Below are 57,671 nucleotides of genomic sequence, written 5' to 3' on the forward strand. Positions count from 1 at the left end.
AGCTGCCTTTATTCCAAGTGTTAGCAACCCGATTTTTAAAGACTTCATCGGATATGGTGGACGGGTCCTTACAAAGGTACTTGGAAATCTCACGAAAAGACTTGCTTTCATCTAGAGATTGTTCAATATAGCGACGGTCCTCGATTGTAAGATGTTTATGATTCCCTGGTATAAGTTTTGACATAGTGTTATCCTCCTTATGCCGCCGGTTTGGACAACTGATAGAACTATACCGCTAGAAGGAATCATATGCAAGAGTAAACCCTACTTATCCAAGACTAAGTCCTACATAGGATGAACAGGGTAGGATTTAGAAAAATAATTTACGGAGAATCATGGATTGTAATAAATGGCTTGAAAAAAAAGGAAATAGACCTTATAATAGTTAGCAATCGAGATGAAAAAGAATGTGAGGAGCAGTATTATGGTAGAAAAAACGATGGATAAGATTGTAGCTCTTGCTAAAACAAGAGGATTTGTTTACCCGGGTTCCGAGATTTACGGTGGGCTTGCCAATACATGGGATTACGGTAACCTTGGCGTAGAGTTGAAGAATAACGTAAAAAGAGCATGGTGGCAGAAGTTTATTCAGGAATCTCCATATAATGTGGGGGTTGACTGTGCAATCCTGATGAACCCGCAGACATGGGTGGCTTCCGGGCACCTTGGAGGATTTTCAGACCCGCTTATGGACTGCCGTGAATGCCATGAACGTTTCCGTGCAGATAAGCTGATCGAAGATTACTGTGCAGAAAATGGCATCGCTATTGAAGGTGCAGTCGATGCATGGTCTCAGGAGCAGATGTCAGCATTTATAGAGGAACACAATATTTTATGCCCATCCTGTGGAAAACACAACTTTACAGATATCCGTCAGTTCAACCTGATGTTCAAGACATTCCAGGGGGTTACTGAAGACGCTAAGAATACTGTTTATTTAAGACCAGAGACGGCACAGGGTATTTTTGTAAACTTTAAAAATGTCCAGAGAACATCCAGAAAGAAAATACCATTTGGTATTGGCCAGATTGGTAAGTCTTTCAGAAATGAGATCACACCGGGTAACTTCACATTCCGTACAAGAGAATTTGAGCAGATGGAACTAGAATTCTTCTGCGAACCGGGCACAGACTTAGAATGGTTTGCATACTGGAAACAGTTCTGCCTTGACTGGCTGCATTCACTCGGCCTGACTGATGAAGAAGTAAGATACCGTGACCACGATAAAGAAGAACTTTCTTTCTACAGCAAGGCTACAACAGATGTAGAATTCTTATTCCCATTTGGATGGGGAGAACTGTGGGGGATCGCTGACAGAACAGATTATGACCTGACACAGCATCAGGAAGTTTCCAAACAGGATATGTCTTATTTCGATGATGAGAAAAAAGAAAAATACATTCCATACGTAATCGAACCATCACTCGGAGCTGACCGTATGGTACTTGCATTCCTTTGCAGTGCATACGACGAAGAAGAGCTGGAAGGCGGAGACATGCGTACAGTTCTTCATTTCCACCCTGCACTCGCTCCGGTAAAGATTGGAGTACTTCCGTTATCCAAGAAATTGAATGAAGGGGCGGAAAAAGTATTTGCAGAATTATCAAAGACATATAACTGTGAATTTGATGATAGAGGAAACATCGGAAAACGTTACCGCCGTCAGGATGAAATCGGAACCCCATTCTGCGTAACATACGACTTCGATTCAGAAGAAGATGGGGCAGTTACCGTCCGTGACAGAGACACAATGCAGCAGGAAAGAGTCAAAATCGAAGATCTGAAAACATACTTCGAAGAAAAATTTAAATTTTAATATATATGGGGACGTAATCTTTTTTAGGAAGGCTACGTCCCAAATTAACCTAAGTGGTGTACCAAAATGAAATTTACCCTGTACCTAAATGAACTATGAAAGGACGGGTGAATGTGTGCCGACAAAGAGACGTAGAAAAAGCAACACAGATATTTATCATGTGACTGCTAAAGGAATAAATAAAGAACAAATCTTTAATCAAATCAGGGAACGCTATTATTTCAAGAAAATTCTGTTAAAACATCTGGGAAAATATGATGTAAAGATATATGCATATTGCATCATGTCGAACCATATCCATATAATTATCCGTTCAGAACTGAACATTTTATCGCTTTTTATGGCAAAGGTATTAGCTGAATATGCTGCCTATTATAATTATAAACATGGGAGAAACGGCCATGTATTTCAAAACAGGTTTGGAAGTGAATGTATTGAAACAACGCAGTATTTATGGAATTGCGTTAGATATATCCACATGAACCCAGTGAAAGCGAAAATGGCAAAAGACGTATGTACTTACAAATTCAGCAGTATGAAAGAATTTCAACAGAAAAAGGCTGTAGTTATACACGAAAACGTAATCACAATGTGGGAAAAGCGATTTGATAATTTTGATAACTTCCTAGATTTTCATAAAATGCAGGATACTTGTACATATCAGGATGTAGCTGCCGATGTAGATATGCAGATGAAGAGTGCGGCCTTTGTCATACTTAGTGCTATGGCAGAAGTCGAAAAAGTAAAGGAAGATGTTGAAATTCTAGAAGATAAAATCTTGAGAGAAAAGTATTTGCAAAGTCTGAAAAGTTCTTTAAATATTTCACAAAAAAAAGCGGATAAATTGTATAATTATATAAAAAAGAGTATAATGACTAAGTGATTACCAAAAAGGGACAGGGTAAATTTCATTTTGGTACACCATTAAATGCAATTTGGGACGTAGCAAACCTTAAAAATATTACGTCCCCAAGGAGGGTATGATGGATAAGAATTTATGGGAAGTTTACAACAACAATCAATTGGCAGAGCTTGATTCTCTGTCGTCTGCGTACAAATTGTTTCTGGATGCAGGCAAAACGGAAAGGGAGTGTGTGTCGGAGGTTATCAGGCAGGCAAAGGCTGCGGGATACAGGGATCTGGCAGCGGCTGAAGTGTTAAGGACAGGTGATAAGGTTTATGCCGCTTGGATGGGAAAATCAATTGCTCTTTTCAACATTGGGGAGGAGCCTTTGGAGGAGGGCATGAACATTCTCGGTGCGCATGTGGATTCTCCGAGGATGGATCTGAAGCAGAACCCGCTTTATGAAGAGAGTGGATTTGCTTATTTTGATACTCATTATTATGGTGGAATCAAGAAATATCAGTGGGTTACGATTCCACTGGCCATTCATGGAGTTGTTGTGCGAAAGGACGGTACGAAGGTTGAGGTTGCGATTGGTGAGAAGGAAGAGGACCCGGTTTTTGTTGTGACCGACCTTCTAATTCATCTTTCTGGAAAGCAGATGGAGAAGAACGCCGCTACGGTGGTTGAAGGTGAGAATCTGGACATCCTGATCGGCAGCAGGCCTCTTGCAGGAGAGGAGAAGGATGCGGCAGCGGCGCAGATCCTGAAGCTCCTGAAAGATACATATGCCATAGAAAAGGAAGATCTCATGTCAGCGGAGCTGGAGATTGTTCCGGCCGGAAAGGCAAGGGACTGCGGTCTTGACAGAAGTATGATCATGGCTTACGGGCAGGACGACAGGGTATGTGCATACACTTCTCTGGCGGCAATGTTAAAAACAGAACATGTGAAGCGTACTTCCTGCTGTATACTTGTGGATAAAGAGGAAATAGGAAGTGTAGGTGCAACTGGTATGCATTCCAGATTTTTTGAGAATGCAGTAGCCGATCTTATGGATAAAATGGGATGTTTCTCAGAACTGAAGCTGCGCCATGCGCTTGCTAATTCTGCTATGATTTCTTCAGATGTAGGGGCAGCTTATGATCCGATGTACGCTGATGCCTATGACAAGAAATCATCATCTTTCTTTGGAAAAGGGATTGTAGTCAAGAAGCATACAGGTTCCAGGGGAAAGAGTGGTTCTAATGATGCAAATGCGGAGTATATTGCGAAGCTGAGAAAAGTATTTGACGACAATCAGGTAGCTTTCCAGATGACGGAAATGGGAAAAATAGATGTCGGTGGCGGCGGTACAATTGCTTATATTCTGGCGCAGTTTGGAATGGAAGTAATCGACGGCGGTGTTGCTGTATTGTGTATGCACGCACCTTGGGAAATTGCAAGCAAAGCCGATGTATACGAAGCATACAGAGCATACTGCGCATTTCTGACTGATATGCGTTAAGTAAAAAGGTATAAAATCAGAAACATGTATGAAACTCAATACACTAAAAAACAAAGAAACGGCTGACCAGCCGTTTTTTTGTTCCCAGAAGTAAGGTATAGTTTTCCCAAAATCCTCCATAATAATCAAAGAGAATCCGGATGTCTGATTAATGTGCTGATATGTTTTTATCCTGCTGGTGTTATGTGCCTCAAGCATGATAAATGTGAAAAAGTGTCTGGAGAAAGGGAGAACTATATGGAAAGAAAAAATGCATGGAACTACTATAGTGAGGAAGAACGCAGACGGGTGGAAGATATCTGCCACGCATACTGCCATTTTCTGGACTGCAGCAAAACAGAACGGGAATGTGCCGCTGCGGCTATTAAACTTGCAAGGGCCCAGGGATACAGGGACCTTAAGACGATACAGGAAGCGAAGGAGACGCTGAAACCGGGCGACAGAGTATATGCCTGCCACATGGACAAGGCTGTTGTACTTTTTCAGATAGGTGCGGAACCTTTAGAGAAGGGGATGAATATTCTGGGGGCGCATATTGATTCGCCGAGGATTGATGTAAAGCAAGTTCCGCTGTACGAAAGTCATGGAAATGCCTATCTGGACACACATTACTACGGGGGTGTTAAAAAATATCAGTGGATGGCACTCCCGCTGGCTATTCATGGTGTTGTGGTCAGAAAAGACGGGACAAAGGCGGAAATCAAAATCGGGGAAAGAGAAAAGGATCCGGTTTTCGTCATAACAGATCTCCTGCCCCATCTGGGAAAGGAGCAAAATGAAAAGAAGGTCAAAGAGTTCATTGATGCAGAGAAGATGGACCTTCTGATTGGGAACCTGCCGGCCGGGAAGGGCATAGAAAAGAAGGCGCTTGGGAAAAAGCATCTGGAGATTGTTGACGGAGAGGAAACCGCTGAAGAGAATGAACTGGTGAAGAGGACAATATTAAGGTTTCTGCGGGAAGAGTACCACATCAGGGAAGAGGATTTTATATCAGCAGAATTAGAAATCGTGCCTGCCGGAAAAGCCAGAGACTGCGGTTTTGACAGGAGCATGATACTGGCGTACGGGCAGGATGACAGGAGCTGTGCCTTTACCTCGCTGCTTGCACTGCTTGAGCAGAAAATGGCGAAACGTACGTCCTGCTGTCTGCTGGTTGATAAAGAAGAGATTGGAAGCACCGGGGCAACCGGAATGCGTTCCCATTTTTTCGAGAACACCCTTGCGGAAATAATGGAACTGGGCGGTGATTATTCAGAACTGAAGCTGCGCCGCTGCCTTTCCAATTCCAAAATGCTTTCCTCAGATGTCAGCGCGGCCTATGACCCGATGTTTGAGGAATATTTCGAAAAGAAGAACAGCGCATATCTTGCAAACGGGCTTGTATTTAATAAGTATTCCGGAAGTGGGGGGAAATCAGGGGGAAACGATGCAAATCCTGAATTTATAGCGGACTTAAGGCGGATCATGGAGAAATACCAGGTTGTCATGCAGACAGCGGAGCTGGGGGCGGTAGACAGAGGGGGCGGAGGAACCATCGCCTATCTGATGGCAGATTACGGGATGGATGTGATTGACTGCGGTATTCCGGTTCTGAGCATGCATGCTCCGTGGGAAGTATCCAGTAAGGCCGATATCTACGAATCACTAAAAGGATATCTGGCATTTCTGAAAGAGGCTTAGAGTGTGTTTGATAATTCATTGTACACGTCTGACCGCCCCGCTTCACGACCTATTTGAGCCAAATTTTATCAACGTAGAACCACTACCCTTCAAAAATTTGGCTCAAATATCTCGCAAAGTAGGACAATCAGCCATATATATGATTTATCAAATACACTCTGGCAAAATGAGCCCGCCTGCTGTGATGTCCTTTTTTTGTACACAAGGCAAATTCCTTCATATAAGGGAGTTTGCCTAGTTTTTTGATATTATGTGAAATAAAATTGTGAATAATTCCAAATTAAAAATCGGGCTTGTCGGAAAAGGGTATTTTAAACAAAAAATCTTGCTAAAGATTGGTCAAAATTCCGTACAAAGTGCTTGACGAGCCTAAATAAAACCATTAAAATATTATATGCGACTTAGTGCAATATTATTTGTAAAAAATATTTTTAGGAGGTCATTAAGACATGGCAAAATGGGTTTATATGTTTACAGAAGGTAACGCGACCATGAGAAACCTGCTTGGTGGTAAGGGTTCCAATCTTGCTGAGATGACGAATTTAGGTCTTCCGGTACCACAGGGATTCACAATCACAACTGAAGCTTGTACTCAGTACTATGAAGATGGTGAAAAGATCAATGACGAGATCATGGATCAGATCATGGAATCCATCACAAAGATGGAAGAAGTTACCGGAAAGAAATTCGGTGATAAAGAGAATCCGCTTCTTGTTTCTGTTCGTTCCGGAGCAAGAGCTTCCATGCCGGGAATGATGGACACAATCCTGAATCTTGGTTTAAATGAAGAAGTAGTTGAAGTACTGGCTGCTAAATCCGGCAATCCACGCTGGGCTTGGGACTGCTACAGAAGATTCATCCAGATGTATTCAGACGTAGTTATGGAAGTTGGTAAGAAATACTTCGAAGAACTCATCGACAAAATGAAAGAAGAAAAAGGTGTTACACAGGACGTTGACCTGACAGCAGAGGACCTTCAGGTTCTGGCAGGACAGTTCAAAGATGAATACAAGAAGATGTTAGGCGAAGAGTTCCCGACTGATCCGAAGGAACAGTTAATGGGTGCTATTAAGGCTGTATTCCGTTCATGGGACAACCCGAGAGCTAACGTTTACCGTCGTGACAATGATATCCCGTATTCATGGGGAACAGCTGTTAACGTACAGATGATGGCATTTGGTAACATGGGTGATACTTCAGGAACAGGTGTTGCATTTACACGTGACCCTGCAACAGGAGAGAAGAAGCTCATGGGAGAATTCCTGATGAACGCTCAGGGCGAGGACGTTGTTGCCGGAGTTCGTACACCTCAGAAGATTTCCCAGTTACATGAAGTTATGCCGGAAGTTTATGATCAGTTCGTAGCAATTTGTGATAAACTGGAAGACCACTACAGAGACATGCAGGATATGGAGTTTACAATCGAGGATAGAAAACTGTACATGCTGCAGACACGTAATGGTAAGAGAACAGCTCAGGCTGCCCTGAAGATTGCTTGTGATTTAGTTGATGAAGGAATGATCACAGAAGAAAAGGCTGTTGCAATGATCGATCCTAGAAACTTAGATACACTGCTTCACCCACAGTTTGACTCTGCTGCGCTGAAGGCTGCAACACCTGTTGCAAAGGCTTTAGGAGCTTCACCAGGAGCTGCATGCGGTAAGATTGTCTTCACAGCTGACGATGCTAAGGCATGGGCTGCAAGAGGAGAGAAAGTCGTACTTGTACGTCTTGAGACATCTCCGGAAGATATCGAAGGTATGAAGGCTGCCCAGGGTATCCTGACAGTACGTGGAGGTATGACATCCCACGCTGCCGTTGTTGCACGTGGTATGGGTACATGCTGTGTATCCGGATGCGGTGACATCGCTATGGACGAGGCTAACAAGAAGTTTACACTTGCAGGAAAAGAATACCACGAAGGAGATGCAATCTCTCTGGATGGTTCCACAGGTAATATCTATGACGGATTAATCCCGACAGTTGATGCTACAATCGCCGGTGAATTCGGAAGAATCATGGGATGGGCTGACAAGTACAGAACCATGAAAGTCCGCACAAATGCAGATACACCTGCAGATGCTAAGAAAGCTCGTGAACTGGGAGCAGAAGGTATCGGACTCTGCCGTACAGAGCATATGTTCTTCGAGGGCGACAGAATCGATGCATTCCGTGAGATGATCTGCTCAGATACAGTAGAAGAAAGAGAAGCAGCACTTGAGAAGATTCTTCCGGTACAGCAGGGAGACTTTGAAGGTTTATTTGAAGCTCTGGAAGGAAACCCGGTTACAATCCGTTTCTTAGATCCGCCGCTTCATGAATTCGTTCCTACAGAGGAAGAAGACATTAAGAAACTGGCTGATGCCCAGGGCAAGACTGTAGAAGAGATTAAGACAATCATTGATTCTCTTCATGAGTTCAACCCGATGATGGGACACCGTGGATGCCGTCTTGCAGTTACTTACCCAGAGATTGCAAAGATGCAGACAAAGGCTGTTATCCGTGCAGCTATCAACGTACAGAAGGCACATCCTGACTGGAATGTTTGCCCGGAAATCATGATCCCATTGGTTGGTGATATCAAAGAGTTAAAGTATGTAAAGAAATTTGTTGTTGAGACAGCAGACGCTGAAATCGCAGCAGCAGGAAGCGACCTGAAGTACGAAGTTGGTACTATGATCGAGATCCCGAGAGCTGCCCTTACAGCTGATGAGATTGCTAAAGAAGCTGATTTCTTCTGCTTCGGAACAAATGACCTGACACAGATGGCATACGGATTCTCACGTGATGATGCAGGAAAGTTCTTAGATGCTTACTATGATGCAAAGATCTTCGAGAACGACCCATTTGCTAAGCTTGACCAGACAGGTGTCGGCAAGTTAATGGAAATGTCAATCAAATTAGGAAAACCGGTTAACCCGAACCTGCACATCGGAATCTGCGGCGAGCACGGTGGAGATCCAAGTTCTGTAGAATTCTGCAACACACTTGGTCTGGATTATGTATCCTGCTCACCATTCCGTGTACCGATTGCAAGACTGGCTGCTGCTCAGGCTGCAATTACGAAAAAGAATGCATAATCGGCGGATTTATCTGACTGGTATGTTAGGAATGTAGAATTGAACAGATTTAACTACTCAAAAGGGAAGCTATTTGCTTCCCTTTTGTTGCGTTAAAACACTTTAATAAGGATTAAAATCCCAACGTTGAACTTTAAGAGGAGTTACTCCCTTTTTTCTATAAAATAAATTGAAGATAAAAAATGCAGGTGACCGGAAAAGGTGCCTGCATTTTTGCTGTCAGATCAGATGGGCTGAGATTAGTTGTTCAGTAAAAAATTAATGTGGTAATATTCTGGAAGAAAATAGAATTTATTCCGGGCAATGGGGAGTTTCATTTTGTTATGATGTATTGCCTCAATGAGCAAAAGGGGAGTCTGCAGCGGCACATTCAGGAATTTCATTTCTATTTCATTGGCGTAGATCAGTTTCATGGTCATGTCCAGCGTTTTTGTAAATTTGAAGAGCGTCTCAAGGATCAGTTCTTTAATGGATTCTTCTCTGGAAGTATCCAGACTTAGTTCGTCAAAAAATGCAGCAGGTACCTGTGTAAAAGAGTATCCGAGAACCGTGTCATCTGATTTGAAAATACAGTAGCAGGCCAGTACGATATCGCTTGCAGAAAGGCTCAGTTTGTCTCTGGCAATATCGGTGGGGGCACCGTAATTGTAAGAGAGGACAGTGCTGTTCACAGGCAGCTTACTCATGGACAGAAGGGGTGTTGTGGTCTGTTCTACAGAAGCTTTGCTGTTTTTGGGAGCAACAATTGTTCCTTTACCCTGTGATTTAATGATCATTCCATCTTCACAGAGAATTGCGAGGGCCTGACGGAGAGTATTGCGGCTGACCCCATACTTTTCAGACAACGCAGTTTCTCCGGGCAGATGTTCATTTGGCGGATATATGCCTTCTATGATATCGGAATATAAGGAATTGTAAACACCCAGATAGGTGGGCATGTTCTCGTTCTGTAATTTGGTTTTCATAAGTTATCCTCCCTTAGTTGATAAACAAGTTTATTTTAGCATAAAAACACTGTTTTGACAATTGGAAGAAGAATAGCGTGAACATGTTGATCAAGATGTAGTGGTTTGGATAAATTACACAAGAAATAGAAAATGAAATTATGCATATTTGATAAAAAACAATTAATTCACGTACATTTATTGACATATAATACATTTAGTGATAGTATTTAAACAAGTTCAACATGTTGAACAAGATGAAAAGGAGGGTATCATGCTCAGGAAATGCAAAGAAGAGGACAGGGAAAGGATAAAAGAGTTTTTGAATGAGAAGCCTGTATATCACACGTTTTTGATTTCCGATCTTGACAAGTATGGGTTTGATAAAGATTTTCAGACAATTTATATGCAGGAAGAAGAAGGAAGATGCATTGGAGTGTTTCTGAAATATTTTTACAATCTTATTGTTGCAGGAGAGGATCAGGAACTTGATTATGAGGCGGTCAGCAGAATTGCTGACGACAAAATTACTACGATCATGGGAAATGCAGAAGTAGTCCAAAAGGTAGCAAATAGGGTTGGTAGGCAGCTGCGGATGACGTATAATAATTTGTATATCCATGAGGAGACAAAGAGGCAGGAAACAGTTGATAACAAAGTGAGGTTTGCAAATCTGGATGATGTAGGACGGATATATGAGTTCCTGATGGGTTTTCCGGAAATGAAGAATCTGTATTCTGAAAAGAAGATGATTGAAAACAGGATTAACAATATGGAAGGAGTTCATGCCATTATAGAAAAACAGGGAAAGATCGTGGCTCATGGAAACAGTGCTGCGTCGGCAGAACTAACTTGTATGCTGGGCGGAATCTGTGTAGGCGAAGAATACCGGGGAAGAGGGTATGCGAAGGATATTATCCGTACGTTGTGCAGGGAAATACACAGTCAGGGAAAAATCCCCTGCATGTTTGCTCCGGAGAAGAATCCCCATACAATCTTTTCAGAACTTGGATTTAAGATTTATGGCAGGTGGGGCGTAGCCCAGCTTATATAACAGGAGGAAAAATGGGAGAGAAAAAACTTAAAACAAAAGATATTCTAGGTTATACCGTTGGTTCTATAGGAGATTCTACATCGTATAATTTTGTGCTGTCGTTTTTTTCGTTTTTTATGATCACTGTTGCCGGGGTAAGTCCGGTAGTGGCGGGAACAATTATTTCAGTGGCTATAGCGTGGGATGCGGTGACAGATCCCATTATCGGTTATCTGGTGGATAATTCAAAAAGTAAATATGGGAAGAGGCGTCCATGGATGCTGAAATCTTTAATACCGCTTGGGGCATCACTGGTACTGATGTTTCTGAAAGTGGATTTTCCACAGACTCAGAAAAACATTTACTATCTGATTTTGGTACTGATTTTCTGGACCGCATATACGGCGTTTAATATTCCTTATTATTCATTTGGCTCGGTTTTATCAGATGTAGACAGTGAACGTGTTAGAGTTGCAGCTTTTCGCGAAGTCCTTGGATATGTAGGTATCTTTTGTGCCAGCTCAGTACCTACATTCATTGTAGGCAAATTGATGGAGAATGGTTTTAATAATGCAAGATCATGGTTTGTCGCAGGAATCATATCAGCGGTGATATCCGTCAGTACCATACTCCTGATGTGGAGATGTACAAGAGGAAAAGAACGGACAGATGAAGTGGCAGATGCAGAGAAAATGAACCTGAAGGGTTTCTTTACTAATGTGATCAGCCTTATGAAAATGAAACCCTATGTGCTTGTGATTGTCTGTGCGCTGCTTACCAATATTTACCTTACTTTATTTAATTCCAGCCTTTTGTATTACGTTACTTATAATATGGGGTTGGGAGAAACGCAGGCATCACTGATGTTTACAGCTATGAATATAGTTTCCATTCTGTTCATCCCTTTTATAACAAAATCAGTAGCCGTATTTAGTAAGAGTAAAGTGTTTGTTATCTGTATGGTTTTCAGCGGAGTGGTAATGATACTTACCAAATTCACGGGAATCCCTAATATTACACTGGGCTGCGTCTATGTTGTATTAGTCGGTGTGGGGACTTGTGCATATTGGATGTGTGTGTTTAATTTTCTCTACGATGTTGTGGATTACGATGAGTTCAACAGAGGGAAGAAAAGAGATGGGATTATTATGTCTTACTACTCATTTCTTTTGAAACTTGGTGGTGCAGTAGCAGCTGCAGTTCAGGGATTTCTGCTTCAGAAAAGTGGATTCGATGCATCCCTTGCAGTACAAAACAACGGGGCGCTTGGTATGATCGAATCGATGTTTACCATATTGCCGGGAATCTGTGTACTGGCAGCGGGACTTGTCATTGCATTTACACCTCTGCAGGATAAGAAGATGAATGCCCTGAGGCTGGCACTGGAAAAGAAGCGTGCAGGTGAGGAATATACAATAGAAGGATTTGAGTCACTGGTAATTAAAAAATAAAATCATATAATATTCAGGAGGGAAAAATAATGACAGCGAATAAACCAGCAATCGTAATGCAGACAGATTTCACAAAGGATATCTCCGTATGTACCATGCAGGGAGTATGCATGATGGTAGACCCGGAATTAAAAGTGTTTGACAGCACGCATGAAATTAAAAGTTTTGATACCTACCAGGCTTCCACTTCTTTGAGCTTCGTAATAGATTTCTGGCCGGCCGGTACTGTATTTGTATCTGTAGTTGATCCGGGTGTAGGTACAAGCCGCCGGGCCTGTGTGGCAAAGCTTAGCAATGGAAGTTATGTAGTGACACCGGATAATGGTAGTCTTACTCACGTAAAGAAATATTTTGGAATTGATGAGGTTCGTGTGATTGATGAGAACGTCAACCGCCTCAAGAAAACAGAGAAATGTAATATTTTTCATGGAAGAGATTTATTCGCGTACTGCGCGGCAAAACTTGCAGCAGGAGTGATTACATATGAAGAAGTAGGTGAAGCATATCCGGTAGAAGAAATCATTGAACATGAAATCATACCATACAAGGTAGAGGATGGCTGTATCTCAGGAATGATCGACACAGCAGATTATCATTTTGGACTGATCTGCTCTAATATTCCGGCAGAAGTTTTTGAAGAAGAAGGAATCGAATATGGAGATTGGATGGATGTGCAGATTATAAAGAAAGGACAGGAAGCACCTGTATACTCACAGAAGGTTCCTTTCCAGCCATCTTTTGGGGCAGTTGCTGTAGGGGAACCGCTTTTAATGGTGAGTGAGACTCTCCAGATCCAGATTGCGATTAACAGCAGAAATATGAGTGAGCAATATGGTATTCAGGGCGGACCAGAATGGTTAATGAAACTGAAAAAGTGTTAGTAAAACATATAAGAGGAGGAAATAAAATATGAAACCAACAATTGTAATGCAGTCAGATTTTGGAATAAACTCAGGACTTGTAGCGTGTATGCATGGAATGTGTAAGCTTGTGGATAGTGAACTGGTCACCTGTGATATTACACATTTACTCCCTGCTTTTGATATAGAAGCGGCATCGTACTGTCTCCAGTATACAGTGCCGTACTGGCCGGCCGGAACAGTGTTTGTCTCTGTGGTTGATCCGGGAGTAGGAACGAGCCGCCGTGCATCTGTGGCAAAGCTGAAAAATGGAAGTTATGTAGTGACTCCGGATAATGGGACACTGACATATCTCAATGCTATGATCGGGGTGGAAGCGATCCGGGAAATTGATGAGGAAAAGAACCGTTATCAGGAGACAAAGGAAGTACATACATTCCATGGCAGAGATTTATTTGCCTATTGTGCAGCAAAACTGGCTTCCGGTAAGATCACCTTTGAAGAGGTGGGAAAAGAATACCCGACAGAAGAAATTGTACTCCACAAAATACAGACAGCGGAAGTACGTGAAAAATATGTTAAAGCAGTGATACAGAGTTATGATCCTTTCGGCAGCGCAGAGCTTTCTGTTTTAAACAGTAATTTTGTTAAAGCAGGTTTTAAAATGGGTGACAAACTCCATATAACCATTGGAACAGAGGATAAAAAGGTGTTTGACGGGCTGATCCCATACGAACGGTCATTTGGTTATGTGGGAAAAGGTGAGGATGTTTTATTCAATGATCTGGCTTCTTTTGTTACAATTGGCAGCAACCAGGCAGATTTCAGGCAGAAGTATCATATGGATCCGGATGTAAATTACACAGTAGAAATCTGTGAAGCGTAAAGAAAGGAAGACATATGTGGCTGGACAGATTACCTAAAGTAGAACTCCACTGCCATCTGGATGGCTCCATCCCGCTTGAGGTTCTAAAAGACCTATGCGTGATGGGGCACATCACAGTTCCGGGGGATGAGAAACAATTCAGAAGACTGGCCGAAGCCGGAGATAACTGTGAGAGTCTGACAGAATATCTGAAGGCTTTTGAACTGCCGTTAAGCTGCCTCAAGACAGAGGAATCCTTTTTCAGGGCATCTTATGCCGTTGCGGCTCAGGCAGCTATGGAAAACGTAAAGTATATGGAGATTAGATTTGCACCGCTTCTTTCTGAGACATCAGCATTAGCAGCAGAAAGTGTAATTGAGGCATCTATAGCGGGACTTCAGAAAGCATGTAAAGAAAAAGGTATTTATACTTCCCTGATCCTGTGTGGAATGCGTCATTTTTCTGTATCAGATAATTATAGAACACTGGATCTGGGAAAGCAATATCTGAATAAAGGCGTGTGTGGAATAGATTTGGCAGGGGATGAATCTGCTTATCAAAATGAGTTGTTTCTTGACTATTTTAAAAAAGCAGAAAACAGCGGCATTCCCCTTACTGTACATTCAGGGGAATGCAGTCGGATTCAAAATATAGAACTGGCTGTAGAGTATGGCGCAAGAAGAATCGGACATGGGATTGCAATGAGAGGTAATGATGCTCTGCAAGAGTTGATCCGTAATAAAGAGATCGGAGTGGAATTGTGTCCAAACAGCAATATTCAGACAGGTGCCGTAGCATCAGCAGAAGAGTATCCGTTTAGAGAGTTCCTTGATCATGGAGTTAAAATTTCTATCAACACAGACAACCGTACGGTAACGAATACAACCATGAAGAAGGAGCTTCAGTTTTTAGACACCCATTTTGGCCTTTCAGTGGAAGAGGCAAAAAGACTGATGATACAGGCAATGGAGACTTCATTTGCAGAGAAAGGAATGAAAGAGAGTGTGATAAAGGAGGTTTGGCAATGGAAAGAAGAGTCTGCCTGATCGTGTTAGACAGCTTTGGGGTTGGAGCCCTCCCGGATGCAGCTAATTATGGCGATGAAGGGGCTAATACTCTGAAAAGCATTGGGGCCGGAGTAGAGAATTTTTCTCTGCCTCATCTGAACAGATTGGGACTTTTAAAAATTCTTCCGGGTTATTGCGGGGAAGATAAAGAAAAAGTAATAGGAAGCTATGGAAAGGCCAGAGAAAAATCAGCAGGAAAAGACACCACGGTCGGGCATTGGGAAATTGCAGGTTATGTAAAAGAGGAGCCATTTCCGGTGTTTCCGGAAGGATTTCCGGCAGAGGTGATTGAGAGGTTTGAAAAAGCAACAGGGAAAAAAGTGATCGGAAATATTCCGGCTTCAGGAACCGAGATTATTCGTACGCTTGGAAAGGAACAGACGGAAACAGGAAGTCTGATCGTCTATACTTCAGCGGACAGTGTTTTCCAGATTGCAGCAAATGAAGAAGTGATTCCGGTGGAAGAATTGTATCGCTTCTGCCGGATAGCAAGGGAGCAGCTGACAGGAAAATATGGGGTGGCACGCGTCATTGCGCGTCCGTTCGTGTCAACAGAAGAAGGGTATGTCAGAACAAAAAACCGTCATGACTTTTCCATGATTCCACCGAAGGAAACAATGCTGAACAGAATATCTGCTAGTGGCAGGGAAGTTGCTGCAGTAGGGAAAATATATGACATCTTTGCGGGAAGCGGCATTACCAGACATGTGTATACGGGCTGTAACGAGGAAGGTGTGGAGAAGACTCTTCAGATGATGCAGGAAGTAAATGAAGGATTGATTTTTACAAATCTGGTGGACTTTGATATGATTTACGGGCATCGCAGAGATATTGAAGGGTATGCCAAGGCTTTGAGAGACTTTGACGCCAGAATTCCCGAGATCATGGATGCTATGATGGAGGAAGACCTTCTGATTATCACAGCAGATCATGGGTGTGACCCGGGATATAAAGGGACCGATCACACAAGAGAATATATACCAATCATGATGTACAGTAAGTCCATGGAAAAAGAGAACAACATTGGAGAGAAGGAAAGCTTTACCTGGATTTCAGAAGTAGTAGAAAATTGGCTGGGAATCAAAAGAATTGGAGGAAATTAGAATGTCTACGCCACATAATGAAGCACAAAAAAAAGATATTGCAAAGATTGTCCTGATGCCAGGGGATCCACTCAGGGCAAAGCTGATTGCTGAGACATATCTGGAAGATGCGGTATGTTACAATACAGTCAGGAATATGCTTGGTTATACAGGAAACTACAAGGGAAAGCGGATTTCGGTACAGTCAAGTGGAATGGGAGTCCCAAGTATGGGCATCTATTCTATGGAGCTGTACAGAGACTATGATGTGGACACAATTATCCGGGTTGGTTCAGCAGGAGCTATCTCAGATAGTCTTTCCATGGGAGATGTGGTTATTGGTATGGGGCTGTGTACAGATTCCGCTTATGTATCCCAGTATAATCTTCCGGGAACATATACGCCGGTTGCGGATTTTAATCTGGTGAAACTGGCCACAGAGATCATGGAGGAGAGGGGCGTGTCTTATCAGACAGGGGTGGTTCTGACTTCGGATTTATTTTATACAGATGAAAAAGATGCTGTTGCAAGGTGGAAGAAAATGAACGTACTGTGTGTAGAGATGGAGTCTCTTGCGCTCTACTGTAATGCGGCCAGGTTAGGAAAAAGGGCTCTTACGATGCTTACAATATCAGATATTCCTCTGAAGGGGGAGGCTATGGAAGCAGATGAGAGAAGAACAAGCTTTACTGTAATGCTGGAATCCGCGCTTAGACTGGCGGAGAAAGCAGATGTGTAAAAGTATAAGGATAGTCTGGCTGCTATTTGGAAATTTGGCGGCGGGATTAGGCGTAGCTTTCTGTACAAAGGCCGGGATTGGTGTTGATCCTGTCAGCGCTCTTTATGATGGTGTACATAAGATCATTGGTCTGGAGATAGGGACTGCATCTTTTGTGGTCAATATGCTGATTCTTCTGGTATGTACCTTATTAAACAGGAAATACCTGAAATGGGGTACATTTCTGTCAATGCTGAGTTTTGCGGTATCTTTGAACACGTTCGTACAACTCGCTTCACCTTTTATAGTAGAACCCTATACGATGTCATGTTATCTTCTGTTTTTTATTGGAATTTTTTTGGCAGGGGCAGGATTTTCAACGGTAGTATTTCAGAATTTAGGACCAAACTGTGCAGATATCCTCCTGGAAGTGTTGAAAGACAGAGCCGGTATTTCTATGAAGAATGCCAAAATTACTATAGATCTGTGTTGTACTGTGCTGGGGTTCCTGATGGGCGGCACTGTCGGTTTAGGTACAGTCCTGTGTATATGTGGCATGGGACATATTTATAATCAGGTATTTTGTATATGGCAGTGGGCAGTCTCAGGAAATGGCAGCGTTCCAGAGCAGGGAACGATTGATGAAATATTGATGAATAACCGCAGATTTGTGCAGGAAAGAAGATATGAGAGATACGAAACTGAGAAATATCCCAGAAAGAAGCTTGCAATTCTGACCTGCATGGATACGAGACTGACAGAACTTCTGCCTGCGGCGATAGGACTGAAAAATGGAGATGCCAAGATCATCAGAAATGCGGGTGGAGTAACGGAGGATGCTTATGGGAGTGAGGTGAAAAGCCTTCTGGTGGCTATTTTTGAATTAGGAGTTACGAAGATCGTGGTGATTGGGCATACAGACTGCGGCGTGGAAAAGTTGGACAGTACCCAAATGATAGAAAAAATGCGTAAACGTAAAATTAAATTAGAGAACAAAGAGAAGGCCGGCAGAAGAGAAATTGATTTGAATAGGTGGCTTTCCGGAATCCACGCAACAGAGGAAGCCGTACGGGATACCGTTTCATTATTAAAAGAACATCCTCTTGTTCCTAAAGATGTGGATATCTTTGGTTTTGTGATGAATACAAAGACAGGCGAACTGATGGAAGTTGTACAGTAATTCCCATATAAGACTTGACTAAGGACACGGCTGGCTTTATAATCAAATAAAAAGCGGTCAGACCGGTTAGGAGTATTATGGAGTACGGTAGAGATACAGGAAGAAAAAGATTATTATATTCTAAGCTATCAGATAGAATATACCAATACATAAAAGAAGAGCACTTAAGTCCGGGAGACAGACTGCCGGGGGAACGTAAGCTGGCGGCGGACTGGAAGGTCAGCCGCCCGTCCCTGCGTGAAGCGATCCGGGAGCTGGAGAATCAGGGGATTGTCCGTGTGGAAGTGGGAAAAGGGACATTTGTCACTGATTATGTAGAGGGAAGGCAGTTGAGCATTAACCTTGCTTTAAAGAATTTTTTGGAACTATTTGAGATTAAGACTGTGTTGGAGAGATACAGTCTTGAGAAAGCGATTCCCAATATATCCGAAGAAAAGCTGAAAGAATTGGAAGATATGGCTGTACAGATGGATGCGGTAGCGGCGAAAGGGATCATGCCTAAGGAAATGGACCACCAGTTCCACCGCAGCATAAGTGAGAGTTACGGGAATCAGGAACTGGCTAATCTGGTCTGCAATATGATCGAGATGTATGAAACCTTTGATAATGACCTGTATGGGTATTTCGAAGACAAAGATTTTGATTATTTACCAATTTTGCTTCAGACATTTCCATATCATCTGGAGATGGTGCGGATGATGAAGGAGAGGAATGTAGAAGAGGCATTGAAAAGGTTTGATAAGATAGTCGCTTTAGATCTGGAAATATACGGACAGATTAAGTAAAGAGCAGGCCGGGCATGGGAGAACGAGTGTTTCCCGTGCCCGGCCTGTTGGAAATGTAACCCTAATCCAGAATGTTTTTGATTTTCTCGCAGTAATATTGTACGTTTTCCCACTTTGCATCATCGGGAATCCGGTGGTCCGGGCAGGGGATGTAGCCGGACAGCCGGGCCAGCGGTTTCAGCCTGTTTATTTCTTCGTCTATGGCTGCATAATCCTGGGCGAGCACAGATTTGCGCATACCGCCGATTCCTTTTAAGGGGCGCCCGTATTTCTCGCGCCAGGGGGCTATGCTGGCATCCCAGGTTCCGACTTCGATTGGAAACATTGTATTGACCCCGTTTTTCAGCCAGATCGGGAGAAGGGAATCTACCAGCCCGTCACAGTCTACGCTGATGGTTCTGACATCATATTCCATGAGCAGGTCCGTTATCTTTTTGTAATGGCGTGCGGTGTATTGTTCGAATACATCCGGGGCTAATAAGGGGCCGTTTTTATAACAGACGTCTTCCCAGAAATGTGCGTAATCGAACCGGATGCCCGTATCCAGAGTTCTTTTTACGGATTTCAGGCAGAGGTCTCCGATGGTATCAAACATTTCTTCGAGAAGTTCTTCATCGTCTACCATCATGTAACTGAATTCTACAATTCCGAGATAGTCCCTGATACGCCCGCAAAGGCTGCCGCAGTGGAGGCCAATGGGATTTCCCTTCTTTTGTTCCGATATGACACGGTTTAATTCTGACTGGGAAAAACGCTCCTCTGTGTAAGTTAGTTTCGGTAAATAGTATTTTTCCCAGGATTCTCTGTCTTCCAGCAGGTGCCCGACCTCGGCGGGAATAGACTTGGCCCCGGCACGCTGGAGGATGTACACTCCGTCACAGTTGATATATTTATCGAAGCCATTATCCAGATGTTCTACGAATTTTTCCTCGAAGAAGGGGAAAAGTTCGGTGGTAGTTATACGGCTGGCATGCCACCCGAAATCAAATCCTAATTTTTGTGAGAGAATTTCTTCTCCTTCAAAAGAGTATTCTTCTAAATCCAGAATATCTTTGCCAAGGTGCCCTTCCTGAACCCATCTTTCGATGACCTCCGGGGTAAAGCCAAAATGTACGGCGGGCATCCGGTCTGGTTTTTCGTAATTCATAATCGCCTGAAGGCGTTCTCGGTTATTCATGATCCATACTTCCTTTCATCATAAGATTCTCACATCTGTTTTTTTGCTATTTCTTACAAACAATTATCTGTTGTAGTGAAAAAGCAGGCAGAGATATGACTGTTTTATTATTTTCCATATGCTGTTCCAATGTGGCACACTCAGGGTATACAAGCTCAGCCTGTGAAATTGTGCGGTCAAGTTCCAGAGTTCCTCCGCTGACCGGGAAGGCGTCTCCGTGGAAACGTTTTGGAACCATAGAGATCTGGTGGATGATATAACTGTCCTCTGTTTCAAAATAAGCTGTGCGGATTACATCAGGTGTTTCTGTTATATTGCGCACCGCTGGTGTGATTTTTTCATGCTTTAAAAGATCACTGAATAACTCATGCGGATACTGGAAGCTGTCCAGTGAGGCCATTGTAAAGAAGTCGAAGGCCATGTAATAAGCACTGCCTTTTCCGACTGTTTTCCGGATCAGGGCGGGAAAGACGGAATCGGCCCCCGGCGGAGGACTCCACCAGTTGACCCAATGCCGGGAATCACACACGACACACGGCAGTATGAAAGTAAGGAGCGTTTCGGCGTTCTTTTCGGTTACTGTTTCAATGAAGTGTTCACTGACCGGGGGCGTTGTACAGGACAAAAGTCCTGAAAAGTCTTCCGTGCCGGTATTCTTCAGATATGCGGCCCAGCGGTTGGCAGCATATTCAGTGTGAATGGTACACTCGCCGGTCCCTGTGATTCTGGCAATCGTGGAGGCAGGAAGCTTTCTGGAATCTGCCGTCCACAGCCCGCTTTGCCCGGAACTGATCAGGGTACCGCCGTTTTCTGTGTAATCAGCCAGTAGTTCGGCAGTTTCTTTTTCTATGACAAATACTTCCGGCAGCAGGAGCAGGTCAAACTGTTCGAGAAGCGCTTTGTCCAGTGTGCGTTCAGGAAGAACCACGTAAGGGATTTTGGCCCTTTCACAAAGCTGCATGGCACCCAGGACAGCATTCTGGTGCGGATTGTGGTGCTTCATCCGCAGGATGGCGTCTGCATCCAGCGAAGGGATATTGACGGCCATAGAAAGGTCGCTCTGCACGATGCCGGCACACTTTACAGGGGTGCGCCCGTTGAAATAGGGCTCCATCTTCTTTAGTTCGGTATAGACGGCGCCAAGCCTTCTTGCCTCTTCAAAATCGAGTGTGCCGTCGATGTGCTGGGAACCGCTGTACATGCCTACTCGGCAGCCCTGTGCGGCGATCGAGGAGAGGTCACATATGTATTCATTGACAGAGCTGTAATTATAGACCTGCGAGGCCTCGCCGGGAGCGAGGATCGGATACTGCCCTACAGCAGTGTCACGTGCATAGGCGGAGGAAAACCAGTTGTCTTTCAGCAGTGGTTCTGAAAACTGGTAGTCCAGCATATCCCGGAGTTCCTGCGGATAATGGCAGGAAAAATTAATCGTAATGGCAAGTGACGGATCAATGGCCTTTACACGCTGCTTCAGCTCGGCGAGAAAACTCATCGCATTCTGATTCAGAAATTCTACAATGTCTGTTTTATGTTCCAGAATCTCCTCCTGTGTTTCCGGCAGAGGATAATGATAAAGGGAAGCAAATTTGGTGCGGCAGTGATTGCAGTAGCACAGGGACGCCCCGAAAATATCCAGAAATAAAGAATCAGGGGCATAGTTTCTTACAATCTCTTCGAGCTGTTTCAGACAGTATTCCCGGTATCCGGTCTGGCAGCAGCAGAGTGTCCATTTCGCAAATTCATCGTCCCGGATCAGCGCGGAGCCGTCCGCCTTCTTAACCTGCCATTCCGGAAATCTCCTGGCGGCTCCTTCATCATATTCAATACAGTAGTAGGCAACAAATTCAATGCCTTTTTCTCTTAAAAGTGTACTGATTTCTTTAATCCAGTCACCTTTAACTCCGAGATGCTTTTGTGCCCCGGGCACTTCACTCGGGTAATAAGTGACGCCCCAGTGGTCTTTGCAGTACACCATGAGAGAGTCGATACCGGCAGTTTCGAAAAATGCCTCATATTCTTTGATATCGAGATGGTTCAGCGTGACGTCAGGTGGCTGGGGGGAGTGATGGTCTATTAAGTAGCATCGCCTGGTGGCTGTGTATTTTTTACTCATCATGATTTAAGCAATATACGTCTGTATACTGCCTGACTCCTTTCTGTATAGGTGAAATTTTAAGATTCAGCATATAAGTGAATAGACTTGAGATCAGATAAGGGAAAAGTTTATTAAGCTAAGAATATAAAAAACGTACAGTATTGTCAAGTGAAAACAAAAAGTTAATTGGTGAAAAATAACCAAAAAAGGAGTGGATAAATTAGATAAAAAGTATAAAAATAACAAAGATATTGACAAGAGGAGTTTCAAATGATAGTATAATCGCATAAGTGGTCAGACCGGAAATACCTCACGAGAGTGGCGGTCAGTAACCAGCTAAGGGAAAAGCGTAACTAAATAATTCAAATGACCTGGTATTGTGATTTGAAAAAAAGAAAAGGAGAGGAAGTTATGAAAAAAAGGATTTTAGCGGCAACATTGGCAGCTGTTATGGTAGGCGGACTGCTGGCAGGATGCGGGTCATCCGATAAGAAGTCCGGTTCATCCAAAGACTCGGCAAAAGACGGCGGGAAAGCGACGCTTCGTTTTATTGATGTAAGCCCGAGCCCGGAGAGGCAGAAGTATTATGAGAATGCATTTGCCAAGTTTGAAGAGGAGACCGGTGTGGCAGTTAAGTACGAAAGTGTCCCGTGGGACGATGCAGCCGACAAGCTGACGGTGCTCGGTACTTCCGGACAATTACCGGATGTTATCACGACCCACCCGCTCTGGCTGGGACAGTTTACAGAGGCCGACTGGGTGATTCCTATTGACGATTATGTGGAAGAAAACGGGGACCAGTTTGTTGATGCAGTTCAGAAAATCAACTGGGCACAGGAAAAAGAAAGATATGGACATGTTTACTCTGTTCCTGACGGATTCATGGTAAAGGGTATCTTCTACAGGAAAGACTGGGTGGAAGAGATCGGATACGATATTCCGACCGGTGATGACTGGACATACGATGCATATTTTGATCTGATCAAGGCATTGACAGACAAAGACCAGAAGCGTTACGGTAACTCCTTCCGCGGGGCAAGAGGTGCATTTGACCCGCTGCTCGCTTACCTGCAGTCCTTTACAGGCGGCTATGTATTCGATGAAGAAGGCAATTTCATCCTGAATACACCGGAATGTGTAGAAGCAGTTGAGAAATGGTGTGAGATTTATAAAGACGGGTATGTACCGGAAGATTCTGTTAACTGGGGATTTGTTGAGATGGTGGATAACTTTACAGGAGGCCTTACAGGAACTCTTTCCAATGATTCTGAAGTAGCAAAGGCATGTGAAGAGAAGATGGATGCTTCCAAATGGGGAGTCCTCCCGATGCCGGTATCTACTGTTGACGGTAAGATGATGAATACCGCGGGCAGCCCTTACTCATATACAATTGCAAAGAGCTCTGAATATCCGGAAGAGTCCCTGCAGCTGATTGATTTCCTTGTGAGGGCTGATAATAACATTGAGTACTGCAAGATGGGCGGCCTGATACCTATCAAGAAGGATGTCGGAGATGATGCAACATACGGGGAAGACGGACCTTACGCAGTATTCCTGGATGAATTAAATGATCCGAATTTTACAGTTCCGCCGATGTATGGTCCTTTTAATTATACAGACCTTCATCAGGATATGTTCCACACAGAACTTCAGAAATATCTGCTTGGACAGCAGTCAGCTGAAGACGTCCTGACTCATATTGGAGATGAACTTACAACAAGAATGAAACAGTACCTTGCTGATAATGAAGGATCTACGATAGAAACACCGAAAACAATGCAGTAAAAATACAGCAGGAAAGGTTATTGCAGGATAAGATGAGAAGGGGGTTAATGTAAAATGAAAAAAAGCATTAACCCCTTTTCCATTTCATACCGGATACCGCGAATTTTTACAATTGGCAGAACAACTGCCATGCATTTTTTGAAAACTAGATAAAGGAGAGTGATATCTACATGAAAAAGAAAATGGAACCCTGGCTGTTTTTACTTCCTGTTCTTGTGATTTTGCTGCTGCTGTTTGGATATCCGCTGATCAACAGTATTATCATGGCATTTCAAAATTACAAACTGACAGCGCCAAACGATATTCATTTCAATGGACTTGATAACTTTGCCAAGCTGATGGGGGATCCGGATGCGTTGATGATCATAAAGAATTCCTTTATTTATGTCATCGTATCTGTACTGGGACAGTTTCTGCTTGGAATGACTCTGGCAGTTGCATTGAAGAAGCAGTTCAAAGGAAGAGGCATCTACCAGTCAATTGTATTTCTGCCCTGGGCTTTTTCAGGATTTGTGGTTGGCCTGATTTTCCGCTGGTCTTTTAACGGGGAATATGGCGTTGTAAATAACCTTCTGGATAAACTGGGACTGATCGACAAGAATATTGCCTGGCTGGGAACACCGGGATTTTCGCTTGCAGTTGTTATTATTGCGATGATCTGGATGGGAATCCCGTTCTTTGCAATCATGATCCTCGCGGCTCTGCAGTCGATCCCGACAGATGTCTATGAAGCGGCGGATGTGGACGGATGCGGGACAGTAAGGCAGTTTTTCCAGATTACGCTTCCCTACATCAAACCAACGCTGATTACGACAATCCTGCTGAGAACAATCTGGATCTTTAATTCGCTGGACCTGGTGGTTATTATTACAGACGGCGGACCAGCGAATACATCACAGACTCTGCCCGCGTATATGTATTCAAAGGCGTTCGGCTCTTATGACTTCGGGTTTGCAGCAGCACTTGGCGTGATACTGATGATTATTCTGGGAGTTTATGCAATGGTATTTCTGAAAGCGACCAAATATGATAAGGCAGGTGATTTCTAATGAGCAGAAAGACAAAAAATGCAATTGGCGGCACTATACGTGTTCTTGTTCTGATTTTCTTCTTTTTACTTGTCGTACTGCCTATTTACTGGATTGTGATCACTTCATTTAAGACAAGCGGGGAAATTCTGGACATCAATAACCTGACATTCTTCCCGAAGGATTTTACATGGAAGAATTATACGGACTTATTTGAACAGTTTAACTACGGCGTGCTATTAAAAAACAGTCTTTTGGTATCGGTGACTTCGGCACTGGTTGTTACGGTCTTCTCCATGCTGGGCGGATACTCACTGGCACGATATAAGTTCAATGGAAAGCAGGCAGTCATCCTCTTTTTCCTGATTACGCAGATGATACCCGGAATCCTTGTGATTATTCCGCTGTACATAATTTTTTCAAAAATGGGTCTGATCAACACACATATCGGGCTGTTTATCTATTATGTAACCGTGAATCTGCCATTCTGTGTGATTACGATGCGGAGCTTCTTCGAGCGGATTCCGGTGACACTGGAGGAGGCGGCGAAGGTGGACGGATGTACAAAAATGCAGTCTCTGTTTAAAATTGTATTTCCGATCATGTTCCCCGGCATCGTCTCCGTATTCGTATTTGGCTTTATCGGAGCGTGGAACGAATTGATTGCAGGATCTATTTTCATAAGTACGCCGGAAATGTGGACGATCCCGGTAGGACTGAAGACCCTGATCGGAAAATACAACGTCGAGTGGGGCCTGCTCATGGCGGGCGGTGTGATGGCACTCCTTCCTACGGCAGTTATGTTTGCGGCCATGCAAAAATTCATCGTGGAAGGAATGACAGCCGGGGCTGTAAAGGAGTAAGTCATGCAGAACAAAGAAGACAGATTAGCAATCACACATCTTGGGGAAGAACAAAGCAAATATATGAATGCGGTCGTTCCCCCGGTATTTATGAACTCTCTCCATGTATTTGACAGTCTGGAATCCTATGCATCACATCAGGAGGACCAGGCCTATGTATATGGGCGTGCGGCAAATCCTACTGTACATATTTTAGAGGAGAAGGCAGCGGCCCTTGAGAAGGGGGCTGCCGCAATCGCATTCTCCAGCGGCATGGCGGCAGCATCGGCAGCAATACTGGCGGTATGCCACGCAGGCAGCCATGTGATCTGCATGCGGGATGTTTACCAGCCGGTAAAAAACATTCTGAACAGGTATTTTATTCCGAAAATGGGGATCACGGTATCCTATTGGGACGGGATAGATCTAAACCGGCTGGAAGACCTGATTCAGGATAATACGGATATGATTCTGCTGGAAAGCCCGGCGACATTTGTTTTTACCGTAACAGATATCGCAGGTGCGGCCAGGGTTGCAAAGGCCCACGGCATCAAGACTTACATTGATAATACATTCTGTACGCCGCTTTTCCAGAAACCGCTGACAATGGGAATCGACATTGTTATGCACACATTGTCGAAGTATATAGGCGGGCACAGTGATATCATCGGAGGCATTCTTGTTGTTCAGGATGAAGAACTGGGGAAACTAATCCGGGAAACAATCCGTGAGCTTTTTGGCGGGATCTTAGGGCCGATGGAGGCGTGGCTGGGAATCCGGGGGCTGCGGACGATGCACCTGCGGGTGGAACAGCATCAGCAGACCGCAATGGAGGTGGCAGATTATCTCGAGCACCATCCGAAGGTAGAACGGGTCTACTATACAGGACTGGCCTCCCATCCACAGGCGGAACTGATCAAAAGACAGCAGTCGGGACATACGGGACTCATGAGTTTTGTATTAAAAGGAGATCCTGAAAAAGCGGTGAAGGCTGTAAACAGCCTGAACGTATTTGAAATCGGCTGTTCATGGGGCGGGTTCGAGAGTCTGGCACTGTGCCCCCTGATAAATTACAAGAAGGAGGAACTGGAGTTCCTGAACCTGAACGGGCATGACAGCGGCCTGATCCGGATACACTGCGGCCTGGAGGGGGCCGATGTACTGATCGGAGATCTGGAGCAGGCATTGGAAAAGATATAACGATTAAGCCGGGAGGTGTTCAAATGAATAAAGAAGAAGTCATTCATCAGCTGAACCAGCCGCGCAGTGAGACAAGAGGACGCACGAGATGGTGGTGGTACGGCTGTGCAGTGGATAAGGATGAGATTATTAGGGAACTGGATTTGATGAAGGAGGCACGGATCGGGGGCGTTGAACTGCAGATTTTATATCCTGTAGAGGCGAATGATAAAGAAAAAGGTGTCGAAAACTATGAATATCTTTCTCCGGGGTATTTTGAAATGATACGCTTTGCAGCAGATGAGGCCGCGGCACGGGGGATGCAGTTTGATCTGACACTCGGGTCATCCTGGCCCTTTGGTGGGCCGTTTCTTACAGAAGAACTAAGCGGGCCGAGTGTTCTTCCGTTCTGTCTGGATGTCGAAGGGCCATGCCGTTTTTCGAAAGACCTGACGACAGTCATATACGGGAAAGTTGTCGGTGCAGTACTGGGGAAAATGGAAGGTGCCCAGATGCTTCCGGAGACAATGGTGGATATCACAGAGCATGTGGTGGATAAGTATCTGTTTAACTGGCCCTGGGGCACGGAAATCGAAGAGATCGTGATACCTGAGGGCGTGCACAAAATCGTCCTGTTTGTGTCCAGTGATAAAAGGCAGAGAGTGTTGAAACCTCTGCGGGGCGGGGACGGGCTGATCATAGACCATAACCGGAAGGATTCCCTGAGGGCCTTTCTGGAATATGGCGGGGACCCTATTGTAGAGAACATCGGCCGGGGAAAAATAAGTAATTTTTTCTGTGACTCCATCGAGGTGTTCGGACATAACTGGACGGATATCCTGTATGATGAGTTCCGCAGAAGAAGAGGGTACGAGCTCAGACCTTACATCTATGCCCTGTGGGGGGAGGTAAAAGGGCTGACAGAACAGATCCGATATGATTTCCAGAAAACAATGGGTGAGCTTACCGTGGAGAATTTCTTTCGGGAACTGACTAAGTGGTGTCATGAAAAGGGCGCCGTTTCCAGAATCCAGGCGCACGGGACATGGGGGGATATCCTTCAGGCGTACGGGGCTGCGGATATTCCAGAGGGGGAGACCTTCTCAGCATTTGACAGATATGCTGTGAATACGGTACACAGAAGGCTGGCAGTTTCAGCCGGGCATGTCTACCACAAACCGGTTATTTCCAATGAATCCTTTACCTGGCTTCGTTTCCCGCGGTTTGTAGTGTCACTGGAAAACATTAAGGCGGCGGCAGACAGTATTTTTCTGGATGGAATCAACCAGATTGTCAACCACGGATACAGCTACAGTAAAGAAGACGGTGTGGGGATGACTCCATTTTATGCATCCACAAACATTAACCATACAAACACATGGTGGAAGTATTATAAAGAGATCAGTATTTATATCAACCGTGTGTGTGACTTCCTGCAGCGGGGCAGGCCGGTGGTTTCTACGGGCGTGTATCTGCCACAGCATGATATATGGGCAAAAACCCCTCTCGCGGATACGCATATGTGTATGAAGCTGGACGAAAGACTGGAATCATCCTGCATAAATGCGATCCATAAGGCGGGCTACTGGTTCGACTACGTCAATGATGATGTTCTGAAAAATTGGGAAAAGTATGAATATGATACACTGCTCCTGATTGAGTGCGACCATATCCCGCTCGATACGATGGAAAAGATCCGGCAGTTTGCAGAAAAAGGCGGGAACGTCATTGCAGCCGGGAGGATTCCGGACAAGTCCTGTGGAATGCTCCGGTTTGAGGAGGATACTGCCAGAATCCGTGAGATTGGAAATGAGTTGAAAAGACAGGGGAATGTTACCGTCACAGAGGATAAGTTTGACAGTCTGATTCAGGAACTGCGCAGGATAAAAACCCCGGATGTGCTGATATACCACCATCCGGAAACCGTCGGGTATGTACAGCGCGAAACGGAGACAGAGGATATTTATTTTATCTCTAATATTAGTGAAAAAGATATAGAAGAAACGATAAAATTTACAAATACCAAAACTGGATTCTGTGTATTTGACCCTATGACCTGTGAAGAAAAGGAGATTCGACAGATACAAGTGACAGAGGGTGGGACAGAGGTAAGCCTTGATATAGAAGCATATCAGTCCCTGCTTTTTGTATTTCATGATGGGATGGATATGCCTGAGCCTGAACGCAGAAAAGAGGAAATCATATCTCTGGACCTGTCCCGCGGCTGGATTCTCGATATACCGGAAAAAGATTTCCGAAAAGAATACCATGTGCTGGACAGCTGGGAGAAAGAACCGGAGCTTAAGTATTACTCTGGAAGCGGAAGGTACGGCAAATGTTTCTGTATCACAGAAGACGAATGGAAGGAACTGGGAGGCTGTGGCACTGTAATACTGCATATGGAGCACCTCGGGGAAACGGCTGAGATCTATGTAAACGGCACGCTGGCTGATACCGTGATCAAGCATCCTTACAGGGCAGATATCACCGGGCTTTTGCACCAGGGTGAAAACAGCGTGGAGCTGGTTGTGACAAATCTCCTGATCAACAGAATGATCGATCCGGAATACCCGGAAATACTGGAAGATAAAATCATACCGGAATGGCCATATGCTTCTGGCGGGCTGAACCGGTGCAGGGAAGAAAAAGTATTCAACTGGCGGGAGAGAGAGATGATAAAAGAACCATTCCCGTCAGGGATCTGGGGAGAGGTCAGAATTGTTGGAATGAATTAAAAGATTAATTATCCATAAGGGGTATCATGATTCAGCCCGGGTCATGATGCCCCTGTATTTCTCCCCTCCCAAAAAGCAGTTACAAAATCACTCCGTCTTTTACGGTAATAATACGGTCACTGCTCTTCGCTGCTTCTGGTGAATGGGTGACCATAATAATCGTCTGGCCGCTGTTTTTATTGATAGACTGTAAGAGTTCCATAATCTCTGCCCCGGTTTTACTGTCCAGATTCCCAGTAGGCTCATCCGCAAATAAAATGTCAGGACTGCCCATTAGGGCACGGGCGATTGCGACCCTTTGCTGCTGTCCGCCTGACAGCTCCCTTGGTGTATGTTTTTTCCTGTCCGTCAGCCCTACTACTTCGAGGATTTCATCCAGCCGTTTTCTATAATCCCGTATTTTTTTCCCGTCCAGCAGCAGAGGCAGCATAATATTTTCCTCTACATCCAGATTCGGGATCAGGTTATAAAACTGGAATACAAAACCTATTTTCTGACGCCTGATTCTACTCATTTTTTCATCATCAAATTTAGAGATATCTATTCCATTCATAGAAACAGTTCCCCTGGTCGGTGTATCAAGGCCGCCCAGTATATAGAGGAGAGTACTTTTCCCGGAACCGGACTGTCCCATGATAGAGACAAATTCACTCTTTAAAACTTTTAATGAGATATCTTTCAGCACCTTTGTCGTTGTATCTCCGATTATAAAATCTTTGACGATATTCTTTCCTTCGACAGCAATATTGCCAGTAATTGATTTCATTTCACGTCCTCCTATTTATCATTCAAATTTTATCTCTTCAACCAGTTTCATTTTTCTGCTCTTTACCATAGGAACAACCGAACCTGCCAGTGTGACGAGGATTCCCAATAATCCGGCTGATAAAAAGGTCTTGAAATCCAAATCCGGTGACATGGATATTTTAGGACCTGCCACAAGAAAGATTGTCTGGATCTCCAGATAAGATACAACGATTGCGATGGCGGCTCCAATGATCCCGGAGGTGAGGCTTTCGATGATTGTTATTTTGATATTCTGCCTGTTGCTCAGGCCGACTGATTTATACATGGCAATCGAACGCCGTTTCTGGATGTAGTTAATCAGCAGATTATTTATGATGCCCACTGCGGCCAGCAGCAGTATCAAATAGGTCATACTAAACATTGGCTCCAGAAATACCCCAACCGTGGAAAGTGCATCTGTATTAAATTCTTCGACAGTCCGGCTCCAGTTTTGTGTGTTTCCAAACAAATCCCTGATCTGAATCATAATAGAATCCGGATCGGCAGCCGTATAGGCCAGAAAATGATATACCGCAGGTTTGAAATCCGGGATGGCATAAGCCGAGGGGATAACAGCTTCGACATCGGTAGCCCTCGATTTAAAACTTCCGGCTATGGTGTAAGTATTCCTGCCGGAATCGTTCTCCAGTGTCAGCGAATCACCAATTTCATAGTCATTCCTGTTCAGGACATCCTCATTCAGGAGGATGGAACGTGTCTCCGAAAAAGCGGAAATGGCGGAGACTTCCATGTCCTTTTTTGAATAGATGAGATGAAACATCGAGTTGTATAATTCAAGGTTGTCTGTGGCCTCCAGTCGTGAGAATGTATGATCCTGACACTGCATTTCATTATTGAATACATAGACCGGCAGTATCTTTTCAATTCCCTCCATCCCTTCCACCTGTCTGATGAAATCTTCATCCATTTCCCCGTCTGCAAATCCCTGAAGTTCAGCGCCATTGAATACATCTGTGATATAGGTATTGACAAAATTACCGACAACTGTAATTGCAATCACAGCGGAAATGCTGATGAACAAGAGAGTGATATTCTGGGTTATGTTTTTATTATCCCTCAAATTTCTGGCTGCCAGCATCCCTTCATTCTTGAAGATAACCGTATACACTCGTTCCAGAACTTTTGACAATAAGTTTGTAACAAGCGGGATGACCATGATTGCCGCAGATATCAATCCGAGTAATGAAAAACCACCTGCGGGGTACAGGAATTTCCCTGAGGCAAGCCTTGGAAGTAACACAGAAACCACAAGAAGCGCGATACCGATGCCGGCAGCGTGATGGTTTGGCATATGTTTTTCTTCCACCATTCCTAATACAACATCCTTAATTGGCAGCCGGCTGGCACGGCGTACCGGAATCCATGCACTGAGTATGGAAACGATAACCGCCGTCCCGAAAGAAAGCAGGACTGCCGCAGGAGTAATAACAACAGGAATTTCGATGCCTGCTGACAAAGAATCGCCCATGCCCCGTAAAATCAGTTTAAGGATAACTGTGCCGAGCAAGATACCAATGATACCACCGGTAAAGCCATATAAGGCACTTTCCAGCATTAATATACGGGTTACCGTTTTCTGTGTCGCCCCGATACTGCGAAATGTTCCAATGATTGGTAAACGGTCCAATGTAATGACCTTGTAGCTGCTGTAAATAATAAAAACACTCATCGTCAGGGCGAAGAAGCTGATGAGGAAGAACGGCATTGATTTCTGTCTGGCATCGGCTTCTATCTGCTCCTCATTCACGACCTTTGATACGCTAAGGGGGCGGCCGGAAAGCTCTTCAGTCAACGTGTCCGCCAATTCCCCGGCAGATACATCCCCGGCAGGTTCTATCAGAATTTCGCTGTATCCATTCTTTTTCTGTAAAATTTCTGCGAGTGTGGATTCCGGCAGCAGAGCCGTTGCACCTCTTGTATGTCTTAAAAAGACTGTATCGTAAGAAGCTATTTCGGCAACTTCGAACCGGGTGGGGACTCCGTTGATTTGAAGAATGACGGTATCCCCCTTTTCAATTCCATATTTAGAAGTAAAACGGTCAGGCAGGATAACCTTGTAACCCGTAAAATTTTCGATGTCCCCGCCGCTGACCAGGCGGGGCTTATTTATCTGGTTCAGCAAAGAGAGGTCAGAAGCGATTAAATCAATGGTTTCATAATAACCATCCTCATGGTACAGGGCACTGCCCTCCAGCATGCCGGCTTTTGCCTTAATAGAAGTTAATTCCGGGATATCATCTAAGCCGACCGTATCATCGGGGGACAGGGGACTGACTGATATCGCGGCAGACCCGGCCATTCCGCGTGCCATTTTTTGCTGTGCATTTTCATAGGATGTACCGATTGAAAACGAAACAAACAAAAGTACTGCAGAAAGGACGATTGACAGAAGCATGACAATTGTCCGTGTTTTCCTTTCCTTAACATTTGTGAGAATATATTTCAAAATAATCTTCAAAGCTGTTCCTCCTTTCAATTTCTGTATTCTTGATGTTCAGTGAATGTAACAAAAAAGGTTAATAGCTATTACATAACATAATAAGCTATCAACCTTAATCTAACTTGCAGGCATCCTTAATTAACCTTAATTCATGAAAATGCAATTACCCACCCGTATGCATCTGTGGGGTGCACTTCTTATCCGTTTCCCAGATAAATTTTAAAATCAGTTCCGATTCCGAGTTCACTTTCGACCATGATACTGCCGCCCTGTGCCTCGATAATACTTCTTGTTATAGCAAGTCCCAAGCCTGTTCCTGCTGTCTTTTGTTCCGTGTTTGTCCCTCTGTAATACCGCTGGAAAAGCCGGTTGACTTCCTCAGGTTTTATACCATTTCCGTTATCAGAGACAATGATCTGCACCATGCTTCCGGCTTTTGCAATTCGTAAGGTAATCTCTGTATCTTCATTCCCGTGCGCAAAAGCATTCAGAATTAAATTTTGAAAGGCCCTTGTCATGAGCTTACTGTCGAAGAAAAGTGTAATTTCTTCCTCAGGACAGTCAAAATGAATTTCGCGGTTCTCATATTCAGGATTATTTAGAATATCGATCACCAGTTCCTTTAAAAAGCGGACAATATTCCTGTGCTCGTTCTGGATAGGAACCATGCCGCTGTCCAGCTGATAGGTCAGCTTTAGATCATTGATCAGCGACTCCATATAGGAAACATTTTTTAGCATCACCTGAGAATATTTTTTTACCTGTTCTTCAGATATTATATCTTTTTCAGACAGCATCTCCGCATAGCCTTTTATAGGGGACAAGGGTGTCTTTAGATCATGTGTTATATTGGAAATCCATTCTTTACGCAAGTTTTCCGTTTCTTCCGCCACTTTATCACTTGCTTTGATTTCTGCATCCAAATGGTCCAGACTGTCAAAGAGATCACGGAAGGCACCCCTGTCTGCTGTTGGGATATAAGAACGTTGTGCAATATTCTGAATCGAGTGAGACAAGCGGCTAATGATGTTTGTGATCCGGAATCCGTAAATAAATCCGGCGATAAGTATGGTTAAAAACATAACACCTAAGCACAGGAAGAGGACTTGCTTCCCTGCTGTAAACCGGTCTCCGTTCATATACATCGTCACCTTTGCTATATTTACTGGAAAATGAACGATATAAGTGTAATCTTTTCCATTATGTTCCAGAGCGCCGACAAAGGATGTTGTCCCACTGTCGTTTATATGTCCTGTTTCACTTATCTCCAAGAGATCTCTGTAAGAATAAGAATCCCTGAAATCTTCAGGTTTCTGATAACTGACTATTTCCTGTCCGCTGTCATTGAGAATCTGTATTCCCGCATGATTTGACTGCAGCAGTTCCAACCCGGATTGTTTGATACGAGGTGTATTATCTGTAAAAACAATCTGTTCCTGAAAACCCACGGTAAACTCTTTCGGGTAACTGCTCCTTTCAGCAGAACCGCCGGGAGTATGGACCGTGATTATGGATAACGAAAAGAGGGCTGCAAAAATAGTTACACATAGTAATGCTGTTAAAAAAATGAAATATATGTGCAGTGTCGAACGGTATCCAGATTTTCTCATCTAATCAATCCTTTTCTTTAATTTATATCCCAGACCCTTCACAGTAATAAGCTGCCGGGGATTGGAAGGGGAGTCCTCAATTTTTTCACGAAGGTGCCGTATATGGACCATAATCGTGTTATCACAAATGACGCTGTACTCACCCCACACATGTTCGTATAAATGTTCTTTGCTTATAATCTTATCCGCATTTTCCATGAAGTAAGACAGAAGCAGAAATTCGCGCCCAGTCAGGCTGATTTCATTTCCGTCCTTATAAATGCGGCAGCTCTCTTTATCTAGCGAAAGGGGGCCGGCAGTAATCATGCTTTTTTCAAGCGGCTGAAAATCGGTATGGTACTGCTGGCGTCTAAGCTGTGCTTTAATCCGGAATACAATTTCACGCGGGCTGAAAGGCTTCGTAATATAATCATCACCGCCGCTCGACAGGCCAAGGATTTTATCAACATCCTCATTTTTTGAAGAAAGAAAAAGGATCGAGCAGATAGAAAATTCACGGATTTTTCTGCACACATCTATGCCGTTGCTATCTGGCAGCATAATATCCAAAACCACGATATCCGGCTCAAATTCTTTGCATAATTGTAAGGCCTCCATACCGGTATAAGCCTTTTTAATAAACCGGAACCCATCCTGCCGCAGAACCTCTTCCATTAAATCCACGATATCCTTCTCATCATCTACCAATAATATTTTACCGTCCATATTAACCACTTCCTTCCCCGCTATTGCCCTGTGATTTAGAAACTTCTCTGATGTTCATTATATTTCGGGAGGGCACGATATACAAGAAGAGATTTACTGATGGATTATTTCTTTTAACATTATTTTTGAACTATTGAATTAAAAATTGAAAGTGATATAGTTAAAATATGGAAATAAGGGGAATTGGGAGTAAAGGAAGGAGAGTATAATATTCAGCTTCTACAAATATTATACAAGGAATCGAATGAGGGCAGGTAATTCTAAAAAGGCAGAGATTGCAATTTTTTTTGCAATTTCGTATGGATGTTCCTTAATTTTTGGCATCATTATTTATTTGGGGATATATGAAGAAGTTTATAACATATCTCTATTTATGATGTTAACGCCTGCGGCTGGTGTCGCTTTAGCAAAAATACGAAGCAGTAATAATGAAAAGGGAATAAAACAAATACATAAAATAATAATAGTCGCTTTTTGTGTGTCTCTTTTCGCATTGTTGTTTAGGATTACAGGCGTTATAGGTGAACCCCTGCTAAAGATATTCATAATAGTAGGCAATGATATCTTGAGTTTAATTATCCTTTTATATGCATGGATGTCCTGTCCACGGCTGGATCCTTCTAAAAATATTAAAGTTGGAGCAAAATATATATTAATATATACAGTTATTATGTTTATTATAGTTATATGTATGAGTTTTAAAGGAATAACATTTTATACATTTTTTGCTCCTTTTGCATCTATTGTTCATTTTCCATTACAGTGTATTTTAACATTTGGGGAAGAATATGGATGGCGGGGGTATCTCCAGCCATTATTACAAAGAAGATTCGGAAAACGGCTGGGTGTTATTTTTGTTGGTGTACTCTGGCAAATATGGCATATACCATTTTACTTTCCAATTGATAATTGGAACTGGACGGTACAGTTCGCCAGGTTTATTTATTTGCCTGCCCTTTCAGTTGCGTTTGGTTATGTGTATATGAAAACTAAAAATATATGGATTATATCATTTATGCATTTTATGACTAATATAATTCTGACATTCCTTCCGGATTATAAAGATACACATTATTTGCCTTGTATAATGATCCTTTCATGTATTTGTTTTTCATTACTTTTTACTAAGACATACCAAGCTGGTGTGAAAGACGTATATGGGCGCATATCATAAAAATTCCGGAAATGAAGATTCTATCATTTCCGGAATTTTTCTATCCTAAAGAAACTTAGGTTTTTTCTGCGGTCTATTCAAAATCATCATTTCTGTCAGAATAGGATTCTGTCTCTTCCGATTGGTATCCATACTGTGAATCTCTCATCTGCCTGTTGTTTCTGCAGGGACTGCACTGCATCTGGTTTCGCTGCTCCATATTGCAGGAATTATAATTTCCCTGACGACACGGATTGCACTGTGGTGGACAACTGGGCCTTGGCGGGCAAGGCGTGCATGGATTCGGACTGCACGGCGGGCAGTTACAAGGCGGCGGACAGTGCGGCTTCGGCGGACATGGAGGTTCGGGCCGGCAAGGAGGTTCAGGCGGACACGGAGGCTCCGGGCGGCAGGGGGGTTCAGGCGGGCACGGTGGTATCGGAGGCTTAGGTGGCGGGCATGGCGGTACTGGCGGAACCGGGTGCGGTGGTTTCCCGCCCAGCCAGTCTTTGATCCACTCGAAGGCCTCATATATTCCCCTTGCATAAAGTGAGTCGATGAATAATTTATAAAGCTCCGGGGCCATTGCCTTTGCGTATTCCAGTTTATCAAGGGTATCACTGTATTTTCCTGTTGCAAATTCGTAGAGTTTACAGTTGTTGTGATTTGTCTGCTGTACAAGAGCTGCACTTACCTTATTGCGGGATTCAGCCTGAGGGGAATGCGGTGTCGTATAATGAATACAAACGGTGTTCCTTCTGATTGAATATTCCTTTTTGCGGTAACCGATATCTACGAGTGATTCCACAAAGGCATTTCTCATGCCGCGGTCAGGGAAGCTGATTCTGGCATCCATCGTCAGCATGTCAGTATGGGAAAACTGTCCGAGTTTAAAACCTGTGAGCCACCAGTGAACAGCACTTCTCTTTAAAATAACCCTGCCGTTTCTGCGGAGCACAAACGACATCTTCAGCATCTCTTCATTACTAATGTTTTCGTAAAATGTTCCTCTGAATTTATCGGAATCGATATCGTTTCTTTCCGTGTTATAGATTCCTATTTCACCGCCGGTCGTGATACCATACTGGCCCTTCCAGAGTTCAATCAGCCAGCGTTTGCCGGCATAGCTAAAGGTAACTGGTTCACAATCCATGATCATATTGAACAGCGGTGCGGCTTCATCATAAAGGCGGCAGTAACCGACTTCTCTCTGCCAGCAGTCCATAAGAGAATAGAAATAATCACCTTTTAATTCATAGGCAAACCCGGTTTCTTCGAGATCGGCGTTTAATTCATTTTGCTGGCTCTGTTTATTGCCAGAGGGACGAAAACGACGGCTTCGGACCTGCCATACGATACAGAATGCAAGGACTGCGATCACTAGGACTACAGCCGCAATGATTATATAAACTGTAAGCATAATGTTTTGACCTTTCTTTCATTATTAATATATTTTATTCTGCCGCTGCCTTTTCGTGACAGAAGGCAGATTGAACAAAAATACAGTAGAAAATTTATGAAAAACAGAGAAAGTTCATCCAGCTGATGAGCAGGAGATTGACTTCTCACAAAAGCTGTGCTATGCTCTGTTTTGTAAATGGGATGGTGATTGCGTAAGCAAGCTAAACCTATATGTAGAGATAATTTTGGACGCAGGAGTTTCCAGATTTATTTGTGCATATAGGTTTTTTTATTTCATAGGAAAGTACATCCTATGAAATAAAAAGCCTTCCGGGGGATGCGCACTGCGGCGTATAAGGTAGATGTCGCAGAGCGAGCGCCGCCGGCGCGAGTTTCGCAAGCGAAACTCTATTTTATTTTCAGGGGGTAACAGAGAATGAAAATCTTTAAGACTTTGAATAATAATGTTGCAGTTGTACTGGATGAGCAGGGCCAGGAAAAGATTGTGATGGGGAAAGGAATCTGTTTCAAGAAAAAGACAGGTGACGATATTCCGAAAGAAGTGATTGACAAGACCTTTTTTCTATCGGAATCCGAAGCAAACAATAAATTTCAGGTTCTGATTCAGGATGTTCCGATGGAGCATATTGCCATCGGCGAAGAGATCATTACGGAGGCAAAGCTGCGGCTGGGAAACAAGCTGAACGATATGATCTATATTTCCCTGATCGACCACGTCCATACGTCTATTGTACGTTTTCTGGAGGGCGTGACAGTGAAGAATGTGTTACTCTGGGATATCCGACGTTTCTATAAGGACGAATTCCAGACAGGGCTGTGGGCGCTGGACCTGATCGAGGAGAAATGCAAGGTAAGGCTACCGGAGGATGAGGCCGGGTTCATTGCCCTCCATCTTGCGAATGCGCAGATGAATGAAGAGAAGATGCATAACATGTATGAGATTACCAGAATCATGCAGGAAGTCGTGAATATTGTAAAATATTTCTTCCACATTGAGTTCGATGAAGATGACGTCTATTATTACCGGTTTATTACACATCTGAAATTCTTTGCAAAACGGCTTACGGAACATAAAACATACGAAGAAGATGACAGCGATGGCCTGTGGGAAATTATCAAAGAGAAGTATCCGGATGCATACCGGTGTGTAGAGAAGATCACAACGTTTATTCAGAAAAAATACGAATATCATTTATCAAGGGAAGAACAGCTGTATCTTACAATTCATATAGAAAGAGTGATTAATAAAACCTGCAGGTAATGAAAACCTGCTGCATAGATACCATGTATGCCAGGATGGTGACATTAAGTTGGCCAAACCTTCATAAATATAATTTTTATCAATGGAGGAAAGAAAATGGGTAAGTATGAAAATCTGGCAAAAGAAATTGTCAAAAATGTCGGCGGAAAAGAAAACATCATCAGTCTGACACACTGTATCACAAGACTTCGTTTCAAGTTAAAGGACGAAAGCAGGGCAAAGGACGATGTCCTGAAAAATATGGACGGTGTCGTCACGGTTATGAAAAGTGGTGGGCAGTATCAGGTAGTCATAGGCAATCATGTACCGGATGTCTATGCTGATGTGATGCCTCTGATTGGGTTGGAAGAAGGCGCGGCAGGCATAGAAGAAAAACCTTCCGGGAATATTTTCAACCGTTTTATCGACATCATCTCGGGTATCTTCCAGCCGATTCTTGGAATCATGGCTGCCTGCGGTATGATCAAGGGATTAAATGCCCTGTTTGTAGCTCTGCATCTGTATTCTGATACATGCGGCGGTTATTTGGTACTGAATGCGGTCGGTGACGGCCTGTTCACCTTCCTTCCGCTGTTTCTTGGTTATACGGCGGCGAAGAAGTTCAATCTCAAGCCGATGCTCGGTCTCGTGATCGGCGCAATCATGTGCTATCCCGCCATACAGGGAAGCGCGCTTTCGGCAGGTAATGATGTACTTTATACATTATTTTCAGGGACGATGTTTGAATCCGCGGTGTATACAGATTTCTTTGGGATTCCGCTGATTGCAATGGATTATACCGGCACAGTGATCCCGGTGATCTTCGTCGTATACTTTGCATCCAAGTGTGAGAAATTCTTTAATAAAATCGTGCCGGATCTGGTGAAGTTCTTCTTTGTCCCGATGCTGACACTGCTCGTGGCAATTCCGGCAGGCCTTCTTCTGATCGGACCTCTGGCTACATTTGCCTCAACGATTATTGCAGAGGGCGTTATGGCAGTACGGAATTTCAGCCCGATGCTGGCTGGGGCAATTGTCGGGCTTACATGGCAGATTCTTGTTATATTCGGTCTGCACTGGGGATTCATCCCGGTCTATATTAACAACATTATGACAAATGGGTTTGACAATGTTATGATGCCGTTCTTTGCATGTACGTTTGCGACCTCAGCGGTTGTGCTGGCAATCTTTTTCAAGACGAAGAACAAACAAATAAAAGAAATGGCCCTGCCGAACTTTATTTCGGGTATTTTCGGTGTCACAGAACCGGCCATATATGGTATCCTGCTTCCTTTAAAGAAACCGTTTATTATCAGCTGTATCGTCGGAGGAATCGGCGGGGGATTCTATGGTGCGTTCAATTTCAGAAAATTTATGATGGGCGGTATGGGCATTTTTGAATTCCCAGCCATGATCGAGCCTGACGGAAGTATGGGGAACCTGTTCGTAGCTGTCGTGGGTGTTGTGATTACGATGGTGCTTGCTTTTGCGGCGACGATGATCTTCTACAGAGAAGAGGATGTGAAAGAAATTGGGGGGGCATGTGGAAAAACAGAGATAAACGATGGAATTGATGTGGAAAACAATCAGACAGAGGAAGGAGCTGCGGCAGATGGCGGGAAGCAGGAACACAGCAGCATCTTAAAACAGATAGATATTACAAGCCCGATAAAGGGGGAAGTCCTGAAACTGGAATCCATCAAAGACGATGCATTCGCATCCGGTGTTCTCGGGAAAGGGGCGGCGATTCTTCCTCAGGAAGGAAAGGTATTCGCCCCGGCAGACGGTGTTGTTTCGACACTGTTTCCGACACTGCACGCTCTCGGTCTGGAAACGGATGAGGGGGTAGAACTCCTGATACATATCGGTCTGGATACGGTGCAGCTGGAGGGCGAAGGGTTTGAGGCTCTTGTAAAACAGGGGGACAGGGTTCAGAAAGGCCAGCTTCTCGTGAAGTTTGACATAGAATTTATTAAAAATAAAGGCTTCTGCATGGAAACGCCTGTCATTGTTGCAAACACAGATGACTTTTTGGACGTAGTTGAGACAGTTAAGGAACAGGTTAATCCGGGTGAAAACCTGTTGAAAGTATTGAAATAAGAGGTGTTAGAATGGGATTTCAAAATAATTTCCTATGGGGAGGCGCAACAGCGGCGAACCAGTGTGAGGGTGGGATTTTCGAAGGCGGAAGAGGGCTTGCAAATGTAGATGTGTGTCCGTCCGGCAGTGACAGGGGGGCAGTGATCACAGGGCATTTGAAGATGCTGGAAATGGATGATGCTCATGTGTATCCGGCCATAGAGGCTATTGATCACTACCACCATTTCAAGGAGGATATCCGTCTCTTCGGAGAGATGGGATTCAAGGTGTACCGGCTGAGTATTGCATGGACCCGTATATTCCCGCATGGAGATGAAGAGGAGCCGAATGAGGAGGGACTTCAGTTTTATAAAGAAATATTTGAGGAATGCAGAAAGTATGGGATTCAGCCATTGGTTACAATTTCTCACTTTGACTGCCCGATCGGCCTTATTAAGAAGTACGGGGGATGGAGAAGCAGAGAAATGATAGATTTCTATCTTCATCTCTGCGATGTACTGTTTAACCGTTATAAGGATTATGTGACATACTGGCTGACATTCAATGAGATCAATATGATCCTGCATGCCCCGTTTATGGGGGCGGGAATTTATTTTGAAGACGGGGAAAATGAAGAGCGCATCAAATATCAGGCTGCTCATCATGAACTCGTGGCAAGCGCGCTGGCAACCAGAATGGCACATGAGGTGAACCCCGAAAATAAGGTCGGGTGTATGTTTGCGGCGGGCAGTGCCTACCCGTATACATGTAAGCCGGAGGATGTGTGGGAGGCACTTAAGACGGATCAGGAAAACTATTTCTTTGTGGATGTTCAGGCCCGGGGGTATTATCCGTCTTATGCGTCAGCCCGTCTTGCAAAAAATGGTGTATTTCCGGTCATGGAGCCGGGGGACAAAGAGATATTAAAGAGACATCCGGTAGATTTTATTTCATTTTCTTACTACAACAGCAGATGCATCGCCGCACCAGGAAGCGGCCGGGAAGAAGCAGGGGGAAACCTCTTTAAATCTGCAAAGAACCCCTATCTGGATTTCAGCGAATGGGGATGGCCGATCGACCCGCTTGGACTTCGCATCACTCTGAACCAGATATATGACCGTTACCAGAAGCCATTATTTATTGTGGAAAACGGGCTGGGTGCGGTTGATATTCCGAATGAAAACGGGGAGGTTGAGGATGATTACCGGATCGATTATCTGCGCAGGCATATCCGGGCAATGAAGACGGCTGTAGAGGAGGACGGCGTGGAGCTGATGGGATACACATCATGGGCGCCGATTGACCTGATCAGTGCAGGAAGCGGCGAGATGCGGAAGCGGTACGGGTTTATCTATGTGGATAAACAGGAAGATGGAAAAGGAACATTGAGCAGAAGCCGGAAAAAATCATTTTACTGGTACAGGAAAGTAATAGAGACGAATGGTGAAGTTCTATAAAGTAAGAATGGAAATCAGTGGGAGACTGGTGGCAGATAAAGAGCCACCGGTCTTCTTTTTTTAATAAAACGAATGTATGTACGAGGGGGGAGGCCGGATTTTGGGACTGGGTATTTGTTAAAGTTTATTTATGAACAGAAGCGACGGGAACTTACATAGCCGGGCGGATATACTCTAAAGTTTCGAAAAATTTTAAAGTAAAAGTACGGTTTATTACAAATTCCAAAGTTATTTGTGAGGTCATAAGCGGAATGAAAGTAAAAGAAAAAGTGGAACCTGTAAAGCAGGAAAGGGAGTAAAATTCTGGGGTTTACGGTTGTTCTGACATTTGCAGTGACTTATAATTGACTTAGACGAATGTGTGAAGGAGCGAGGAATATGGCAACAAGAGAGACAAAATTAAAATTGCTGTATTTAATGAAAATATTGTTGGAACAAACGGATGAGGATCATGTACTTTCTACAATAGAACTGATTAATGAATTGAAAAGGTACGGAATAAGTGCAGAAAGAAAAAGTATATATGATGACATTGAGGCCCTGAATGAATTTGGAATGGATATTATAAACAAACGTACGCAGCCGTCCGGATTTTATGTGGCAGGCAGAGAGTTTGAACTTCCGGAATTAAAATTGCTGGTTGATGCAGTACAGGCATCAAAGTTTATTACGGAAAACAAGACGAATGAATTGATAAAGAAGCTGGAGAATCTAACAAGTAAATTTGAGGCACGCCAGAATGGTGAATTCTATATAGTCAGCCCCTGGGCACTTACATGGGATGATGAAAATTATTATATGATTGCATATGATTCAGCGGTGAAGTCTGTAAAATATTATAGAGTTGATAAGATGATAAATACTGAAATGACGAAAGAACGCAGAGCAGGGAGAAAAGAATTTGCCCGTTTTGATCTGGCGGCATTTGCTAAGAAGACGTTTGGTATGTACGGTGGCGAAGAACGAAGCTTAAAGCTGCGTTTTGGAAATGAACTGATTGGTGTCGTAATAGACCGTTTTGGGAAAGGAATTTTGATTCATATGGATGATGCGGATCACTTTATTGCCCATCCTGCTGTTAATGTAAGCAGACAGTTTTTCGGGTGGATCAGTAGTTTGGGTGATCGTGCAGAAATTCTCGGACCGGATGACGTTGTGGAAATGTATGTGGAATGGTTAAAGAGTCTGCTGAAATGTTACCATATGAAGTAGTCGTATAAGAGGAAAGGAGTAACTATGGAATATCTGGCTCATATTGAAGGAATAAGGGAACAAAGTATCAAGGAACATTTGACAGGCACGGCGGAACGGGCAGGTAAATTCGCAGAGACATTTGGGTGTTATGAATGGGGATACTGCAGTGGTATGCTGCATGATATTGGAAAATATTCTCTGGAATTTCAGCAGCGGCTGCAAGGGAGTGATAAAAAGGTTGACCATGCAACTGCCGGGGCAAAAGTTTGTTATGAAATGGGAGGTCTGTATGGGTTTCTGAGTTATTGCATAGCGGGGCATCATTCCGGCCTGCCGGATACAGGGGAGAAGGCGGATTTGGGAACATCGGCTACGCTGATGGGGCGGCTGAAGAAAAATGTGAAAGATTTTGAGGCATATAAGCAGGAGATAAAGGTCCCAGCTCTTAAAAATCCTCCCTTTGATCCAAAAAGCGCAGCCAATTTTGACTTTGCCCTGAGTATGTTTATAAGAATGCTATATTCGTGTCTGGTAGATGCAGATTTTCTGGATACAGAATATTTTATGAAACAGGGTGAGACAGGGCGTGATTCGGGAGAAGATATGGAAACCCTTCTTAAGAAACTGGAACAGCATATTTCTAAGTGGCTTGACAATGACAATCTGGATACGGTAAACGGAAGAAGAACGGAGATCCTTAGAAGCTGTCTGGAAAAAGGTGAATTAGGGAAGGGGCTTTTCCGCCTGACCGTACCCACAGGGGGCGGAAAAACAGTGGCCTCTCTGGCATTTGCACTTCGCCATGCTGTTAAGAACAAGATGGACCGTATTATTTATGTAATCCCCTATACAAGCATCATTGAACAGAATGCCAGAGTCTTCAGCGACATTTTGGGAAGAGATAATGTCTTGGAAAATCATTATAATATAGATTATGAAAGTGATGAGGAGCTAAAACCAATGCATCTGGCTTCGGAAAACTGGGACAAACCGGTGATTGTTACGACAAATGTCCAGTTTTTTGAATCGCTCTTTGCAAACAGGTCATCTAAGTGCAGGAAATTACACAACATGGTAAATAGTGTCATTATTTTTGATGAAGCACAGATGCTTCCGAACGATTATTTAAAACCGTGTATTGCGGCAATGGAGGAACTGATACAGCATTATGGGGCCAGTATTGTTCTTTGCACAGCGACACAACCAGCATTACAGCAGTTTTTTCAGAGCAGTATAGATGCGGTGGAATTATGCCCGAGACTGGACGAGCAGTTCCGGTTTTTTAAACGAGTTACACTGAAGGACCTGAGCCGGATTTCCGAAGAAGAATTAGCTGAGAAACTAGAGAAGGAGGAACAGGCACTTTGTATTGTAAATACAAAAAAGAAGGCCCAAAGCATTTATCAGAGACTCAAAGGTGAAGGCGTCTATCATTTGTCCACAAGCATGTATCCGAAACATAGGAAGCAGGTACTAGAAGATATCAGAAAACGTTTAGATGGTGATAAAAAATGCATCGTCATTTCAACGAGCCTTGTAGAGGCAGGAGTGGATTTGGATTTCCAGTCTGTCTATAGACAATTAGCAGGAGTTGATTCCGTCATACAAGCCGCAGGAAGATGTAACAGGGAAGGAAAAAGATCAGCGGAAGAAAGTAATACTTACATATTCAGGCTGGAAGACAGGGAATATGTACCCGGGCAGCGGCAGCAGATCGCGGCGGCAAACGATTTGATTGAAGATGGGCGGGACATTTCATCACTAGAAGCTATCATGGAATATTTTGAAATGCTGTATCATTTCCGTGGGGAGGGTCTGGATAAGAAAAACATACTTGCACAATTCAGGCGTGGAAGGTATCCTTTCACAAAAGTCGCAAAGGAATTCAAATTAATCGAAGAGAATACAACGACAATCTTTATTAATCGGGAAGAAGAGGCAGATAATCTTCTTAAAGAAATACAACGTAATGGTTTTACAAAAAAACTGGTGCGTCAGGCAGGACAATACTGCATCAATGTATATGAAAATGATTTTGATAAATTAAATGCCGCGGGAATGCTGCAGGCAATCTCAGAAGACGGGGGAGAAGACTTCTTTCTGCTGCGGGATGACGGGCAGTATACAGAAGAGATGGGGCTGAGGCTGGATGTGGAGTATGGGAGGGCGGTAGTATTTTGAGTTGGGATAAAACAAAGAAGAGATAACTTATTAATATATCTATTAAAATATGGTATTATTAAAAATAAGGAACAATCACTTATAGAAGTTTTTTTATCATTTTACATAGCATGGGGGTATGCAATTTGGAGTATTTTTTATGAGCAAGGTTAATGTTTACTAGTTTCATTTACCATTAGCAATGAATAAATTCTAGATAATGCTCAATGTGTTATGTGAAAATCAAAATCATCTGATAATATAGATAGAGAAGCAGTCTTCGGTATTTTTAACTGGAAGATGATTATAAGGTGAGGATAGAAATTGATTTGACATTAATTATTTAGTGCGAACCTGAAGTGAACATAAAAATACTGGGGGATTCGCACCAGAAAAAATGCACAAATTGAGTGTGTTTTTAAATGAAAGAAAGAAAAAAGAGCACAATGTAGACAAACTATATTGATATTTAGTTAAAAATGTCTAAATATCTGAGGTGGAAATTGTCTATTTTGCAGTCGTTCCCCTCGCGGGGACGTGGATTGAAATCTTATGATGGATTTCAGGCCACACTCCATCAAGGCGTCGTTCCCCTCGCGGGGACGTGGATTGAAATCCTTATGGAAGTACAACTCCGTATTCTTGCGGGGTCGTTCCCCTCGCGGGGACGTGGATTGAAATATTCGGAAAAACTCTGCATCCGCTCCTTTAGTTGGCTTGTCGTTCCCCTCGCGGGGACGTGGATTGAAATTTGATTGCAACCGAGAATTTTTGCCGCCTCGCCGAGTCGTTCCCCTCGCGGGGACGTGGATTGAAATTATGCGTCTGTGGAATGTATTGATAGGAATCTAAGTCGTTCCCCTCGTGGGGACATGAATTGAAATGAATAAAGGGGATGAGTCATCAAATGAAAAAGTTAAATTACAGGAAGGAGGAAAATGTATGGGGATTGGTGTGAAAGTTAAAGTGTGGGGGGATTTTGCCCTATTCTCTCGCCCAGAGATGAAAGTGGAAAGATGTACTTACGATGTCATGACACCTTCGTCAGCTCGGGGAATTTTGGAAGCCATATACTGGCACCCGGGATTAAGGTGGATCATCGACAGGATTTATGTGAACAAGCCAATTAAGTTTACAAGTGTGAGGCGAAATGAAGTAAAAAGTAAAGTCTCCTCGAACAATGCTCTGTCGGTATATAATGGAGGGGAAAAACCTTTATTTATGAGCAGCAAAGAAGAGATTGTGCAGAGGGCATCATTGCTTCTTCGTGATGTGGAATATGTCATTGAGGCTCACTTTGAAATGACTGACAAAGCGAATGAAGGTGACAATCCGGGTAAGTTTAAGGACATTATGATGCGGCGCCTGAGAAAAGGAGAATGTTATCATATGCCGTATTTTGGCTGCAGGGAATTTCCGGCTAATTTTTGTCTTTGTGAGGAGGAAGAGATTATAACAGCCTATGAAGCAGTTGAGGAAAAGGATTTGGGATTTATGCTGTATGATATGGATTATTCAGACCCTGAAAATATCCAGCCAATGTTTTTTAGGGCAGTGATGCGAAGAGGTGTACTGGATCTGAGAGACTGTGAGGTGGTTCGATGATATTGCAGGCACTTGTTAAACATTATGAGACTCTGGCGGAGGATGGAAAAGTTTCCCGAAGGGGATGGTGTCACGCAAAAGTTTCTTTTGCATTGAATCTGGCAGAGGACGGAAGGCTGAAAGGTGTAATCGATCTTAAGCTGGAGGATAAAAGGGGAAAGAAGCAGGTATGGGTTCCCCGCCCTATTGAAGTTCCGGAAATGGTTTCGAGATCGTCAGGAGTGTCCTCTAATTTTCTGTGCGACAATTCAAAATATTTACTTGGAATTGATAAAGAGGGGACGAACCAAAGAGTATTGGACTGTTTTCAGGCAGCAAAAGAAAAACATATTGATATTCTGGAAAATGTACATAATAACATAGCAGAAGCAATAAAAAAGTTTTTCGTGACATGGGAACCGGAACGTGCAAAAGAACATTATGAGCTTCAGGAATTTTGGGACGAAATTACGGAAGGTGCGAATCTGATATTCTGTATGGGAGGGGATTATGCTCAGGATGATCCAGAAATTAGAACGGCATGGATGCAGGCTAATGAATCGAAATCAGGAGAATCAGACGGCATTTGTCTGGTAACAGGAAACAGGGCGGAAATCGCAAGAATCCACAGTACGGTCAAAGGTGTTCCAAGCGCTCAGTCCAGCGGTGCGGCGCTGGTATCCTTTAATGCTCCGGCATTTGAGTCATATGGGAAGGAGCAGAGTTATAATGCCCCGGTTGGAAAATATGCTGCATTTGCATATACTACGGCACTGAACTACCTGCTGTCCCAGAGAGAGTACACATTTCAGCTTGGGGATACTATGGTGGTATTTTGGGCAGAAAACGGGGATAAAATTTATCAGGATGCTTTTTGCTGGTCTGTCGACCCCCAGCCGGATAATCAGGAGATAATGAAAGGTATCTTTGATGCCTTAAAGGAGCATCAGGCGGTTGCAGTAGGTGATATAGAGTTGGATACGAGCCAGCGATTTTATATTCTGGGACTGGCACCAAATGCGGCAAGGCTGTCTGTAAGGTTTTTTTATCAGGATTGCTTTGGCAGTATATTAAGTAATATAGCGAAACATTATGAACGCATGGAGATCGTGAAGCCATCCTGGGAAGAACGGAAGTATCTGGGAGTGTGGCAAATGCTTCAGGAAACGGTGAACCAGAAATCGAAAGAGAAAAAACCTGTTTCAAATATGGCTGCTATGGTATTGCAGGCAATACTATCCGGCGGGAAATACCCAACTAGTTTATACAGTAACCTGCTGATTCGTATAAGGGCTGAACAGGGCCGGGTAACATGGGGCCGTGCGGCGATTACAAAAGCTTACTTGATCAGAAATTCTGGGATGGAGGAAGGAGAGAAATATATGGGAGTCAATGAAGAAAATCATGATACGGCGTATGTTTTGGGGAGAGTTTTTTCTGTACTGGAAGCAATTCAGGAGGAAGCAAATCCGGGAATTAATGCAACCATCCGGGACAGGTATTTTAATGCAGCATGCGCAACCCCTGCATCTGTCTTTCCTGTCTTAATGAAGTTGAAGAATAGTCATGTTAAAAAGCTCGAAACTTCTAAAAAAAGCTTTAAGATATATTATGAAAATCTTTTGACACAGCTTATGGGAAGCATAGAAGAATTTCCAAAGAGGATGACACTGGAAGAGCAGGGGAGATTTATTTTAGGCTACTATCATCAGGTTCAGAAAAGATATGAGAAAAAGGAGGACAAGTAAATGAGTGAAGCGATTAAAAACAGGTATGAATTTGTGATTTTATTTGATGTGGAAAATGGAAATCCAAATGGTGACCCGGATGCAGGGAATATGCCGAGAATTGATCCGGAAAGCGGCTATGGACTTGTTACAGACGTCTGCCTGAAGAGAAAGATCCGGAATTATGTTGAGACTGTAAAAGAAGATGCAGAAGATGCTGCAGGATACAGAATCTATATTAAAGAAGATGTCCCTCTGAACCGAAGTGATAATGAGGCATACGAATATCTTGGAGTTAACGATAAGACTGTAAAGGACCTGAAGAAAAAAGATCCGAAAGCAGATGAGAAAATCAGGGATTTCATGTGCAGTAACTTTTATGATATCAGGACATTTGGTGCTGTTATGACTACATTTGTAAAAGCGGCGCTGAACTGCGGTCAGGTCAGAGGTCCTGTGCAACTTGGTTTCGCAAGAAGCATTGATCCTATTATCAGTCAGGAAGTAACAATTACAAGAGTGGCAATTACGACAGAAAAGGATGCCGAAAACAAGAGCACAGAAATGGGAAGAAAAAGTATCGTTCCATATGCGCTGTATCGTGCAGAAGGATATATTTCTGCAAATCTTGCCAGAAAGGTTACCGGATTTTCAGAGGACGACCTGGAGCTTTTATGGGAGGCGATCATTAATATGTTTGAACTTGACCATTCTGCAGCAAGAGGTAAAATGGCAGTCCGTGAATTGATTGTATTTAAGCATAGTAAAGAATTAGGAGACTGCCCGGCCTATAAGTTATTTGACGCGGTAGAGGTTAAGAGAAAAGAAGGTGTAGAATTTCCAAGGAAATATCAGGATTATACGGTGGAAATTCATGAGGATGCAATTCCGCAGACAGTGGAAATGACAAGGAAAATATAATGGAATACCATGAAGATGAATATTTAATGATATCCGGGATACAGCATTTTAAGTTCTGCCGCCGGCAATGGGCCCTTATCCATATTGAACAGCAATGGGATGAAAATGTACATACTGCGGTGGGCGAATTGATGCACAAAAAGGTACACGATCCCTATTTAACAGAAAAGCGAAAAGATGTTCTGATTACCCGCGCACTGCCGGTTTCCTCCAGAAATATGGGGGTCAGCGGTGAGTGTGATGTGGTGGAGTTTCATAAAAGTGAAGATGGGATTAAATTGCAGGGGCACTGGGGATTGTATAACGTCTATCCTATTGAATATAAAAAGGGGAAGCCTAAAGCAGGTGAAGAAGATATATTACAGCTCGTGGCACAGGCGCTATGTCTGGAAGAGATGTTTTCTACATCTATCCCGGAAGGAGCTATTTTTTACGGGGAAACACGAAGGCGTGAAATTGTAGAAATAACAGACGGCCTCCGCCAGCAGGTAAATGAAATCTTTCATGAAATGCATCAGTACTATGAAAGACGCTATACACCAAAAGTAAAATACAGCAAGGCGTGTAACGCATGTTCGCTAAAAGACATATGTCTTCCTAAACTTGGGAAAGCAGTTTCCGTGAAGGATTACATGCATCAGATTTTGAATGAGGATGAAGAATGAAAAAATTATTGAATACGCTTTATGTAACCTCTGAGAACAGTTATTTGGCTCTGGACGGCGAAAATGTTGTTGTTTGGGATTCGGATAAGGAAATCGGGCGCCTCCCCCTGCATAATCTGGAAGGAATTGTATCTTTTGGATATAGGGGGACCAGCCCGGCACTGATGGGTGCCTGTGCAGACAAAAATATTTCCCTGTGTTATCTGACCCCGCAGGGAAAGTTTTTGGCAAGGGTTACAGGCAAAGTTAAGGGAAACGTGATTTTAAGAAAACAGCAGTATGAGAGCAGCCTTGATGAAGCGATGAGTATGGAAATTGCCAGAAACTGCATTGTTGGCAAGGTTCATAATGCTAGATGGGTTCTGGAGCGTGTCACAAGAGATCACAGCATGCAGATTGATGTCGGTAAGGTTAAGGAAGCTTCTGATAATTTAAAAAGTTCGCTTGAACTTATACAGAATAGTGGATCAAAAGATCAACTGCGAGGTTATGAAGGGGAAGCGGCAAGCGTATATTTTAGTGTTTTTGACGAATTGATTCTTCAACAGAAAAAAGACTTTACTTTTCACGGCAGAAACAAAAGGCCGCCTATGGATAATATGAATGCCTTGCTTTCATTTGTCTATACATTATTGACAAATACAATTACCTCAGCCTTAGAAACTGTCGGGCTGGACCCATATGTAGGGTATCTTCACACGGATCGTCCGGGAAGGGCATCTTTATCTCTGGATCTTATCGAAGAATTGCGGGCAGTATTGGCAGACCGTTTTGTTCTGTCACTAGTTAATAAAAAAATAGTGACAGGAAAGAATTTTGATAAAATGGAAAATGGTGCGGTTTTGATGGATGACGATTTACGCAGGACCGTACTGACAGAATGGCAGAATAAAAAGAAAGAAAACCTGACACATCCATACTTGAAAGAAAAAATAGAGTGGGGAATGGTTCCGTATGTACAGGCAATGCTGCTTGCGAGATATCTTAGAGGTGATCTTGATGGATATCCGGTATTTTTATGGAAATGAGGTGTGGAGATGCTGGTACTGATTACATATGATGTAAATACCGAAACCGCCGCGGGCAGAGGGCGGCTGAGAAAAGTCGCAAAGCAATGCGTAAACTATGGTAGAAGAGTACAGAATTCAGTTTTTGAATGTATTTTAGATAATGCTCAATGTGTTATGTTGAAAGCAAAGTTATCGGACATCATAGATGAAGATGTAGACAGCCTCCGTTTTTACTATTTGGGAAATAACTATAAAACGAAGGTGGAGCACATCGGCGTGGATAGGGGAGTAGCGGCTGATCAGACATTAATTATGTAGTGCGAATCAGAAGTAAATATACAAACACACGGGGGATTCGCACTGGAAAAATGCTCAGATTGAGTGTATTTGTAAATGAAAGAAAAAAGAGCGTAATATAGACAAGTTTCTCTGATATTTAGGTGAAAATGCCTAAATATCAGAGGTAGAAATTGTCTATTTTGCGTTCGTTCCCTAGCGGGAACGGGCGTGAAATTTATCATAGATGTAGAACTTGACAGTTTTCGGTATTTTTTATTAGGACGTAACTATAAAGTGAGTGTTAAACGTATTGGTGTAGAGGGGCGAATAACATTTGACGAGACATTAATTATGTAGTGCGAACCCGAAGTGAACATAAAAACTCTGGGAGATTCGCACCAGAAAAAATGCACAAAATGAGTACGTTTGCAAATGAAAAAGCGAAAAAAGAGCGCAATGTAGGCAAGGTGTTCTGATATTTAGGTGAAAATCCCTAAATATTGAGGGTGGGAATTGTTCATTTTGCTGTCGTTCCCTTCGCGGGAACGTGGATTGAAATTGGAGTTTGTTCTAGGAGACGAGAATGGACAGCATCGTCGTTCCCTTCGCGGGAACGTGGATTGAAATTGGTATATTTACATCTATTATACATTAGTATCCTGTCGTTCCCTTCGCGAGAACGTGGATTGAAATCTATTGATAACCTTCTAGATTGTGGAGATACATCGTCGTTCCCTTCGGGGGAACGCGGATTAAAATAAGTTTGTGGTATTGTTTCGTTGTTAAGCACATGATGGGATAGTTTAAATATTCCAAAATACTTTTTTATTTAATATATGGAGATGCCGACAAGTAAAGTTGACACATTTATTTAAATATGCTACCTTTAATATAATAGGAGGTGTTACAATGGCATACGCAAAAAAGGAAGATGCAATAGCCTATGTAAATAATTATCAAAAAGAAAAATATGATAGAATAACAGTTATGGCAGCAAAGGGAAAAAAAGCAGAATATAAAGCGGCGGCAAAATTTAAAGGGATGAAACTATCTGCATTTGTACAAGATTGCGTGGAAAAAGAATTAGAACGAATGAAAAAGTGAAGAGTAATATATTGCTGGAATAGTTTAAATATGCTATGATGGAGGTATCAAAATAAAGGAGATACCGAGATGCAAATTGAGTATAGTAAGAAAGCCGCTAAGTATATTAACGCACTGGATAGACCGACAAAACAGCGCTTAAAGGCAGGCATTGAAGGGTTAACGCAAAAGCCACCCGTGGGAGATATAAAGCTATTGCAGGGCTTTACAGATGGCAGGAAGCGGCTAAGGGTAGGCAAGTATAGGATAATATATAATTATGGCTCAGACGGCATAATAGAGATATTATATATTATCAATGTGGATTCAAGAGGGGATATATATAAATAATATCTTCTCCATAAAAGGAGGTAAGAAGATGAATACAGCAACCAAAGAGATGATTGATCTCATGGAGGTATTGCCAGAGAGTGACCAAAATTTAGCACTGGAGATTGTTCGTAAGCTTGTCCTTGCGTGGGATCCGGATTTTACAAAGCTGACTCTGGCCGAGAAAGCAAGTCTTGAAGAAGCACTTGCAGACCCGGAAACAATCCCACATGAGGCTATTAACTGGGATTGATAGAGCCGCCGTAATGGTGGCTTTTTCTGAACTTTGATTTATTTAGGGGCCAGTAATTCGATTTATTCTGTCATAAACATAGGTTTTGACAGTGTCGTTCCCTTGTGGGGACGGGACTTGTAATTTATAATAGATGTAGAGCTTAACAGTCTTTGGTATTTTTAATTGAGATGTAACTATAAGGTTAGTGTTAAACATATTGGTGCGGAGGGACGAATAACATTTGACGAGATATTAAGTATGTAGTGCGAACCCGAAGTGAACATAAAAACTCTGGGAGATTCGCACCAGAAAAAATGCACAAATTGAGTGCGTTTGCAATTGAAAAAGAGAAAAAAGAGCGCAATATAGACAAGTTGCTCTGATATTTAGGTGAAAATGCCTAAATATTAAGGGTGGGAATTGTTTATTTTGCAGTCGTTCCCTTCGCGGGAACGTGGATTGAAATCGTTACCGGTTACCGCTGCCGTAAGGCCTGCAAGTCGTTCCCTTCGCGGGAACGTGGATTGAAATCCACTCTGTCGAGCCATCTTGAAGTGTTGTATTCGTCGTTCCCTTCGCGGGAACGTGGATTGAAATTTATGCCTGTGATCGCTGCCGGACCGGACCACTGTCGTTCCCTTCGCGGGAACGTGGATTGAAATCCACTCTGTCGAGCCATCTTGAAGTGTTGTATTCGTCGTTCCCTTCGCGGGAATGTGGATTGAAATCGATAATCCAAAATGTCTCATCAGAAAGGTCATAGTCGTTCCTTTCGCGGGAACGTGATTGAAGTTAAACAAACTAAGCTCTCGGCCAAACCCCTATATAGCAGGCAGTTCCCAAAAGATGCTAACACAAAAAATACTTCGGGGCATATCCCCGAAGTATAAATCATAATCTGGCTATAAAAGAACCGCCAAAAGATTCCATTGCATGCTATTGATTCCCTATTGCCCGGTATTTACTGGGTGCCGTCCCGAAATGTTTCTTGAAAAGCTTGCTGAAGTGGTAGGCGTCGTCATACCCGACCATAGCTGCCACATTCTGTATACTAAGTTCCGGAGACTCCTCCATCAGTTCCCGCGCTTTTTCCATTCGAAGTTCGATCAGATAATTAATAGGGGTATCACCAGTCTCACTTTTGAAAATTTTGGAGACATAAAATGTACTCAGATACATGTTCTTAGCGATTTGGTCAAGCGAGATTTTTTCGTGATAATGTTCATTAAAGTAGCGGATCATCTGTTTTACGACGTATTTCTTGTTTGGAGATTCGAAGATACAGCCATTTTGTTCTTCCATGACTTCCTGCTGGTCTCTTAACAGGAGCAGGATAAACTGGATCAGGTAGGACTTCAGCATGAAGTAGCGTCCGGGGCGGCATGTATGAAATTCCTTCCCCATAGCAGAACAAAGACGGTACACATCCTGACGCATACCGTCTTTCATAGGAATAATCATATTCCCGTTTGGCAGAGGCAGGGTATTTGGGGGCATATGCCGAATGTGTATATCGCTGAATCCGATGTAATACTCTGTTGCACAGCACTGCGGGCAAGTTACGAGACTTCTGTGATAAGTTCCGGGATTCAGGATAATCAGATCTCCGGCTTTGATCGGGTATTCTTTTCCGTCTATGTAATAAGTACCATATCCCTTTGTCACGACAGAAATCTCTAAATGTTCATGACTGTGGTAATTCTCTTCAGTTTCTGTACGCTTCAGATTACAGATAAATAAAAAAGTAGGGTTTAAGTCATCATAAGTCAGGTCATATTCCTGTCTGTACATAAAGTCACCTCCCGGATAAATGATATTTGATGCTGATAATTCGTCTGACACCGCATAGGATATAAGAGCGTCCTGAATTGCATGTACTAAAAATTATACTCCTGTACGGGGGGATAATTCAATGAAAATATAAACATTCCTGCAGAAAAGTCAAATGGATGGTACTGGCAGTCATGCCCGTCCTGCGGGTTGTCCGGGGGAATAAAGCAAAATACTACATTTAAAGCACAACATATTACATTCTGCTTTTTCCGGGATTGATTATAATAGAACATGTTTACCGGAAATGTTTCCATCTCAGGAAGTTAACTGGAAACAAATTTAAGCAAAACAGGAGGTAACAAGACATGACGAAAAAGATGACAGAAGGCAGACCGTGGAAATTGATTGTGATGTTTACGATTCCCTTATTGATCGGGAATATTTTTCAGCAGTTATATAGTATGGTAGATACCTTGATTGTGGGAAGGACATTAGGGGTGCATGCACTGGCGGCAGTGGGGTGCACGGGCAGTATTAGTTTCCTGATACTCGGATTTGCAATGGGCGTGAGCGCCGGGCTCGCTATCATTACAGCCCAGCGGTTTGGGGCAAAAGATGAGGCCGGTGTCAGAAAGAGTGTGGCAGCAGGGGCGTGGATCAGTCTTGCAGTAACTGTTGTACTGACAGTGGTTTCCGTTCCGCTGGCAAGAAATATTCTGGAACTGATGCGGACCCCGGCGGAGATTATTGATTCGGCATATGAGTATATCGTGATCATTTTCTGGGGTATTATAGCCAGTATGCTGTTTAACTTTTTATCCAATATCATCAGAGCTCTGGGGGACAGCAAGACACCGCTTTTCTTTTTAATTATTGCATGTATTCTGAACATCGTGCTCGATTTTGCACTCATCATGGGAGCGAAAATGGGGGTGGCCGGGGCAGCCTGGGCTACGATTATTGCACAGATGGCGTCAGCGCTGATGTGCTTATGGTATATTAAGAAGAAACTTCCGATACTGCATCTGAAAAAGGATGACTGGAAGGTTTCTGGATGGGATATCGGCCAGCATTTTAAAGTTGCGATGCCGATGGGGTTCCAGATGTCTATCATTGCAATTGGTGCGGTCGTACTTCAGTTTGTACTTAACGGGCTTGGCTCGATTGCAGTTGCGGCATTCTCGGCGGCACAAAGGATCGACCAGATTGCGGCACAGCCGATGAACTCTTTTGGAACAACGATGGCGACCTATGCGGCACAGAATTATGGTGCAGGAAAGATAGACAGGATAAAACAGGGAGTTTTCCAATGCAGCCTGATTTCCGTGGGATTCAGTATTGTGATGGCACTCGTGAATATTTTTGCCGGGTATCAGCTCGCGGGATTGTTTGTAGGATCAGGGGAAACAGGTGTCCAGAGTATGGCCCAGACATATCTTCAGATCAATGGAGTTATGTATTTTGTACTGGCACTGTTGTTCATCTATAGATTTACACTGCAGGGACTCGGAAAAGGATTTATGCCTACGGTGGCCGGGATTATGGAACTGGTCATGAGGACCTTTGCCGCAATCTTCCTTACAGCCTCCATTGGCTTTGCTGGTGCATGCTGGGCTAGTCCGCTGGCATGGATCGGCGCATGTATTCCGCTTGCAGCAGCCTATTTTATGACGATGCGGAAACTTACACAGCAGAGGGCAGAAGCCAGTATGAAGTATGAGGAGCAGACAGCTTCTTAAGAAAATAGCCTGATAACATGAAAAAAGGCTGTATCCGTTATGGATACAGCCTTTTTTCGAAGTTGCCCGATACAGAGCACCCTTCTGTAAATATCATGAATGCGTTCGGATCAATACTACGGACAATCCGTTTCAACTGGCTGACCTCGTATTTTGAAATAACAACAAACAGAATGTACGATGTCTGGTTCGTGTAGGCCCCGGCCCCGTCCCAGTTGGTGACGCCGCGCCCGGTCTGTTCGATGATTGCCCTCGAGATTCCGAGCTTTTTCGTAAAAATCATAACACTCATATTGATGTTC

At 43.4% G+C, this 57,671-nt stretch carries 46 protein-coding genes and 1 CRISPR repeat array (1 of these 47 running past the window's edge); of the genes, 35 read left to right on the forward strand and 11 right to left on the reverse strand.

What is annotated here, in order from left to right; translation table 11 throughout:
• Positions 1 to 184, reverse strand: a 184-nt coding sequence (locus A8806_RS23665; RefSeq protein WP_146203323.1) for a helix-turn-helix domain-containing protein, incomplete at its 3' end; no start/stop codon positions are given.
• A gap of 240 nt (positions 185 to 424) precedes the next feature.
• Here A8806_RS23665 and A8806_RS23670 point away from each other — a divergent pair.
• The 5 genes from A8806_RS23670 (at position 425) to ppdK (ending at position 8,927) form a co-directional block, all read left to right on the forward strand.
• A complete protein-coding gene (locus tag A8806_RS23670) occupies positions 425 to 1,816 on the forward strand; it encodes a glycine--tRNA ligase (protein WP_109733636.1) in 1,392 nt (463 codons plus the stop codon).
• Positions 1,817 to 1,931: 115 nt separating this feature from the next.
• Positions 1,932 to 2,699 (forward strand): transposase, encoded by a 768-nt coding sequence (locus A8806_RS23675; RefSeq protein ID WP_181368859.1) that lies wholly within the window; start codon positions 1,932 to 1,934, stop codon positions 2,697 to 2,699.
• Positions 2,700 to 2,796: 97 nt separating this feature from the next.
• Complete coding sequence (locus A8806_RS23680; RefSeq protein ID WP_181368860.1) at positions 2,797 to 4,167, forward strand: aminopeptidase; 1,371 nt, start codon at positions 2,797 to 2,799, stop codon at positions 4,165 to 4,167.
• Positions 4,168 to 4,404: 237 nt separating this feature from the next.
• Positions 4,405 to 5,847, forward strand: coding sequence for an aminopeptidase (locus A8806_RS23685; protein ID WP_109733639.1), 1,443 nt, complete (start codon positions 4,405 to 4,407; stop codon positions 5,845 to 5,847).
• Positions 5,848 to 6,296: 449 nt separating this feature from the next.
• Positions 6,297 to 8,927, forward strand: a complete 2,631-nt coding sequence (gene ppdK, locus A8806_RS23695; RefSeq protein ID WP_109733641.1) for a pyruvate, phosphate dikinase — start codon at positions 6,297 to 6,299, stop codon at positions 8,925 to 8,927.
• 239 nt (positions 8,928 to 9,166) lie between these two features.
• Here the strand turns inward: ppdK and A8806_RS23700 are convergent, their stop codons facing one another.
• On the reverse strand, positions 9,167 to 9,892 hold the full coding sequence (locus A8806_RS23700) for a GntR family transcriptional regulator (protein WP_109733642.1): 726 nt from the start codon (positions 9,890 to 9,892) through the stop codon (positions 9,167 to 9,169).
• Positions 9,893 to 10,145: 253 nt separating this feature from the next.
• Here A8806_RS23700 and A8806_RS23705 point away from each other — a divergent pair, with 253 nt between their 5' ends.
• The 9 genes from A8806_RS23705 to A8806_RS23745 all read left to right on the forward strand — a co-directional run bounded on the left by A8806_RS23705 (position 10,146) and on the right by A8806_RS23745 (position 18,912).
• On the forward strand, positions 10,146 to 10,925 hold the full coding sequence (locus tag A8806_RS23705; RefSeq protein ID WP_109733643.1) for a GNAT family N-acetyltransferase: 780 nt from the start codon (positions 10,146 to 10,148) through the stop codon (positions 10,923 to 10,925).
• A gap of 11 nt (positions 10,926 to 10,936) precedes the next feature.
• Positions 10,937 to 12,355, forward strand: coding sequence for an MFS transporter (locus tag A8806_RS23710; RefSeq protein WP_109733644.1), 1,419 nt, complete (start codon positions 10,937 to 10,939; stop codon positions 12,353 to 12,355).
• A gap of 29 nt (positions 12,356 to 12,384) precedes the next feature.
• Positions 12,385 to 13,236, forward strand: coding sequence for an SAM hydrolase/SAM-dependent halogenase family protein (locus A8806_RS23715; RefSeq protein ID WP_109733645.1), 852 nt, complete (start codon positions 12,385 to 12,387; stop codon positions 13,234 to 13,236).
• 28 nt (positions 13,237 to 13,264) lie between these two features.
• On the forward strand, positions 13,265 to 14,101 hold the full coding sequence (locus A8806_RS23720; protein WP_109733646.1) for an SAM hydrolase/SAM-dependent halogenase family protein: 837 nt from the start codon (positions 13,265 to 13,267) through the stop codon (positions 14,099 to 14,101).
• Between the two features lie 14 nt (positions 14,102 to 14,115).
• On the forward strand, positions 14,116 to 15,126 hold the full coding sequence (gene add / locus A8806_RS23725) for an adenosine deaminase (protein WP_109733647.1): 1,011 nt from the start codon (positions 14,116 to 14,118) through the stop codon (positions 15,124 to 15,126).
• Positions 15,105 to 16,250, forward strand: a complete 1,146-nt coding sequence (locus A8806_RS23730) for a phosphopentomutase (RefSeq protein ID WP_109733648.1) — start codon at positions 15,105 to 15,107, stop codon at positions 16,248 to 16,250. Before add ends, A8806_RS23730 begins: the two co-directional genes overlap by 22 nt.
• 1 nt (position 16,251) lies before the next feature.
• Positions 16,252 to 16,968, forward strand: coding sequence for a purine-nucleoside phosphorylase (deoD, locus tag A8806_RS23735; RefSeq protein ID WP_109733649.1), 717 nt, complete (start codon positions 16,252 to 16,254; stop codon positions 16,966 to 16,968).
• Positions 16,961 to 18,127, forward strand: coding sequence for a DUF6198 family protein (locus A8806_RS26950; RefSeq protein WP_109733650.1), 1,167 nt, complete (start codon positions 16,961 to 16,963; stop codon positions 18,125 to 18,127). Before deoD ends, A8806_RS26950 begins: the two co-directional genes overlap by 8 nt.
• Positions 18,128 to 18,204: 77 nt before the next feature.
• Entirely contained in the window at positions 18,205 to 18,912 is a 708-nt protein-coding gene (locus A8806_RS23745; protein WP_109733651.1) for a FadR/GntR family transcriptional regulator, read from the forward strand.
• A 61-nt stretch (positions 18,913 to 18,973) separates the two neighbouring features.
• Here the strand turns inward: A8806_RS23745 and A8806_RS23750 are convergent, their stop codons facing one another.
• Positions 18,974 to 20,089 (reverse strand): uroporphyrinogen decarboxylase family protein, encoded by a 1,116-nt coding sequence (locus tag A8806_RS23750; RefSeq protein ID WP_109733652.1) that lies wholly within the window; start codon positions 20,087 to 20,089, stop codon positions 18,974 to 18,976.
• Between the two features lie 46 nt (positions 20,090 to 20,135).
• A complete protein-coding gene (locus tag A8806_RS23755; protein ID WP_242996252.1) occupies positions 20,136 to 22,208 on the reverse strand; it encodes an alpha-L-fucosidase in 2,073 nt (690 codons plus the stop codon).
• Between the two features lie 390 nt (positions 22,209 to 22,598).
• Here A8806_RS23755 and A8806_RS23760 point away from each other — a divergent pair, with 390 nt between their 5' ends.
• The 5 genes from A8806_RS23760 to A8806_RS23780 all read left to right on the forward strand — a co-directional run bounded on the left by A8806_RS23760 (position 22,599) and on the right by A8806_RS23780 (position 29,756).
• Complete coding sequence (locus A8806_RS23760; protein WP_109733653.1) at positions 22,599 to 23,972, forward strand: ABC transporter substrate-binding protein; 1,374 nt, start codon at positions 22,599 to 22,601, stop codon at positions 23,970 to 23,972.
• A gap of 170 nt (positions 23,973 to 24,142) precedes the next feature.
• Complete coding sequence (locus tag A8806_RS23765; RefSeq protein WP_109733654.1) at positions 24,143 to 25,021, forward strand: carbohydrate ABC transporter permease; 879 nt, start codon at positions 24,143 to 24,145, stop codon at positions 25,019 to 25,021.
• Positions 25,021 to 25,863: a carbohydrate ABC transporter permease gene (locus A8806_RS23770; protein ID WP_109733655.1), complete on the forward strand. Its 843-nt coding sequence runs from the start codon at positions 25,021 to 25,023 to the stop codon at positions 25,861 to 25,863. The genes A8806_RS23765 and A8806_RS23770 overlap by 1 nt, the downstream gene beginning before the upstream one ends.
• 3 nt (positions 25,864 to 25,866) lie before the next feature.
• A complete protein-coding gene (locus A8806_RS23775; protein ID WP_109733656.1) occupies positions 25,867 to 27,042 on the forward strand; it encodes a trans-sulfuration enzyme family protein in 1,176 nt (391 codons plus the stop codon).
• A gap of 23 nt (positions 27,043 to 27,065) precedes the next feature.
• On the forward strand, positions 27,066 to 29,756 hold the full coding sequence (locus A8806_RS23780) for a glycosyl hydrolase (RefSeq protein WP_109733657.1): 2,691 nt from the start codon (positions 27,066 to 27,068) through the stop codon (positions 29,754 to 29,756).
• A 79-nt stretch (positions 29,757 to 29,835) separates the two neighbouring features.
• Here A8806_RS23780 and A8806_RS23785 read toward each other — a convergent pair whose 3' ends face one another.
• From A8806_RS23785 to A8806_RS23800, 4 genes are all read right to left on the reverse strand, one after another.
• Positions 29,836 to 30,522, reverse strand: a complete 687-nt coding sequence (locus tag A8806_RS23785) for an ABC transporter ATP-binding protein (protein ID WP_109733658.1) — start codon at positions 30,520 to 30,522, stop codon at positions 29,836 to 29,838.
• Between the two features lie 18 nt (positions 30,523 to 30,540).
• Positions 30,541 to 33,012 carry an ABC transporter permease gene (locus tag A8806_RS23790; protein WP_354016706.1) on the reverse strand — a complete coding sequence of 824 codons (2,472 nt, stop codon included), beginning with the start codon at positions 33,010 to 33,012 and terminating at the stop codon, positions 30,541 to 30,543.
• Positions 33,013 to 33,200: 188 nt separating this feature from the next.
• Positions 33,201 to 34,613, reverse strand: a complete 1,413-nt coding sequence (locus tag A8806_RS23795) for a sensor histidine kinase (protein WP_109733659.1) — start codon at positions 34,611 to 34,613, stop codon at positions 33,201 to 33,203.
• Positions 34,614 to 35,318 carry a response regulator transcription factor gene (locus tag A8806_RS23800; protein ID WP_109733660.1) on the reverse strand — a complete coding sequence of 235 codons (705 nt, stop codon included), beginning with the start codon at positions 35,316 to 35,318 and terminating at the stop codon, positions 34,614 to 34,616.
• A gap of 244 nt (positions 35,319 to 35,562) precedes the next feature.
• Here A8806_RS23800 and A8806_RS23805 point away from each other — a divergent pair, with 244 nt between their 5' ends.
• Complete coding sequence (locus A8806_RS23805) at positions 35,563 to 36,492, forward strand: CPBP family intramembrane glutamic endopeptidase (RefSeq protein WP_109733661.1); 930 nt, start codon at positions 35,563 to 35,565, stop codon at positions 36,490 to 36,492.
• A 73-nt stretch (positions 36,493 to 36,565) separates the two neighbouring features.
• Here the strand turns inward: A8806_RS23805 and A8806_RS23810 are convergent, their stop codons facing one another.
• A complete protein-coding gene (locus tag A8806_RS23810; RefSeq protein ID WP_109733662.1) occupies positions 36,566 to 37,891 on the reverse strand; it encodes a DUF4474 domain-containing protein in 1,326 nt (441 codons plus the stop codon).
• A gap of 417 nt (positions 37,892 to 38,308) precedes the next feature.
• Here A8806_RS23810 and licT point away from each other — a divergent pair, with 417 nt between their 5' ends.
• The 14 genes from licT (at position 38,309) to A8806_RS23880 (ending at position 53,875) form a co-directional block, all read left to right on the forward strand.
• On the forward strand, positions 38,309 to 39,154 hold the full coding sequence (gene licT, locus A8806_RS23815) for a BglG family transcription antiterminator LicT (protein ID WP_109733663.1): 846 nt from the start codon (positions 38,309 to 38,311) through the stop codon (positions 39,152 to 39,154).
• Positions 39,155 to 39,250: 96 nt separating this feature from the next.
• The gene (locus tag A8806_RS23820; protein ID WP_109733664.1) at positions 39,251 to 41,233 is read left to right on the forward strand and encodes a beta-glucoside-specific PTS transporter subunit IIABC; all 1,983 of its coding nucleotides are present in this window, start codon (positions 39,251 to 39,253) and stop codon (positions 41,231 to 41,233) included.
• A gap of 11 nt (positions 41,234 to 41,244) precedes the next feature.
• The gene (locus A8806_RS23825) at positions 41,245 to 42,669 is read left to right on the forward strand and encodes a 6-phospho-beta-glucosidase (protein ID WP_109733665.1); all 1,425 of its coding nucleotides are present in this window, start codon (positions 41,245 to 41,247) and stop codon (positions 42,667 to 42,669) included.
• Positions 42,670 to 43,047: 378 nt separating this feature from the next.
• Complete coding sequence (locus A8806_RS23830) at positions 43,048 to 43,881, forward strand: helix-turn-helix transcriptional regulator (RefSeq protein ID WP_109733666.1); 834 nt, start codon at positions 43,048 to 43,050, stop codon at positions 43,879 to 43,881.
• A 24-nt stretch (positions 43,882 to 43,905) separates the two neighbouring features.
• Positions 43,906 to 46,044, forward strand: coding sequence for a CRISPR-associated helicase Cas3' (cas3, locus tag A8806_RS23835; RefSeq protein ID WP_109733667.1), 2,139 nt, complete (start codon positions 43,906 to 43,908; stop codon positions 46,042 to 46,044).
• Positions 46,045 to 46,540: 496 nt separating this feature from the next.
• A CRISPR array of direct repeats spans positions 46,541 to 46,907; the repeat unit is 32 nt; unit sequence GTCGTTCCCCTCGCGGGGACGTGGATTGAAAT.
• Positions 46,908 to 46,965: 58 nt separating this feature from the next.
• Entirely contained in the window at positions 46,966 to 47,628 is a 663-nt protein-coding gene (gene cas5c, locus A8806_RS23840; protein ID WP_109733668.1) for a type I-C CRISPR-associated protein Cas5c, read from the forward strand.
• Positions 47,625 to 49,355, forward strand: coding sequence for a type I-C CRISPR-associated protein Cas8c/Csd1 (gene cas8c / locus A8806_RS23845; protein WP_109733669.1), 1,731 nt, complete (start codon positions 47,625 to 47,627; stop codon positions 49,353 to 49,355). The genes cas5c and cas8c overlap by 4 nt, the downstream gene beginning before the upstream one ends.
• Positions 49,356 to 50,255 (forward strand): type I-C CRISPR-associated protein Cas7/Csd2, encoded by a 900-nt coding sequence (cas7c, locus tag A8806_RS23850; protein ID WP_109733670.1) that lies wholly within the window; start codon positions 49,356 to 49,358, stop codon positions 50,253 to 50,255. It abuts the gene before it with no gap.
• Positions 50,255 to 50,920, forward strand: coding sequence for a CRISPR-associated protein Cas4 (cas4, locus tag A8806_RS23855; RefSeq protein WP_109733671.1), 666 nt, complete (start codon positions 50,255 to 50,257; stop codon positions 50,918 to 50,920). The genes cas7c and cas4 overlap by 1 nt, the downstream gene beginning before the upstream one ends.
• The gene (gene cas1c / locus A8806_RS23860) at positions 50,917 to 51,948 is read left to right on the forward strand and encodes a type I-C CRISPR-associated endonuclease Cas1c (protein ID WP_109733672.1); all 1,032 of its coding nucleotides are present in this window, start codon (positions 50,917 to 50,919) and stop codon (positions 51,946 to 51,948) included. The genes cas4 and cas1c overlap by 4 nt, the downstream gene beginning before the upstream one ends.
• A gap of 9 nt (positions 51,949 to 51,957) precedes the next feature.
• A complete protein-coding gene (gene cas2, locus A8806_RS23865) occupies positions 51,958 to 52,248 on the forward strand; it encodes a CRISPR-associated endonuclease Cas2 (protein WP_109733673.1) in 291 nt (96 codons plus the stop codon).
• Positions 52,249 to 53,118: 870 nt separating this feature from the next.
• Positions 53,119 to 53,313, forward strand: a complete 195-nt coding sequence (locus A8806_RS23870) for a hypothetical protein (RefSeq protein WP_109733674.1) — start codon at positions 53,119 to 53,121, stop codon at positions 53,311 to 53,313.
• Positions 53,314 to 53,382: 69 nt separating this feature from the next.
• On the forward strand, positions 53,383 to 53,643 hold the full coding sequence (locus A8806_RS23875; RefSeq protein WP_109733675.1) for a type II toxin-antitoxin system RelE family toxin: 261 nt from the start codon (positions 53,383 to 53,385) through the stop codon (positions 53,641 to 53,643).
• A 28-nt stretch (positions 53,644 to 53,671) separates the two neighbouring features.
• Positions 53,672 to 53,875, forward strand: coding sequence for a hypothetical protein (locus tag A8806_RS23880; RefSeq protein WP_109733676.1), 204 nt, complete (start codon positions 53,672 to 53,674; stop codon positions 53,873 to 53,875).
• A 918-nt stretch (positions 53,876 to 54,793) separates the two neighbouring features.
• Here A8806_RS23880 and A8806_RS23885 read toward each other — a convergent pair.
• On the reverse strand, positions 54,794 to 55,648 hold the full coding sequence (locus tag A8806_RS23885; RefSeq protein ID WP_109733677.1) for an AraC family transcriptional regulator: 855 nt from the start codon (positions 55,646 to 55,648) through the stop codon (positions 54,794 to 54,796).
• A gap of 347 nt (positions 55,649 to 55,995) precedes the next feature.
• Here A8806_RS23885 and A8806_RS23890 point away from each other — a divergent pair, with 347 nt between their 5' ends.
• A complete protein-coding gene (locus tag A8806_RS23890; protein ID WP_109733678.1) occupies positions 55,996 to 57,369 on the forward strand; it encodes an MATE family efflux transporter in 1,374 nt (457 codons plus the stop codon).
• A 37-nt stretch (positions 57,370 to 57,406) separates the two neighbouring features.
• Here A8806_RS23890 and A8806_RS23895 read toward each other — a convergent pair whose 3' ends face one another.
• Positions 57,407 to 57,671: the end of a YitT family protein gene (locus A8806_RS23895; protein WP_109733679.1), read on the reverse strand. 632 nt of this gene lie beyond the right edge of the window; only the last 265 of its 897 coding nucleotides appear in the window; the start codon falls outside the window, past its right edge; the stop codon is at positions 57,407 to 57,409.

The organism is Faecalicatena orotica (assembly GCF_003149245.1).
GTDB classification, from domain to species: Bacteria; Bacillota; Clostridia; order Lachnospirales; family Lachnospiraceae; genus Faecalicatena_A; species Faecalicatena_A orotica.

Bases quoted from the DNA above. Each gene is read 5' to 3' on its own strand.
- A8806_RS23670 (WP_109733636.1), top strand. From the start codon at position 425: ATGGTAGAAAAAACGATGGATAAGATTGTAGCTCTTGCTAAAACAAGA.
- A8806_RS23680 (WP_181368860.1), top strand. From the start codon at position 2,797: ATGATGGATAAGAATTTATGGGAAGTTTACAACAACAATCAATTGGCA.
- A8806_RS23685 (WP_109733639.1), top strand. From the start codon at position 4,405: ATGGAAAGAAAAAATGCATGGAACTACTATAGTGAGGAAGAACGCAGA.
- ppdK (WP_109733641.1), top strand. From the start codon at position 6,297: ATGGCAAAATGGGTTTATATGTTTACAGAAGGTAACGCGACCATGAGA.
- A8806_RS23700 (WP_109733642.1), bottom strand. From the start codon at position 9,892: ATGAAAACCAAATTACAGAACGAGAACATGCCCACCTATCTGGGTGTT.
- A8806_RS23705 (WP_109733643.1), top strand. From the start codon at position 10,146: ATGCTCAGGAAATGCAAAGAAGAGGACAGGGAAAGGATAAAAGAGTTT.
- A8806_RS23710 (WP_109733644.1), top strand. From the start codon at position 10,937: ATGGGAGAGAAAAAACTTAAAACAAAAGATATTCTAGGTTATACCGTT.
- A8806_RS23715 (WP_109733645.1), top strand. From the start codon at position 12,385: ATGACAGCGAATAAACCAGCAATCGTAATGCAGACAGATTTCACAAAG.
- A8806_RS23720 (WP_109733646.1), top strand. From the start codon at position 13,265: ATGAAACCAACAATTGTAATGCAGTCAGATTTTGGAATAAACTCAGGA.
- add (WP_109733647.1), top strand. From the start codon at position 14,116: ATGTGGCTGGACAGATTACCTAAAGTAGAACTCCACTGCCATCTGGAT.
- A8806_RS23730 (WP_109733648.1), top strand. From the start codon at position 15,105: ATGGAAAGAAGAGTCTGCCTGATCGTGTTAGACAGCTTTGGGGTTGGA.
- deoD (WP_109733649.1), top strand. From the start codon at position 16,252: ATGTCTACGCCACATAATGAAGCACAAAAAAAAGATATTGCAAAGATT.
- A8806_RS26950 (WP_109733650.1), top strand. From the start codon at position 16,961: ATGTGTAAAAGTATAAGGATAGTCTGGCTGCTATTTGGAAATTTGGCG.
- A8806_RS23745 (WP_109733651.1), top strand. From the start codon at position 18,205: ATGGAGTACGGTAGAGATACAGGAAGAAAAAGATTATTATATTCTAAG.
- A8806_RS23750 (WP_109733652.1), bottom strand. From the start codon at position 20,089: ATGAATAACCGAGAACGCCTTCAGGCGATTATGAATTACGAAAAACCA.
- A8806_RS23755 (WP_242996252.1), bottom strand. From the start codon at position 22,208: ATGATGAGTAAAAAATACACAGCCACCAGGCGATGCTACTTAATAGAC.
- A8806_RS23760 (WP_109733653.1), top strand. From the start codon at position 22,599: ATGAAAAAAAGGATTTTAGCGGCAACATTGGCAGCTGTTATGGTAGGC.
- A8806_RS23765 (WP_109733654.1), top strand. From the start codon at position 24,143: ATGAAAAAGAAAATGGAACCCTGGCTGTTTTTACTTCCTGTTCTTGTG.
- A8806_RS23770 (WP_109733655.1), top strand. From the start codon at position 25,021: ATGAGCAGAAAGACAAAAAATGCAATTGGCGGCACTATACGTGTTCTT.
- A8806_RS23775 (WP_109733656.1), top strand. From the start codon at position 25,867: ATGCAGAACAAAGAAGACAGATTAGCAATCACACATCTTGGGGAAGAA.
- A8806_RS23780 (WP_109733657.1), top strand. From the start codon at position 27,066: ATGAATAAAGAAGAAGTCATTCATCAGCTGAACCAGCCGCGCAGTGAG.
- A8806_RS23785 (WP_109733658.1), bottom strand. From the start codon at position 30,522: ATGAAATCAATTACTGGCAATATTGCTGTCGAAGGAAAGAATATCGTC.
- A8806_RS23795 (WP_109733659.1), bottom strand. From the start codon at position 34,613: ATGAGAAAATCTGGATACCGTTCGACACTGCACATATATTTCATTTTT.
- A8806_RS23800 (WP_109733660.1), bottom strand. From the start codon at position 35,318: ATGGACGGTAAAATATTATTGGTAGATGATGAGAAGGATATCGTGGAT.
- A8806_RS23805 (WP_109733661.1), top strand. From the start codon at position 35,563: ATGAGGGCAGGTAATTCTAAAAAGGCAGAGATTGCAATTTTTTTTGCA.
- A8806_RS23810 (WP_109733662.1), bottom strand. From the start codon at position 37,891: ATGCTTACAGTTTATATAATCATTGCGGCTGTAGTCCTAGTGATCGCA.
- licT (WP_109733663.1), top strand. From the start codon at position 38,309: ATGAAAATCTTTAAGACTTTGAATAATAATGTTGCAGTTGTACTGGAT.
- A8806_RS23820 (WP_109733664.1), top strand. From the start codon at position 39,251: ATGGGTAAGTATGAAAATCTGGCAAAAGAAATTGTCAAAAATGTCGGC.
- A8806_RS23825 (WP_109733665.1), top strand. From the start codon at position 41,245: ATGGGATTTCAAAATAATTTCCTATGGGGAGGCGCAACAGCGGCGAAC.
- A8806_RS23830 (WP_109733666.1), top strand. From the start codon at position 43,048: ATGGCAACAAGAGAGACAAAATTAAAATTGCTGTATTTAATGAAAATA.
- cas3 (WP_109733667.1), top strand. From the start codon at position 43,906: ATGGAATATCTGGCTCATATTGAAGGAATAAGGGAACAAAGTATCAAG.
- cas5c (WP_109733668.1), top strand. From the start codon at position 46,966: ATGGGGATTGGTGTGAAAGTTAAAGTGTGGGGGGATTTTGCCCTATTC.
- cas8c (WP_109733669.1), top strand. From the start codon at position 47,625: ATGATATTGCAGGCACTTGTTAAACATTATGAGACTCTGGCGGAGGAT.
- cas7c (WP_109733670.1), top strand. From the start codon at position 49,356: ATGAGTGAAGCGATTAAAAACAGGTATGAATTTGTGATTTTATTTGAT.
- cas4 (WP_109733671.1), top strand. From the start codon at position 50,255: ATGGAATACCATGAAGATGAATATTTAATGATATCCGGGATACAGCAT.
- cas1c (WP_109733672.1), top strand. From the start codon at position 50,917: ATGAAAAAATTATTGAATACGCTTTATGTAACCTCTGAGAACAGTTAT.
- cas2 (WP_109733673.1), top strand. From the start codon at position 51,958: ATGCTGGTACTGATTACATATGATGTAAATACCGAAACCGCCGCGGGC.
- A8806_RS23870 (WP_109733674.1), top strand. From the start codon at position 53,119: ATGGCATACGCAAAAAAGGAAGATGCAATAGCCTATGTAAATAATTAT.
- A8806_RS23875 (WP_109733675.1), top strand. From the start codon at position 53,383: ATGCAAATTGAGTATAGTAAGAAAGCCGCTAAGTATATTAACGCACTG.
- A8806_RS23880 (WP_109733676.1), top strand. From the start codon at position 53,672: ATGAATACAGCAACCAAAGAGATGATTGATCTCATGGAGGTATTGCCA.
- A8806_RS23885 (WP_109733677.1), bottom strand. From the start codon at position 55,648: ATGTACAGACAGGAATATGACCTGACTTATGATGACTTAAACCCTACT.
- A8806_RS23890 (WP_109733678.1), top strand. From the start codon at position 55,996: ATGACGAAAAAGATGACAGAAGGCAGACCGTGGAAATTGATTGTGATG.